Origin of the sequence: Kitasatospora sp. NPDC050463 (assembly GCF_040655255.1) — a bacterium.
Taxonomy (GTDB): domain Bacteria; phylum Actinomycetota; class Actinomycetes; order Streptomycetales; family Streptomycetaceae; genus Kitasatospora.
Genome location: NZ_JBFAJO010000035.1, coordinates 57,233 through 99,878 on the forward strand (window position 1 = coordinate 57,233; position 42,646 = coordinate 99,878).

A 42,646-nucleotide genomic window follows, 5' to 3' on the forward strand; every position below is an offset into this window, starting at 1 on the left:
GCCCGACGGCGCGGAACTTCCACTCCTGGTTGCGGCGGTAGATCTCGCCGAAGACGAAGGCGCTCTCCGAGTCCGCGTCCGTGATGGCGAAGCCGAGCAGCTGCTCCCCGGTGCTGTCGGCGAGTTCGAGGCGGAGGCCGTCCAGGCGGCCGAACGCGGCCCGCTGGTGCCGGCTGGCCGCGATGACCAGGCGTTCGACGTCGGCGGGCACGGCGGTCAGGTCGAGTTGGATCCGGTCCTCGGTACCGGCCTCGGTCGGGGTCTGGCCGAGCAGCTGGACGCTGCCGTCGGTGGCCGCCGGGTTGTTGTAGAAGAAGAAGTCGGCGTTGCTCCGCACCTTGCCGTCCCCGGTCAAGAGCAGCACGGACACATCGGCGTCCCCGTCGCCGCCCGGGCTGCTCCAGCCCAGGCTCACGATGACGGAGTCGGCGCTGTCGCTCAGCGCCGCCAGGCCGACGTTGGCGCCCTTGACCATTTCCTGCACGAATGTCCCCCGGAGGGCCAGGGCCGCCCCGCCGGAGCAGCCGTCGACTGTGGCCGGCCACCGACCGGTGCCCGGGGCGGCCAGCAGGGAGCCTAGCCTCTTTGACGGGCGCTCCGGCCTGGCTTTCCGCAGATTGTGTGCATGCAACCGGAACGTGATCTTCAGGCGCTGGCGGAGGCGTCGGCGGGGCGCCGGGGCACCCGAACGGGGCAGCAGGTTTCGCGGCGGGGGCGGTGGTTGCGAAGCATGGGGACGTAGGGGCCGTCGGCCGCTGGACACCGATCAGAAGAGGGAACCCCGGTGCGTGAACTCCATAGCTTCCCGAACCGTCCTGCCGAGGGTGCGCGCCGGAGGTGGGCGGGGCCCCGTGCCGTGGCGTTGGTGGCCGCGCTGACCGGGGCCGCCGTACTCGCCGCGTGCAGCAGTTCGTCGACCAATCCGTCGGTCACCTCCTCGGGGGCGTCGACGCTCAGCACGGCGCCCAACCCGTCCTCGTTCTCGGGGGAGCCGCCGTCCGGGCTGGCCTCGCCGGCGGAGTCGGCGCTGGCCTCGGTGTCGGCGGCGGCCGAGTCCGCCTCGGCCGCGGCCGCCTCGTTCGCGGCGTCCGTCTCGGCGCAGAGCGAGAAGCTGAGGACGAACGCGCAGGCCGCGCTGGGCAACGTGGAGAACGGGGGCAACGCGCTGGGCGACGTCACCGTGACCGGGGTGGCGCGGGCACAGACCGGGGGGCTGCACGCCGTCGTGGTCACCATCACCAACAGCGGGCTGGACACCGCCTCGTACGCGGTCCAGGTCGACTTCACCGACACCAGTGGGAAGGCCGTGGACAGCGCGGTCGTCGGCGCCGAACACCTCGCGCCGGGGGCGAAGGCCTCGCCGGTCGCGTTCAGCCGCCGGCCGGCGGACGAGACACTGCTGCCGGTCGTGGTCAGGGCCCTGCGGTACTGAGCCCGGCCCGGTGGTGTGGCGGGCGCGGTGCGGGCCCCTTGCCGAGTGGGCTACTCGTCGGTAATTCTTGCTGACGTCGCGTCCAACCGAGGAGCCGCATGCCCGCCGACGTCACCTTCGCGCTGCCCGCCCCGCACGGATCCGGGGAGGTGACCGTGCGCCACCAGCGGCTCGGGTCCGGCAGCCCGCTCCTGCTGCTGCACGGAGTGGGCCACCACTGGCAGGCCTGGGAGCCGGTGCTGCCCGCACTGGCCGAGCGGCACGAGGTGATCGCCGTCGACCTGCCGGGGTTCGGCGCGTCGCCCGCCCTGCCGTCGGGCGTGCCGTACGGGCTGGAGGCGGTGGTCCCGGTGCTCGGGGCGCTCTGCGCGGAGCTCGGCGTCGAGCGGCCGCACGTCGCGGGGAACTCGCTCGGCGGGCTGCTGGCCCTCGGCCTCGGCCGGGCCGGGCTGGCCCGCTCGGTGACGGCACTGGCCCCGGCCGGGTTCTGGACGGAGGCCGAGCGCCGTTACGCCTATGCGGTGCTGGGCGGGATGCGGCTCGGCGCGCGGCTGCTGCCGCCGGCCGCCGTCGGGCGGATCGCCCGCTGCACGGCCGGCCGCGCGCTGCTGGTCAGCACCATCTACGCCCGCCCGGGCCGGCGGGAGCCCGCCGCCGCGGTCGCCGAGACCCGGGCGCTGCGCGAGGCGACCGGGTTCGGCCCCACCCTCGCGGCCGGCCGCGGGCTGCGCTTCGCGGGCGACGTCGGCGCCCTGCCGGTCACCGTCGCCTGGGGCAGCCGTGACCGTATCCTGCTGCGCCGTCAGGGAGTTCGCGCGCTGCGTGAACTCCCGGCGGCCCGGCTGATCCGGCTGCCGGGCTGCGGGCACGTGCCGATGAACGACGATCCGGAGCTGGTGGCCCGGGTGATCCTGGACAACTGCGCCCGGGCGCACGAAGGGACGGCCGCGCCGGAGCGGTTCAGCCCGTCAGTGTGATCCGGATGCCGACCGTGCCGCGCTCGCCGCGCCGCAGTCGGCTGCCGAGCAGGGTGACCACGCCCAGCAGGCCGTACTTCTGCCGCAGCAGCGTCCGGTAGGCGGCGGTCCGCCCGGGGTCGAGGATCTCGGCGGTGGCCGGGTACTGCTTGCCGGTCGGTCGGCCCTTGACGTCGCAGGGTCCGACCAGGACGTCGGCGCGGTTGCGGATCCGCTTGACCTTCCAGGAGTCGGTGACGGTCCAGACGCCCAGCGCGTCGCCGTCGCGGACCACCCAGACCGGGGTCGGCACGGCGGTGCCGTCCTTCCGGTAGGTGGTGAGCAGGAGGTAGCTCCCGGTGGAGAGGCGGACCAGGCGTTCGAGCCGGTCCTGCGGGGCGGGGTCGGGGGTGGCGGCGTCCATGGCCGCATTCTAGGGCGCGCCGTCGTCGTCGCCGCCCGCCTAGCAGCGCCGACCTGCGGCCGTCGCACTGCCGCCTGACGGACCGCCGCCTGACGGACCCGCCGTCCGTCGGGCCGCGGGCCGCCGCCCGGTGGCGCGCTCGGGGGCCGGGGCGGGAGCCGGGGCCGGGGCGGGAGGCGAAGGCCACGTCGTGCTAGCGCGTGCGCAGACGTCGGCGCGCCGACACCACGGTCGCCCGGACGGTCCGGGCCGCGCGCCTGCGCCGGCGACCGCCCAGCGCCGTCGAACCGCCCAGCGCGGTGGCACCCGGCCGGGTGAAGGCGAGCGGCGCGGGGACGGCCTCGACGGCCGCCGGACGCTGCCGCAGGTGCAGCCGCCTGGCCCGGGCCCGACCCGTGGCCCAGAGCGCCAGCGTCCCGCAGAGTGCCAGGGCCGTCCACCCGGCCGGGCCCAGCGCGTGATCGGCCTGCCGGATCGCATGCGGCACCACGCCCGTAACCCCGGCTCCCGCCCCGGCCTCGGCGGAGGCCGAAGCGGCCGGCTCCTCCACGAGGTGGCCGACCGGCTCCACCTTGCCCGCCGCGGCGAAGCCCCAGTCGAGCAGGCTCGCCGCCTCGTCGTACACCTTGCTCTGCGACTCCGGGTGCATCACCGTCACCAGCAGCGTGCGGCCGCCGCGTTCGGCCGCCCCGGTGAAGGTCGCCCCGGCGCCGGTGGTGTAGCCGTTCTTCACACCGATCAGGCCCGGGTACGTGCCGAGCAGCCGGTCGGTGTTGGCGATGTCGAAGGTGGTGCGCTGCCCGGTCGTCTTGTCCACCCCGCCCGGGAAGCGCGCGGTACGGGTGGAGCAGTACGCCCGGAAGTCCTTGTTGCGCAGCCCGGCCCGGGCGAACAGCGTCAGGTCGTACGCCGAGGAGACCTGCCCCTCCTGGTCGTAGCCCTCGGGGGAGACCACGTGGGTGTCCCGGGCCTGCAGGGCCAGCGCGCGGTCCTGCATCTGGGCCACGGTCTGCGCGAGCCCGCCGTTCATGTGGGCCAGGACGTGCACCGCATCGTTGCCGGAGCTGAGGAAGACGCCCCGCCAGAGGTCCTCCACCCGGTACGGGAGGTTCTCCTTGATGCCGACCAGGCTGCTGCCCACGCCCAGGTCGGCCAGCTCCACCGGGGCGACCTTGTGCTCCCGGGAGCGGTCCAGCTTGGGCAGCACGGTGTCCGCGAACAGCATCTTCAACGTGCTCGCGGGCGGCAGCGGCACGTGCGCGTTCTGCGCGGCCAGGACGTCGCCGGTGGTCGCGTCGGCGACCAGCCAGGACCGCCCGGTGAGTGCGGCCGGCAGGGCGGGCGCCCCGGCCAGCGGCGCCACCTGGACGGCGGGCCGGCCCAGCCGCTCCCCGCCGACCACGGAGGCCGCGTCCTGCGCGACGGCCGCGGCCGTCGCCGCGGCGAGTACCAGTGCGGCGACGGCACCGGCCGCGGCCGCTCCTCTGACGTGGTGTGACCTCTGCTGCACACCGCGAACGTACCTGCGCCGTGGCCGGCGCGCCGGGTGCGCTGCTCCGTCCGGGCCCCGCCCCGACCGCCGGCCACCTCCGGGGCGTGCGCCTCCTCGGTTTCGTGCGTCACCTCGGCCCGGACGGTCACGAGACCGCCGGGTCCATGGTGATGATCGTGGCCGGTGCGGCCCTGGTGAGGGGCACCGGTGGACCGCCCGCCTACGCTGATGCGGTGACCGGGCGTACCCGCTCGGACCGACCGTCACCCGGGCAGCGGGACACCTGTGCCCGCCGGCCGGGCGCGCCGACGGCAGGCCCGGGTAGGGCGACGGCGGGCCCTACGACCGCCCCGGTCGGGCGACCGCCGTCTCGACGCCGTCCAGCAGGACGGCGAGGCCGGTGCGGAAGGCCTCCCGGGTGCGGTCCTCCAGGTAGCCGGCGCCGTCACCGGGCGCGGGGGCGGCGGCGCCGCTCTCCAGGGCGGTGAGCAGTGGAAAGCGCTCCGCGAAGTCGGGTGCGAGTTCGGCGAGTTGGGCGGAGCGGGCATACCACCACTCATCGTCGGCGATGCCGGTGTCCGCCGCCGCGACGTGGGCCTCGGCGGCCGTCCGGGCCATCCCGCGGACCAGCTGCCAGAGGGCGGCGACCACCCCGCGCAGCAGCGGCGGCTCCAGGCCGGCGCCGTCCAGGACCCGCAGCACCGTCTCCATCGCGCCCAGCTCGGCCGGGCCCATGACCGGCCGGGCCTGGGAGATCTGCAGCACCCACGGGTGGCGCAGGTAGCAGGTGAAGGCCTCCTCGGCCCAGGCCGTGGTGGCGGCCCGCCAGCCGTCGGCGCGGTCGTGGTCGGTGGGCAGCTCGGCGAGCACCCGGTCGTGCATCAGGTCGAGCAGCTCGGCCTTGCCCGGCACGTACGTGTACAGGGCCATGGCGGTGCGGCCCAGCCGTTCGCCGACCGCGCGCATCGACAGCGCGGCCAGCCCCTCGGCGTCGGCGACCGCGATCCCGGCGGCCACGATGGCGTCCACGCTCAGGGCGGGCTTGGGGCCGCTGCGCCCGGTGCGCGGCTCCTCCGGCCCGCGCCAGAGCAGGGGCATCGAGCGGCGGGCATCGCCCTGGCCGGCGAATACGGTCACCGGAACAACTCCTTATGCCGTAAAGTATCCCCCTGGGGGCAATTCCTTATGGCGTAAGGTTATCAGTGGAGCCGAAACCGGAGGGTCCGACGGTGGCAGTGCCCGTCACATACATCCAGGTCATCGGGGTCGAGCGGGTCACGCCGCGGACGGCTCGCGTCACGTTCGAGGCGGAGTCGCTCGACGAGGGCGTCGGCCGCACCCCCGATCAGCAGGTCAAACTCTGCTTCCCCAGGCCCGGCCAGACGGAGCCCGTCCTGCCCGGTCACAGCGACGACCCGGTGAGCTGGTACCAGGCCTACCTGGCCGTCCCGGAGGACGAGCGGCCGTGGATGCGCAGCTTCACCGTCCGCCGCAGGCGCCCCGGCAGCCGGGTGCTGGAGGTCGATTTCGTGCTGCACGGCGACCGCGGCCCGGCGAGCGCCTGGGCGGCCCGCGCCCGGCCGGGGGACCGGCTCGGCATGGTCGGCCCCTCCGAGCTCTACGCCAGGCCGGTCCCGCTCGCCGCCGTCGTCGCCGGAGCCGACTGGGTCCTGCTGGCCGGGGACGAGACGGCGCTGCCCGCGATCGCCACGCTGCTGGAGGCCCTGCCCGCCGGCACCCGGGCGGTCGCGTTCGTCGAGGTGGCCGACGCGGCGGAGCGCCAACCGCTGGCCACCCGTGCCGACCTGACCGTGCACTGGCTGCACCGCGACGGCGCCGCCCCCGGCCGGCCGCTGACCGAGGCCGTCCGCGCCGCGGACCTGCCCGCCGGTACGCCCTTCGCCTGGTTGGCCGGTGAGGCGTCGGCGGTCCGGGCGCTCCGGCGTCACCTGGTGGGGGAGCGTGGGCTGGCCAGGGCGTCGGTGGAGTTCGGTGGGTACTGGCGCCACCGGCTCACCCAGGACGACGCGCCCACGGCCGAGGACCTCGCCGACGCGCAGGAGAAGCTCGCCCAGGCGGGGTGACGGGAGCCGGGGCCGACCGGACCCGTGCCGTGCCGGAGCGGGCGGGAACCGGGTGGTTCCCGGGCCGTTCCGCTGGGCAGGGTGGACAGCGACCGGTCGGACGTCATCGGTCCGGCGACGATCCGGGAACGGCTGAGGAGCAGGGGGGCGACGTGAACAGGCAGAGCAGCGAGGCGTTCGGCGACATCAGGCACAGCGACATCGAGGTGAACGGCCTCCGGCTCCACCTGGCCGAGCAGGGGGAGGGGCCGCTGGTCCTGCTGCTGCACGGCTTCCCGGAGAGCTGGTACTCCTGGCGGCACCAGTTCGCGCCGCTGGCCGCGGCCGGCTACCGGGTGGTCGCCCCCGACCAGCGCGGCTACGCCCGCAGTGAGCAGCCGGCGGCCGTCGACGCCTACACCCTGCTCCACCTGGTCGGTGACGTCACGTCCCTGATCGGCGCGCTGGGAGGAGGGCCGGCGGTGGTGGTCGGCCACGACTGGGGCGCGCCGGTCGCCTGGTCGACCGCGGCGTTGCGACCCGACCTGGTGCGCGGCGTCGCCGGGCTGAGCGTCCCGCCGCTCCCGGTCTCCGGGTTGCCGCCGCTGGCGCGGTCCCGGGAGCGGTTCGGCGAGGGTTTCTACCAGATCTACTTCCAGCAGCCCGGGGTCGCCGACGCCGAACTCGCCCGGGACCCGCACTCCACCTTCCGTCGCATCCTGTTCAGCGGCTCCGGCGACCGTCCCGGTGCCGACCGGCCGAGTGCCTGGGTCGTCCCGCAGGGGCAGACGCTGCTGGACACCGTCCCCGACCCGGAGAAGCTGCCCGACTGGCTCACCGAGGCCGACATCGCGGCCTTCGCGGCCGACTACGCCGGGCACGGCGAGCGGGCCTTCACCGGTCCGCTCAACTGGTACCGCAACATCGACCGCAACAACGAGTTGCTCGCCGCCTTCGCCGGGCGCGGCATCGAGGTGCCCGCGCTCTACGTGGCGGGGGACCGGGACATGGTGTCGGTGCTGGTGGGTCCGGACGCGCTGCGCCAGTCGCTGGAGCACCTCACGCCGAGGCTGCACCGGCACGTCACTCTCCCCGGTGCGGGCCACTGGACGCAGCAGGAGCGGCCGGCCGAGGTCAATGCCGCACTGCTGGACTTCCTGCGCCGACTGGACGGTTGAGCCGCATCGCGAGCCTGACCACGTGTCAGATCGGTAGCAGTCGGGTGATCAGCTCGCCCAGTCGGCGGGTGTTGCGGCAGGAGTGCATCTCCACCACCTCCGCGTAGGCGGTCGCGGCCGAGTCGCCCTCGCCCCACAGCGAGGGCTGCTCCGGGTTGAGCCAGTAGACCCGCCGCGCCCGCCCCGCGATCCGGTGCAGGGCGGGCAGGTTGGGATCGCGGTGGTTGTTCCGGGCGTCGCCGAGGATCAGCACGCTGGTGCGCGGGCCGACCGCGTCCAGGTGGTGCTCGGCGAACTCGCCGAGGGCGGATCCGTAGTCGCTGTTGCCGTGGTGGCCCATCACCTTGGCCTCGGTGAGGATGCGCCGGGCCAGCGCGGCCGGATCGGCGCCGCTGCCGGCCAGGAGCTCGGTGACCTCCGCGGTGCGGTTGACGAAGGCGAACACCCGGACCTTGCTGAACTGCTCGCTCATCGCCCGGACCAGCAGCATGGTGAAGTCGGCGAAGCCGGCCACCGAGCCGGAGATGTCGCAGAGCAGCACGATCTCCGGCCGGGCGGGCCTGCGCAGCCGGTGGGCGGGGCGCAGCGGCACGCCCCCGGTGGACAGCGACCGGCGCAGGGTGCGGCGCAGGTCGATCTGCCCGCGCGCCGCGCGCCGCCGTCGGGCGGCCAGCCGGGTGGCCAGCTTCCGGGCCAACGGGTGGACGGTGCGGCGCAGTTCGGCGAGCTGGTCGCGGCCGGCTGCGAGGAAGTCGATCCGGTCGGCGCTGGGTGCGACGGCACGCTCGGCGATCCGCTCGGTGCCGCGCACCTCGGCCACCCGGCGGCGGGCCTCGGTGCCCACCATGGCGCGGAAGTCCTGGATGCGGCGGCGGATCTCGTCGGCGAGGAGGCGGTCGGAGACGTCGGACGGGGTGTCCGGGGCCGGGCCCGCGCGCAGCGCCGCCAGTACGCGGGCCAGCAGGGTCTCCGGCGCGAGGCGGCCGAGCGTCTGGTGGGCGGACCAGCCGTCCGAGCCGGGCGCCGAGCCGGCCCCGTACCGGCCGAACGCGGCCACCGCCTCGCCGGCCAGCCGGGCCTGGGCGGCCCGGTCGTCGGCGGCCAGGGCGGCGGCGAGGCGCTCGCGCAGGCCCTCGCGCAGGGGGTCGGCGAGGTCGCGGCGGGCGTTCCCGGCGGGGGGCCGGGCGTCGTCGGCCGGGTCGCCCTGCGGCGGTCCGCTCCGCGCGGCCTCCGGTGCGCCGACGCCGAGCGGGAAGTACAGGTCGAAGGTGGCGTCGTAGACGGCGCGTTGTCCCTCGGAACGGAGCAGTGCGGCGGCCAGGCCGGCCCGCAGCTGCTCCCGGTCGGTGAGGCCCAGGACGTCGAGCACGGCCGCCGCGTCGACGGTCTCGGCCGGCCCGGCCCGCAGTCCGTGGCCGCGCAGGGCCCGGACCAGCCCGGTCAACCGGGCCGCGAGGTCGGCGCGCGGGGGTGGCGTGGCGGGACCGGTGGGCGTGGCGTGCGCGGTGGGGCCGGCGTGCCCGGTGGACCCGGCGGGTGCGGGGACGCGGCGGTCCGTCATGCCGCGGTGAGCTTCCGAGTGGCCTTCAGGATGTCGTCCTGGTGCTTGAGGATCACCCCGAGGGTGTCGCGGACCACGGCCTCGTCCAGGGTGTCCGCGCCGAGCGCCAGCAGGGTGCGGGCCCAGTCGATGGTCTCGGCCACCGACGGCGCCTTGCGCAGGCCCATCGCCCGCAGCGCGCCGACCACCCGGACCAGCGACTCGGCCAGCGTGGCGTCCAGGCCGGGGACCTTGAGCCGGACGATCCGGCGCTCCAACTCGGCGTCCGGGTAGTCGAGGTGGAGGAAGAGGCAGCGCCGGCGCAGCGCCTCGGAGAGCTCGCGGGTGGCGTTGGAGGTGAGCAGGACGAAGGGCCGCCGGGTCGCGGCGATGGTGCCCAGCTCCGGCACGGTGACCTGGAAGTCGCTGAGGACCTCCAGCAGCAGCGCCTCGACCTCGACGTCGGCCTTGTCCATCTCGTCGATCAGCAGCACGGTCGGCTCGTTCCCGCGGATGGCGGTCAGCAGCGGCCGGGTGAGCAGGAACTCCTCGCCGAAGATGTCGGTGCGGGCCTGGTCCCAGCCCTCGTCCCGGCCGGCGGTGATCCGCAGCAACTGCTTGGCGTGGTTCCACTCGTAGAGCGCGCGTGCCTCGTCGATGCCCTCGTAGCACTGCAGCCGGACCAACCGGGCCCGGTTGATCTCGGCCACCGCCTTGGCGAGTTCGGTCTTGCCCACCCCGGCCGGGCCCTCGACGAGCAGCGGCTTGCCCAGCCGGTCGGCCAGGAAGACGGTGGTGGCCACCGCGGTGGACGCCAGGTAGCCGGTTTCGGCCAGTTGGGCGGCGGCGTGCGCCGCCGACTCGAAGAACCCCGTGCCGTCGCCGTCCATGCGCCCCACTCCCGTCGGTCCGTCCGTGCCGAGCAGCACCCTACCGGCCGGTCACTTGGCTGTCCCGGCCTGCGGAGAGTGCCGTGAGGGCCGTCCGGGGCGGCCGGGCGGCACGTTCGGCGTCAAGGATGCGTCAAAGGAGGTTTGAACGGCGCCTTCCACGTTCCGTGGACGCTCCGTCACCGATTCACGGGTCGGAATCCAGCCAGCCGGTAGGTATTCAGACGAACTGAAGTAATAGATCAGATTCCGCTTAATTCGAACTAAGATCCTCGCGGTGCCATGACAACTGTTGTGACACGAAAGGGCCTTGACGGCCCGGGGGGAACTGAGGGGATATGACCTACACGACATCAGGGGCGGGGGCCTCGCGGCGCAGGCGGTTGCGTGCCAGGGTTTCGGCACTCACCGCGCTGGCGCTGGCGGCCACCATGGCCGGCACGACGATCGCCCAGGCGCTGCCGGCCGAGGTCGGTCCGGCGCCACTGTCCGCCGACGCGAGGGGCCGGGTCGTCGAGGCCTGGGAGCTCGGCGGCACGGCGACCAAGGACGCGGCCGAGAAGGCCATGCTCGGTTCCGACGCCGACATCACCGACTTCCTGGCCAGGACGCTGGACCGCGCCTCGGCCGAGGACGAGCGCTTCACCATCCTGAAGATGCTCAGTTCGACCGGCCAGGGCGTGCGTGACGCCGCCTCCAAGGCGCTGAGCGGCACCGACGCGGACGTGCACGCGTTCATGCTCTCCGGCTGGCAGAACCCGATGAACGACGACCGCCGGGTGGCGGTCCTGGGCATCATCAACAACGGCGACGCCGGTGTCCGGGCGGCCGGGACCAAGGCGCTCAACGACGGCACCGCCAAGGCGCTCGACGACTTCCTGACCACCGGTCGGGCGCGGGCCCAGGCCGAGGACGACCGCGTCGCCGTCCTCACCATGCTCGGCCAGAACCCCGGCCCGGAGTTCGTCAAGCAGGCCAACCGCGCGCTCAGCGGGACGCCCGACGACCTCAGCGCCTTCCTGGAGACCGGCCAGTACCTGGCCCGCACCCGGGACCAGGAGACGCTGTCGATCGCGCAGCTCGCCCAGGCCGCCACCGAGGCGGGCAAGCGGGCCAAGGTCGAGACGGAGGCGGCCAAGGAGGCCGGCGCCCGCGCGGAGAAGGCCGCCGCCGAGGCCAAGAAGGCCGCCGAGACCGCCGCCGCCGAGGCCGCCGCGGCCAAGGACGACGTCGAGAAGGCGGGCGCCGCGGCCAACCGCGCCGCCCAGGCCGCCGAGGGCGCGGCCGCCGCCGCGCGCACCGCGATCGACGCCTCGAACACGGCGGTGTCCGCCGCCCGTACGGCTGCCAACGCCGCCCGCTCGGCGGCCTCGGCCGCCGCCGCGGCCGGCCAGGCCGCCGCCCGCGCCTACAACGCCGCGGCCTCCGCCGCCGGCAACGCGGCCGAGGCCGGCGCCGCCCGTGCGGCCGCCCAGTCGGCGCGTGACGCCGCCCGCGGCGCCCGTGACGCGGCCTCCGCCGCCGCGTCCGCCGCCGATGCCAGTGCCCAGGCGGGCCGGTCCGGTTCGGCCGCCGCCCGCGCGGCCCGTGACGCCGCGTCCGCCGCCGAGGCCAGCGCCCAGGCCAGCGGTTCGGCCGGCCAGGCCGGTACCCAGGCGGCCCGGGCCCGGGCCGCCGCGGACGCCGCCCGCAGCGCGGCCAACTCGGCCACCGCTGCCGCCGGCCGGGCCGAGAGCCTGGCCGCCTCGGCGGCCGCGGCCGCCAACGAGGCGAACGTGCGGGCCAACAGCGCCGCCGACCACGCCGAGAAGGCCGCGAAGGCGGCCGAGGACGCGGCCAACGCCGCAGGCCAGGCCCAGGACTGGGCCAACCTGGCGACCGCCCACGCGAACGCCGCGATCGAGGCGGCCAAGACCGCCAGCGACGCGGTCACGCAGGCCCAGAACATCGAGAAGCTGGCCCGCGAGGCCGAGGCGGCGAAGCTGGAGGCCGACAAGCAGCTGGGCATCGAGGAGGCCACCGCCCTCACCAAGGTGGACCAGGCCGACCAGGCCCGGGCCGCCAAGGCGCAGACCGAGGCGGGCACGCAGGACGCCGAGACCAGGGACCTGGTCCACAAGGCCGCCACGGTGACGGACGTCGCGGCTGCGGCCGGCTTCGGCCGCAGGGCGGCGGTCAACCTGCTGAAGGCCTCCGGCTCCTGGACCCGGGACGCCGCGCAGGCCGCGCTGTCGGGCACCGACCAGGCCGTGGTGGCCTGGGCGAAGTCCGACTACCCGCGCAGTCTGCGGCTGGACGACCGTGACAAGATCGTCTATGTCGCCTCGATCGCCGACTCCAAGGTCTCCGCCGCCGCGCAGAAGACCCTGGAGAGCACCGATCCGACGGCGGTGGAGAAGTTCCTCACCGGCGGCGCGCTGGACGTGCAGGCCGAGGACTTCCGGGTCCAGATCCTCACCCTGATGAACGCGGGCGGCACCGCCGTCAAGCGCGAGGGCACGGCCGCATTGAACGACGGCAGTGTGAAGGCCCTGGCGGGCTTCCTCACCGAGCGCTACGAGAAGGCCGTCGCCGAGGACGACCGGGTGGCCGTCCTGACGGCGGTCAACAACGGTGGCCCGAACGTGAAGGCCGCCGGTACGGTCGCGCTGGCCGGTCCGGCCTGGATGCAGCACGACTTCGTGACGACCGTCCAGTACAAGGCGGCCCAGCTGGACCAGGACACCGACACCCACGTGTCCTCCGTCCTGACCATGATCGCCAACGCGGCGAAGGAGGCGGCCACCGCGAACCAGAACGCCCAGCTGGCGTTCGAGGTCGCGGCCAACGCCCGCAACGCCGCGCAGGAGGCGCGGGAGTGGGCGGACAAGGCCAGCGCCTCGGCCCAGCAGGCCAACGGGTACGCCGCCGACGCCCGGGCCAAGGCCGACGCGGCCGACGCCTCGGCGGCCGCCGCCGCGCAGTCCGCGCTGACGGCGAAGAACGCCGCGGCGACCGCCCAGACGGCCAACCGCGAGGCCAACTACTCGGCCAACCAGGCGAGCGCGTCCGCGAAGCAGGCCCTCGGTTCGGCGGCGAGCGCGCAGTCCTCGGCCGCCCAGGCGGCCGCGAGCGCGAGCGCGGCGGGCAAGGACGCGGCCGCCGCCTCCCAGGCGGCCAGCGAGGCGCACTCCATCGCCGCCCAGAAGCGGGAGCAGGAGCAGGCCGCCGCGGCTGCCGCTGCCGCCGCCCGGGCGAAGGCGAACGAGACCAACCACGTGAACCCGGCCAACACCACGGCCAACGACGCGGTGCCCAACCCGGCGACCCCGGCCGCGAACGGCGCGCCGGGTACCGACCCCAAGCAGGGCGCGCACGACTTCGCCCTGCTGATGGGGCACGTGAGCACCGTGACCGGCTTCCTCGCGGTCGGGTTCTCGCTCTTCCCGCCCACCGCACCGCTCGGGGCGTTCTTCGGTGGGGTCTCCCTGGCGACCGGTGTGATCAGTGCGGCCGTCTACGGCTGGGCCGACAACTGGAGCGGTCAGAACTTCAAGAACGCCTGCGCGGGTGTCGCGCTCTCGGTCATCGGCGCGGGCGCCGGCAAGGCGATCAAGGAGCTCGACAAGGTCGGCGCCGTGGCCGAGACCGGAGTGAAGGCGGCGCGGTCCGTCGCGTCGAAGGCGGCCGAGGCGGGGCACAACATCGTCTCGCCGATCGTCGGTCTCTTCACCTGGTGATCTGATCCGGCGCGCGGCACGGGCCGCGGGCCGGAGTGTCCGTGAATTCGAGCGAGGACTGTGGGGCCCGGGTCCGCCCGGGCCCCCCGGTCCGGGCAGGGGAATGGGCATGCAGCAACCTTTCGGGCTCGGCGCGGTGGCATGGTGGCTGGTCGCGGTGCTGGTGACGGTGACGTTCCTGGTGCTGCTGGTGCCGTGGATGCCCACCCGGTCGCTGAAGATCCAGGCGTCCGTGACGCCGTTCGCCATGGCGCTCTTCGGTGGGCTGGCGTATCTGGCGAAGCACTACTCGCCCGAGGCCGTACTGGCGATGTACTCGCTCACGGTCCTGGTGTTCCCGGTCGGCATGATGGGACACCGGAAGGAGACGGCGCGGCGGTTGCTGGACCGGGAGCAGAACGGCGCGACGGCGGAGAACGAGCCGCCGCGCGCGATGACCGTCCAGATGTGCGTCGCCGCGACGCTGCTCGGGGGCCTGGCGGTGTGGATCACCCTGTAGTCCGCCCCGGACGGTGCCGTTCGGACCGGCCGACCCGTTCTGCCGATTTCACATGTCGCATACGAACCATGAATGCGCTGTGACGGTGGCCGGGAAATTGATCTTCCGAAGATCCGTCCGCTCGTGATAGCAATGGTGCCGGTCGGAGTGCGCGGGGGTTGAAAGCATCGCCCGATCTGGGTTTCATGCGCACGCCGTGCCCGCATTTCACAGCGAATTGCAGTAATTGACAGCACATTGGGGGCAAGAACCATGAGTTCCATCACCAGGTTGTTCACCGTCGGCGCGGTTGCGGGCGCGGTCGCGCTGTCCGGCGTCGTGGTCGCCAACGCCGCCACGACCGCTCCGGCCGGTTCCGCCGTCACGGCCGTCACGGCCGCCGACGACACCCCGCCGCCGCCGGCCGTCGAGGACTACGCCTACCCGGGCGCCGACCAGATCTTCAAGGACCGCGGCATCAAGCTCACCCGCGGCGACGGCCACATCGTCCTGGTGGCCTGCGGCACCCCCGGTCTGATGGAGGTGAACGCCCGCGGCATGCAGGACATCGACAAGGTCGGCGGCGGCCGCTTCTGCTTCAAGACCACCGGCACCACCGGCTACCTCAGCCTCGAACTGCCCTCGGTCTACGGCGTCAGCACCAACGACTACGCGGCCCGTCTGACCATGGCGGCCGGCACCGACAGCAAGGTCTACGACCTGCCGAAGAACGCCTGGACCGGCGTCGGCGAGATCGGCGATCCGCAGCACCGTCCGTTCACCCTGCTGGAGATGACCACCACCAAGTGACGGCCCCGCCGCCACCCACAGCTCTGCTGACAGGGAGACACATCGTGCTTCGCACACGTCCGCGCGCCGCGTGGCTGACCGGCCTGCTGGCCTCCGCGGCGGTCGTCGGCGGCCTGCTGACCGGAGGAACGGCCAGCGCCGTCGTCGGCGACACCGTGCCGAACGGCACCTACGCCTTCGCCACCAAGCTCGACATCGGGGAGGGCAGGCGCGCCTGTACCGGTACCCTGGTGGATCCGTACTGGGTGCTCACCGCGAGCAGCTGTTTCGCCGACGACCCGGCCCAGCCGCTGGCCCTGGCGGCCGGCGCGCCGAAGCTGAAGACCGTCGCCACGGTCGGGCGCACCGACCTGACCGGCACGGCCGGCCACGTCACCGAGGTCACCCAGCTGGTGCCCAGGGCCGACCGCGACCTGGTGCTGGCCCGGCTGGCCAAGCCCGCCCAGGGCATCCCGACCGTCGGGCTCGGCGGAGCTCCGGTGGTCGGTGAGACCCTGACCGCCGCCGGCTACGGCCGGACCAAGGACGAGTGGGCGCCGGTCGCCCTGCACAGTGCCTCGTTCACCGTGCAGTCCGCGACCGCCACCACCGTCGCGCTGGCCGGCGCGACGGCCGGCAAGGACGCGATCTGCAAGGGTGACGCCGGCGGCCCGGCGCTGCGTCAGGCGGGCGGGTCGGTCGAGCTGGCCGCCGTCCACAGCACCTCCTGGCAGGGCGGCTGCTTCGGCAGCACCGAGACCCGCACCGGCGCCGTGGAGACCCGCGTCGACGACCTGGCCGGCTGGCTGCTGGACACCCGGCTGCACACCGCCTCGGTGAAGAACACCTTCAGCGGACTCTGCGCCTTCGTGTCGTGGCGGACCCCGGAGTGGGGCGCGCCGGTCACCCAGATCGAGTGCGACCGCCAGTACGTCGACCAGGTCTGGGACTTCCAGCAGGTCGCGGGTGGCGGCTACCAGATCCGCAACGTCAACTCCGGCAAGTGCATGCTGGCCTCCTGGCGGACCCCGGAGAACGGCAGCCCGGTCGTCCAGGCCGACTGCGACCCGCAGTACATCGACCAGGTGTGGAAGCTGGAGAAGGTCGCCGCGGGCTACCAGATCCGCAACACCTTCAGCAACCGCTGCCTGGTCGCCTGGTCGGGGGACACCTCCCCGGGCTCCAAGCTGACCCAGTTCGACTGCGTCCCGGAGTACGCGGACCAGGTCTGGGCGCTCTGACGGCACCGGCGTGCCGGTGAACCGGGGGCGTCGAGCGCTCGGGCCGGCCGGTGGCCCGGAGGCGTGACCGTCCGAGGGCGTGACGGTCCGAGGGCATGACGGTCAGACATGGTGGAGCGGCGGGTGGCAACCTCGGTTGCCGCCCGCCGCTCCTTCTGGTGTCCGCCTACTGCCCTGCGGTGGGAGTCAGTTGACGTAGACGTGCGGGCTGCCGGCGACGGAGCTGTCGACCACCGGCCCGTAGGTGGCGGTGAAGTAGCCCGTGGCGAAGCAGGTGCTCGGGCCGGAGACCTTGGCGAACGCCTGGGCGGCGAAGCCGATGGTCTGGCCGGTGTTGTCGGTGGTTCCGGCGATGCTGCCGGGAGCGCGGTACACGCAGGTGGTGGTGCCGAGGATGGTGTTCAGCACCACCGTGGTCTGCAGCGGGCCGGCCGCCGTCGGGCTGAGTGTCACGGGGTTCCCCGCCGCGTCGCTGACCGCGTTGGTGTACGGCAGGTTGTTCACCGTGATGCTCTTCACGCCGGTGACGCCGATGACGTTCGCGGTGCACGAGCCGAAGGTCTGGCTGTCGAGGCTCTCGGTGGCCACACCCGGGGCCGCCGGGTTGCTGGTCACGGTGGCGGAGAAGGCGGAGACGGCGCACTTGATGCCACTCGTCCCGGTGGCACTGGAGTAGAAGGTGGCGTAGCTGCCCGAGGCCAGGTTGGCGGTCAGGACGTCGCCGACCGCGACGGCGGGGCCGCCGACGGAGGTGTGGGTCAGCACGGTGGAACCGGCGGCCTGGGCCGGGGTGGTGGCGGCGGTGGCCAGGGCGACGGCGGCCAGGGCCGCGGCGCCGAGGGTGCGGCGGATGCGCATGAGGGTGCCTCTCTCCGTACGGAGTCGGGTGGGGGAGCCCGCGTGATCGCGCGGAGGTACGCGCGGCGGGAGGCGCCGCGGTTGCACGCGGCGGGTGGTGCGGGTGGGTGGTGCGCGGTGGGGTGCTGAGGGGGTGGGGACACGCGTCCGGTGTCGTCGGCGGGCCCGGCGCCACGGGCCGCCCGTACGGCGAGAAGGTGCGGGGACGTGCGGGACGTGCGGACATGCAGGATGTGCGGGGCGTGCGGAGGTGCAGGACGTGCGGGCAGTGCGGTGAGGTGCGGTGGGGATGCACGTCGACGGCTGCCACCGCCGGGCATGCGTTCGCCATACTGAACAGTCGGAACGCGTGGAGGTTTCCGGCGGCTCAGCGCCGTCCGATTGGAAACCTGCGAGTGTTGTAAACCAGCCCTTGCGTCAATGTCAAGACAGAGCACAGGAGTTGGCGATGGACCTGGATGCCGTCCACGGTGCCGAGGCACTGCTGCTGCCCGGGGCGCGACCCGGCCGTGACCCGGCGAGATCGATCAAGCGCGGCCCGAGCCGGCTGCCACCCGGCGTGGTCGCCGCCACCCAGCGGGAACGCCTGCTCGACGGGCTGGTCCACACGGTGGCGGAGCACGGCTACCAGCGCGCCACGGTGAGCGACATCTGCCGTGCGGCCGGGGTGACCAGGCCGGTTTTCTACGAGCTGTTCAGCGGCAAGGAGGACGCTTTCCTGGCCACCCACCGGCACGGCACCGGGGTGGTGATCCGGCGGATGGCGGCCGCCTTCGCGGCGGCGCCGGACTGGTACGGCGGCATCCACGACGCCCTGCGCGCGATGCTCGACCTGCTGGCCCGCGTCCCGGCCTTCGCCACCATGGCGGTGATCGAGATCGAGTCGGTCGGACCGGCCGGCCGCCACGAGCGCGAGCAACTCCTCACCCGGTTCCGGGCGTTCTTCGCCGAGGTGCCCCAACTTCCCTGTGGGGTAGAGGTGGAGCCACTGGTGGACGCTGTGGTCGGCGGCGTGTACAGCACCCTGTACCGCTGCGTCGATGCCGGTCGGACCAGCGAACTCCCGGACCAGCTGCCGATGTTGAGTCTCTTCTGCCTGGCACCCTTCCTCGGCCCGGAGGAGGCCGCCCGACGGCTGGCACCGGTGGCGGCGCTCGGGCCGGGCCCGGTGCGGGCGCCCGCGGTCACCGCCGATGATCCTTCGTGCACCCGTATTGACCCGCCGTCTACTCAGCAGTAGCTTCCCAGTAATCCACCTGCGGTCCGACCGGCCCGCCCCGCTGCCGGGGGGCGGCCACCCGGCCGGGCCGCAGGACGCTGTCCGCGCCAGGGCAACGTGCCAGTGCCTGCACATCCCACCACCCGAGGGAGCACACATGGCCACGTCCGAGGACGCCGCCCCCACGCCCGAAAGCACCGGCTCACCCGTCGAATCGAGAGGGCGGATCCGTCTGCGGCGCACCGCCCTGATGGCCGTACCGGCCGTCGCCGTCGGCGCCGTCCTGATGACCCTCACCGCACAGGGCGTCCTCGCCGCCCAGTTCGCCATCTCCGGCATGCCGTTCACCGTCACCGCCGACAGCCTGGAGGGCGTCGGCTTCGAGCAGTTCGGCAGTCTGGACCACATGATCGAAGGCAGTCCGAACGAAGGGGACACCGGCGGTCAGGTCCTGGTCATCGTCTCGGCGATCAAGCAGGCGGAGCTCACCAAGCTCTGCCAGAGCGTCGACCTCGGCGGCGTCAATCTGCTGATCAAGGCCGGCGATGACGGCACACCCGTCACCGCCACCGACCTCACCACCGACTCGGACCTGGTCTCCGGCGACGCGTCGTTCAAGAACATCGAGATCGGCGGGGACGCCAGCACCTACACCAAGGCGGGCGTCCAGGGCCTGCCCGGCGTGTTCGGGCAGCAGGCCGACACCGTCACCATTCGCAATCTGCGGCAGCACAACTATGCCACCACCGCTGCGGCGTTCAAGCTGCCGCACCTGCGGCTGAGCTTCAGCTCGGAGGGCTGCTGACGGTGGCCGATCCCGTACCCGGCGGCGCCGGCCCGGCCGAGGCGGGCGGCGGCGCCCTCGGCCCCCCGGCGGCCGACCGCGTCGTCACCGCAGAGTCCGCCACGGGCGGCCGTCCCGGTGAAGCCGCTACCGCTACCGACACGGATACCGACACCGCCATCGACACCGTCACCGCTACCGATGCTCCCGCCGGCCCGGCGAGCGCGACGGCCGCCGATCCGGGCGGTCCCGCCGGTGCGGTGCACGGTGGCGGAGGCTGGCGGGGGTGGCGGGGCCGGCGGCCGTTCTGGGGCGGCTTGCTGGTACTGCTGGGCGGCGCCGAGATCCTCTTCACCCTGAAGGCGCCGCTGCCGGTCATCCTGCACATCGGCATGCAGGGGCTGGCCGGCTACCTGGTACCGGCCGTGATGGTGATCTGCGGCGTGCTGATCCTGTTCAACCCGGCCCAGCGGCTGTTCTACTCGGTGCTCGGGGTGCTCACGTCGCTGGCCAGCTGGCTCACCTCCAACCTCGGGGGTTTCCTGATCGGCATGATGCTCGGAGTGGTGGGCGCCTGCCTGACCTTCGGATGGCTGCCGGACCAGCCCCCGCGCCGGCGCCGGTGGCGTCGCGCGGCCCGCGGCAAGGCGGTCGGCGGCAAGGCCGCCGGCCCGGCCGGAGCCTGAGCCCCGCCGGAGCCTGAGCCCCGCCGGAGCCTGAGCCCCGCCGAAGCCTGAGCGAGCCCGGTCGGGCCGGGTACCCGCCCGACCGGGCGACGGGCCGGCCGTGGTGCGGCCCTGCCTGCGGTGAAGGGAGAGCACCGCAGGCGGGGAGCCGCCGCCGAGCGCGGCTCCGGACCGGGCCGGCCCGGGGCCCGCTCAGATCGTCGAGGCGTCGATCACGAAGCGGTACCGCACGTCGCTCGCCAGCACCCGCGCGTACGCCTCGTTGATCTGGTCGGCGCGGATCAGCTCGATCTCGGCGGTGACCTGGTGCTCGGCGCAGAAGTCCAGCATCTCCTGGGTCTCCGGAAGCCCGCCGATCATCGAGCCGGACAACGACTTGCGGCCGGTCAGCAGCGCGAGCGCGAGGACCTCGACCGGCTTCTCCGGTGCGCCGACCTGGACCAGCGTGCCCCCGGTCCTCAGCAGGCCGAGGTAGGCGCTCAGGTCGAGGTCGGCGGAGACGGTGTTGACGATCAGGTCGAAGGTGCCGGCCAGTTCGGTGAAGACGGCCGGGTCGGAGGTGGCCCGGTAGTCGTCCGCGCCGAGCCGCAGGCCGTCCTCGCGCTTGCGCAGCGACTGACTGAGCACGGTGACCTCGGCGCCCTTGGCGTGCGCGATCTTGACACCCAGGTGGCCGAGCCCGCCGAGGCCGACGATCGCGACCTTCTTGCCCGGGCCCGCGCCCCAGTGGCTGAGCGGCGAGTAGACCGTGATGCCGGCGCAGAGCAGCGGTGCGGCGGCGTCCAGCGGCAGGGAGTCCGGGATGCGCAGGGCGTACCCCTCGTCGACCACCAGCTGCGAGGAGTAGCCGCCGTAGGTGGGCTCGCCGTCGCGGCCGACGCCGTTGTAGGTGAACACGGCGCCCCCGGTACCGGTGCAGAACTGCTGCAGCCCGGCCCGACAGTTGTCGCACTCCCGGCAGGAGTCGACGAAGCAGCCGACCCCGACCCGGTCGCCGACCGACCAGCGGGTCACGCCCGGGCCGACCTCGGCGACCACGCCGGCGATCTCGTGGCCCGGGACCATCGGGAAGATGCCGTCGCCCCAGTCCTCGCAGACCTGGTGGATGTCCGAGTGGCAGATGCCCGCGAAGCGGACGTCGATCAGGATGTCGTGCTCGCCCAGCGCCCGGCGCGGGACGGTGGTCTTCTCCAGCGGGGCCTTCGGGGCGGGGGCCGCGTACGCGGCGACGGTCCGCGGTGCCGTGGTGGTGGTGCCCGTGCCTTCCGCGCCGGTGGCGCCCGTGGCGGTGCTCGTGGTGCTCATGGCGCCCGTGCTGGTGCTCGTCGTGCTGCTGGTGCTGGTGGTGCCCGCCGTGTTCGTTCCGGCGTACGTCGTGTTCGTCATGTGCTCCAGCCTGCGGCGACGCGGCCCGGGCAACCAGATCAGAGATCGTCGTACGCACGCCCAACGTACGACTGGCAGACTCACCCTCATACTCGGGGACATGGACCAGCGCACCGAACTCAGCGAATTCCTCCGGTCGCGGCGTGCCCGGCTGCGGCCCGCGGACGTCGGCCTGCCGGACCACGGGACCCGCCGACGCGTGCCCGGGCTGCGCCGGGAGGAGCTGGCACTGCTGGCGGGCGTGAGCACGGCCTACTACGTCCGGCTCGAACAGGGCCACGGCGAGAGCGTCTCCGCCGCCGTCCTGGACTCAATCGCCCGCGTCCTGCGGCTCACCCCGGCCGAGCGCGAGCACCTCCAGCGGATCACCAAGCCCGCCCGCCGCCGGACCGGGCGCGCCGCGGCCGCCCGGCCGCAGCTGGTCCGCCCCGCGCTGCAGCAGCTGCTCGACGTGATGGAGGGCGTCCCGGCCTACCTGCTCGGGCGGCGGCTGGACATCGTCGGCTGGAACCGGCTCGGCGACGCGCTGCTCGGGGACGTCTCCGCGATGGCACCCGAGCACCGCAACATGGCCTGGAGCGTCTTCCTCGACCCGGTCGCGCGCCTGCTGTACGACGACTGGGAGGGCAAGGCCGCCGACGTGGTCGGCATGCTGCGGCTGGACGCCGGGCGGGACCCCGACGACCCCCGGCTGGCCTCGCTGATCGGCGAACTCTCCCTCAAGAGCGCCGACTTCCGACGCCTCTGGGCCGCGCACGACATCCGCGACAAGGGCCACGGGACGAAGGAGCTGCACCACCCGGTGGTCGGCCGGCTGACCCTGCGGTACGAGACGCTGCGCCCGGCCGGCGACCCCGACCTGGTGCTGGTCACCTACCACGCCGAGCCCGGGACCCCCTCGGCCGAGTCGCTGCGACTGCTGGCGAGTTGGGCCGCGCCCGGCCCCGCCGGCGCCGCGGACCGGGCCGGGGGAGCGGCGACGGGCGTCGCGCCGGACGCGGGGGCGGCGGGCCGGGAGTCCTGACCGCGGACGCCGGAGGAGGCCGATCGACCGGGCCCGCCGGGACGATCGGCCCTTCCGCGGCGTCCACCCCGACCCGCCGCCGGGGCAGGTCCGAGCGCCCGGCCGCTCAGCGGAAGCAGTACGAGTCCGAGGAGGCGTCGCCGCCCGCCAGGTGCGTCTGGTGCACCCGCAGACCGCCGAACTCCGCACCGTGGGGGTAGAAGTGCGGGTCGACGGTGAGCCCGCCGGCCTCGGTGTCGGCGTCCAGCTTGATGATCCAGGGCTCGATGCCCTCCGGGTAGAACTGGTCGTCCCAGGCGCCGTACAGCGAGTTGGTGAGGTAGAGCCGTCGCCCGTCCCGGCTGATCTCGACCATCTGCGGCGCGCCGCTCAGCGGGCGGTCGGGCTCGGCCGGGTGCGGCGTCCTCGCGGCCACCCCGCCCAGTCGCACCGAGCCCGTCGGCCGGGGGTGGAACGGGTCCGACACGTCGAACTGGAACAACTCGCCGGTGCCCCAGGCGGAGACGTACAGCCAGCGGTCGTCCACCGACAGGTTGATGTCCGTCACCAGCGGCGGCACCGCGCCGAAGGGCTGCAGCGCCGGCGGCAGGTCCTCGGGCTTCGCCGGTTCGGCCGGTATCTCGATCACCTTGCGCGCGGTGAAGGCCGCCCCTTCGCGGTACCAGAGCCAGACCGAGGAGGAGAGGTCCTCGACGTCGGCCACCACGCCGACGAAGCCCCACTCCGCCTGGGGATCGTGCGCCGGCCGTAGCTCCAGCACCATCTGGTACCGGTCGCCGAGGTCGAGCCGCTGCAGGTGCCGCCCCGAGTCCAGCTCCCAGAAGTGCAGCGCGTGCCCGTACTTGCGGCCCATCAGCAGCTCCGGCACCACGCCGTCCTCGACCATCCACGGCGTGCCCCACTCGCTGGTGACACCCACGTTGGTCCCCAGGTGCCACCAGACGTCGTAGGCGAAGTGCTGCGGTCCGCGCTCCGTCTCCCAGGCCCGCAGGACGTCGAAGGTGGTGTGGTCGAGCAGGGCGACCCCGCCGGGCCCGTCCGCGCCGTCCCCGCTGCCGAGGCAGGACAGGAAGACGCCGTCCGGCCCGCAGTGCACGGTGTGCGGGCGCGAGTACCCCGCCCCGGCCGCCAGCTCCTCGGCCTGGACGGTCTTCACCAGTCGCGGGCGCACCGGGTCCGGCCGGGTGTCCATCACGTGCAGCCGGGACGAGCGCAGTCCGGGCAGCAGCAGGTAGCGCCGCTCGGGGTTCTCGTGGCAGGCGTGCGCGAGCGCGCTGGAGCAGGCGTTCCAGCCGAAGTGGTGCAGTTCGTCGCCGAGCCCCGGCAGTTCGGCGAAGTTCAGTACCCGGCCGTAGCTCGGCGAGGCCGGATCGGTGTCGACGGTGATCAGCGCGTCCGGCCGCCGCGCCGACCGGTCGAACCCGGCGACGTAGGCCAGCTTCTCCGGCGGCGCCGTGATCGCCTCCGCGGGTGTGCGGTAGAGGGAGGGATCACTGTGCCCGACCTGCGGATCATCTCCGTGCGGCATGCTTGCTCCTCAACTCGCCTCAGTAGCAAGGTAAGTGACAGTGGTTCGGGTAGCGTTCCACAGAACCGCGGGCGCACAGCAGGCGCACGGGGAGCGGAGCGGACCGCCCCGCCCGCCGCCGGGAGCGGCCGCGGCCGCCCACGGGCGTGCCTCGCCGCCGAGCGAGGTCCGCCGCGCACGGCGGAGCTACCGGCCGGTATCGTCGGTGCTCCGGATCGGCGGTCCCTGCCACCACGGCAGGCGGAGCAGAGAATGGGTACGGCGGACATGGAGTTCCGAGAAGACATCCTGGGTGCCCCCTACGAGGCGGTCGAGCTGCCGCTCGCCCCCGACGAGGAGGGCGCCGTCGGCGCCACCCTGGTGCGCCGGCTCGTCCCGGGCAGCGAACGCGCCGTCCTCTACGTCCACGGGTACGTGGACTACTTCTTCCAGACCCACCTCGCCGACCACTTCGTCGAGCGCGGCTTCTCCTTCTACGCCCTCGACCTGCGCAAGTACGGCCGCTCGCTGCGCCCGCACCAGTCGCCGAACTTCGTCCGCGACCTCGCCGCCTACGACGAGGAGCTGGACGCCGCGGTGCGGATCATCCGGGAGACCGACGGGCACCGGGAGCTGCTGGTCAACGGTCACTCCACCGGCGGCCTGATCACCGCACTCTGGGCCGGGCGCCGGGCGGGGCGGGGCCTGGTCGACGGGCTCTTCCTCAACAGCCCGTTCCTCTCGATGCCCGCCGCCCCGGCCGTCCGTACCCTCGGCGGACCCGCCGTGGAGGCGCTCGGCCGATTCGCCGCCACCCGCAAGCTGCCGTCCACGCTCAACCCGCACTACGTGCACAGCCTGCACCGCGACCACCGCGGCGAGTGGGACTTCGACCTGGCCCTCAAGCCGGCCGAGGGCTTCCCGCTCTACGCCGGCTGGCTGGCCGCCATCCACCGGGGCCAGCGCCGGGTCCGGCGCGGACTCGGCATCGACGTCCCCGTGCTGCTGATGGCCTCCACCGCCTCGATCGCCACCACCACCTGGCAGGCCAAGCTGCACCACGCCGACGCCGTGCTGCGCGCCGACGACATCGCCGCCGAGGGTCCGAAGCTGGGCCGGCACGTCACGATCGTCCGGATCGAGGGCGGGATGCACGACCTCGTCCTCTCCGGCGAGGCCGCCCGCGCCGAGCTCTTCGCCGAGCTCGACCGCTGGCTCGGCGCCTACCTGCCGAAGTCCTCGTGACCCCGCCGGACCCGCACGACGGGGAGCCGCTCCCGGTCGGGCGCCGGACCGACCTCGGGTGGGCCAAGCTCATGCCCGACCTCGACCACGACGGCGGCTGGCTGCTCACCCTCGACGACACCCCGCAGTCCTACGTCGACCTGGGCGACCCGACCCACCTGGAGTTCGAGTACACCCGGCGGATCGGCCACCTCGTCGACGCCCTCGCGCCCGCCGGGCAGCCGCTCGACGCGCTGCACCTCGGCGGCGGCGCCCTCACCCTGCCCCGCTACCTCGCCGCCACCCGCCCCGGCTCGCGCCAGCGGGTCGTCGAGGTCGACGGCCCGCTGCTGGCGCTGGTCGAGGAGCACCTGCCGTGGCGGGGCCCGGGGGCGGACATCACGACGACGGTCGGTGACGCGCGGGCCGGACTGGCGGCCGTCCCGGCCGGCTCGCTGGACCTCGTCGTCGCCGACGTCTTCCACGGCTCGCGCACCCCGGCGCACCTCACCTCGGTGGAGTTCCTGCGGCTGGCGGCCACCGCGCTGCGCCCGGGCGGGTGCTACGCCGCCAACCTCGCGGACGGTCCGCCGCTCGCCTTCGCCCGCGCCCAGGCGGCGACGGTGCGCGCGGTCTTCCCGGAGGTCTGCCTGATCGCCGAGGCCCCGGTGCTGCGCGGCCGCCGCTACGGCAACATCCTGCTGGTCGGCTCCGCGGGGCCGCTCCCGGTGGGCGACCTCTCGCGGCGCCTCGCCGCGGACATCTTCCCCGCCCGGCTCACCGAGGGCGCCGACCTGGCCGCGTTCACCGGCCGGACCGCGCCGGTCACGGACGCCGGGGCGACGGACTCCCCGCCGCCTCCCGACGGCGCGTTCAGCGTCGGCTGAGCGGGCCGACGGCGCGGGCCGGTGCCAGACTGTCCGGAGGGCCTCCGCCGGTCCCGCTCGGCGACCTCACCCCTCCCGGTGCCGCCGCCCCGCCCTACCGCCGCCCAGCCGTACCGCCGCCCAGCCGTACCGCCGTTCCCGTTGATCCCGACGTTCCCGAGGAGACCCAGGTGACCGCTGACGCACCGTCGGCACCGTTGCCGGCCCAGCTCGGCGCCGTGCCCGAGACCGCGCTCTGGACGCTCTACCAGCGTGCGGTCGAGGCCCGCCGGCCGGACGGGGTGCTGCGCGATCCCAAGGCCGTCGAGCTGGTCGACCGGATCGACTACCCCTTCGCCGAGCGGTTCGGGACCAGTGGTACCCAGGCCCAGCTGCAGGCGCTGCGGGTGGCCTGCTTCGACCGGGAGGTGGCGGACTTCCTCACCCGGGAGCCGCGCGGCACCGTGGTCTGCCTGGGGGAGGGGCTGGAGACGCAGTACTGGCGGGTCGACAACGGCCGGGCCCGGTGGCTCACCGTGGACCTGCCCGAGTCGGTGGCGCTGCGCGAGCGGCTGCTGCCGCCCGGCCCGCGCCAGCGCTACCTGGCCGCCGACGCCACCGCACTCGGCTGGGCCGACGAGGTGGACCGTGACCACGGCGTCCTGCTCACTGCACAAGGCCTGCTCATGTACCTTCCACCGATGCGGGTACGGGCCCTGATCGCGGGCTGCGCCGAGCGGTTCCCGGGCGGCTCGCTCGTCCTGGACGCGGTGCCGCGCTGGTTCAGCCGGCTCACCCTGAGCGGCCGGGTGCGTGCGCACGAGTACGAGGCGCCCCCGATGCCGTGGGCGATGGACGCGGACGAGCGGGCCAAGCTCCGCACCGCGAGTCCGGGGGTGGCCTCGGTGCGCGACGTCCGGCCGACCGGTGGGCGGGGGCCGGTCGGCGCCCTGCTGCCGCTCGCGCTGACCGTTCCGCCACTGGCCACCCGCCGCCCGTCGGTCACCGTCCTGGACTTCGCCGAGCGGTCCGAGCCGGCGTAGCGCAGTCGTACCCGCCGGGGCGGGTACCGGGCGTCTCCGGTTCCGCCGTCCGTGGCCACGACACTCCGCCGCTCCCGGGCCGGGCGCCGCGCCGCCGCTAGGCTGACGCCGTGCTTCGCCCCGATGAGCGCGCCGAAGGCGCCGGACCGTTCACGACCCGGCTCACCTGGCGGTTGGCCGAGGGCGGCTCGGCCGTCTGGGAGTCGCGCCTGGCCCGCAAGCGCGGGGCGCTCAGGGTACGCGCCGAGGGAGGGGCCGAGGCCCCGCCGCGCAGTGCGGACGAGGCGGCCCTGCGCCGTCTGCGCGCGCTCAACACCCTCGCCGCCGTCGCCTTCACCATCGGCGGTGCCCTGTTCGCGCTGGGCGCCGCCGTCGCCCAGGCCGGATCGGTCTCCGTGACCGGGATCGCCTCGATCTACTTCGCGGGTGGGCTGTTCTTCAACACCGGCGGCTACGCCTCGCTGCTTCAGGCGATCAACGCCCCGCGCCGTTCCGGCGCGTCGGACTCGCTGGTGACGCGCGGCTGGCGGTGGTGGAGTTACGAGCCCGGGCGGATCGACTGGCTGAGCACCTTCGTCCTGTTCCTCGGGACGCTCGTGTTCGGCGTCAACCTGTTGGACTCCTTCCTCCAGGGGCTCTCGGTCCAGCAGGAGAACCGGCTGATCTGGGCCCCCGACCTCGTGGGGTGTGTGCTGTTCCTGATCTCGGGGCACCTCGCGCTGGTCGAGGTCTGCCACGGCCGGCCGTGCCGGCGCTCGCGCAGCCTCGGCTGGTGGATCGTCGCGGTCAACCAGTTCGGGTCGGTGCTCTTCCTGGTGTCGGCGCTGGCCGCCTTCACCCGCCCGGAGACCGGCAGCCCGGTCAACGTCGACATCGCCAACTGGGGGACCCTCATCGGTGCGGCGTGCTTCTCCGTCGGTGGCGTCCTGCAGTTCTTCGAACGTCCCTAGGCCGCACCGGACCCGGACGGCTCCCGCCCGCCGCCGCTCCCGGTGGAGTCGCCCGGGCCGGAACCACGGCGGCGCGCCGTACGTCGTAGTCGGGGGTGATCGGCCGGGGGGACAGGCCGCCCGGCACGTTAGGCTGCCCTTTCGGGGAGCGGCCTGGTGCCGCCATCGATCGACGCCGAGACCACCGGACCGGGCACCGCCCGTCCGCGACCGGTCTCGTTCTGCCACGGAGGTACGGCCTTGCACATCGACGCCTGGATCGAGAGCGTCCCACCGGGTGCGGTGTACGCCCTGGTCGCCCTGATCATCGGGCTGGAGTCCCTGGGCATCCCGCTGCCCGGCGAGATCGCGCTGGTGTCGGCGGCGCTGCTGTCCGCCCGTGGCGTGGTCAGCCCGGTCTGGGTGGCAGTCTGCGCGATCCTCGGCGCGATCATCGGCGACTCGATCGGCTACTCGATCGGGCGCAAGGGCGGCAAGCCACTCTTCGAGAAGCTCGGGCGCAGGTTCCCCAGGCACTTCGGGCCGGACCACCTGGCCAGTGCCGAGCGCTCGTTCCAGAAGTGGGGCATGTGGGCGGTCTTCTTCGGCCGCTTCATCGCGCTGCTGCGGATCTTCGCCGGTCCGCTGGCGGGCGCACTGAAGATGCCGTACTGGAAGTTCCTGATCGCCAACGTGCTCGGCGGCGTGGTCTGGGCCGGCGGCACCACCCTGCTGGTGTACCAGGTCGGCAAGGTGGCCGAGCAGTGGCTGTCGCGCTTCTCCTGGGTGGGTCTGCTGGTGGCCGCGGCCGGCGGCGCCTTCTCGGCCTGGCTGATGAAGCGCCGGGCCAGCAAGGCCGCCAAGGCCCGCGAGGCCGAGGACGCGGCGTCGGCCGCCACCGAACCCGCGGTGGGCGCCCCCGTAGTGGACTGAACCTCCACCGGAGCGTTCCCGCAGAGCTGTCATCCCGCCGGGGTAGCATCGGGCTACCCCGGCGGTGGCATGTAAAGCAGCAGGTGGAGGGCGTTGTGGCACAGCAGACGTGGGACGCGGTGGATGCCTACTTCTCCGAGCGTCTGGTCGGGCACGACCCGGTGCTGGAGGCCGCGGCGGCCGCCGCCGATGCGGCGGGGCTGCCACCCATCGCGGTCGCGCCCAACCAGGGCAAGCTGCTGCACCTGCTGGCCCTCACGCAGGGCGCGCGGCGCATCCTGGAGGTCGGCACGCTCGGCGGCTACAGCGCGATCTGGCTGGCCCGGGCGCTGCCCGCCGACGGCACCCTGATCACCCTGGAGCTCGACCCGGCGCACGCCGCGGTCGCCCGCGCGAACCTCGCCCGGGCCGGTCTGGAGAAGGTCGCGGAGGTCCGGCTCGGCCGCGCCGCCGACTCGCTGGCCGCGCTGGTGGCCGACGGCGCCGAGCCGTTCGACCTGGTCTTCATCGACGCGGACAAGCCGAGCAACCCCGAGTACTTCGCCCGGGCGCTGGAGCTCACCGCACCGGGCTCGCTGATCGTGGTCGACAACGTGGTGCGCGGCGGCGCCGTCGCCGATCCGGACAGCACCGACCCGGCGGTCGTCGCCACCCGCCGGCTGCACGACCTGATCGCCGCCGAGCCCCGGGTGTCCGCGACCTCCGTACAGACGGTCGGCAGCAAGGGCTACGACGGGTTCACCCTGGCCCGCGTACAGCACTGAGCGGTGTAGAGCAGCACTGCCCTGCACCGCGCGTCGGTGCCGGGCAGCCACGAGCAAGGAAGAAGAGAGAGCATGCGGATCGGACTGCTGGGCACCGGCCCCTGGGCGGAGCGGGTGCACGCGCCCGTACTGGCGGAGCACCCCGACTTCGAGTTCGCGGGTGTCTGGGGCCGCCGGCCCGAGGTGGCCGCCGCACTCGGCGAGGCGCACGGTGTGCCCGGCTACCAGGACCTCGACCGGCTGCTCGCCGAGGTGGACGCCGTGTCCATCGCGCTGCCGCCGACGGTCCAGGCGGACCTCGCGGTGCGCGCCGCCGAGGCCGGCTGCCACCTGCTGCTGGACAAGCCGGTCGCACTGACCGTCCCCGACGCCCGGCGCGTCGTCCACGCCACGCAGGCCCACGGCGTCGCCTCGGTGGTCTTCTTCACCGTCCGCTTCGGCGGCGACCAGCTGCCCTGGATCGAGAAGCAAGCCGCCACCGGCGGCTGGTTCACCGGCCGCTCCGACTGGCTCGGTTCCGTCTTCGCCGCCGACAGCACCAGCCCGTACGCGGCCTCGCCCTGGCGGCAGGAGAAGGGCGCGCTCTGGGACGTCGGCCCGCACGCGCTCTCGGTGCTGCTCCCGGTGCTGGGCGACGCCGTCCAGGTGACCGCGGTGGCGGGCCCACGGGACACCGTCCACCTCGTCCTGCGGCATGCCGGCGGCGCGTCCAGCACCCTCGCGCTCAGCCTGACCACGCCGCTCGCCGGCGGTGGCACGGGCATGGAGCTGCGCGGCGAGTCCGGTGTCGTCCACCTCCCCGAGCGCGGCGAGGGCCCGCTCGCCGCGCTCCACCGCGCCCTGGACGCCCTGCGCGACTCGGCGCGCACCGGCGAGCCCCACCCCTGCGGCGCGGCGTTCGGCCTGCGCGTGGTGGAGATCCTGGCCGCCGCCGAGCGCTCCCTGGCCGAAGGCGGCCCGGTCGAGCTCTGAGCCCGCGCGCTGTTGCCGTGAGACGGCCCCACCGGCCCTACCCCGCCGTCTCCGGTCGGCGGTCGGCCGGGCGGGCCGGGGGGATGGGCGGGGCGTGGAAGTCGCGCGGGCCGGTCCACAGGGCGGGGACGGCGTCGCTGCGGCGGGCCAGTTCGTAGGCCAGGGCCTCGTAGTTGACGCGCCAGCCGTGGAAGTGGGGCCAGGCGTCGGCGGCGGCGCGTTCGCGGGGGAAGCCGGCGGCGGTGATCATCGCGACCGCCGCGTCGAACTCCGTGTAGCTGAGGCGGATCGGGTTCTTCGGGTCCGGGTCGGAGTCGAACTCGACGCGCAGCGAGCGGGCGACGTCGCGCAGGGCGGTGAAGCCGGCGCGCAGGACGAGGCGGGCCTCGGGCGGGGCCGAGCGCGGGTTGATCGCCAGGTGGATGGCGGCGGCGTCCATGACGGCGATCAGGCCCACCACCCAGCTGCGGTTCGGCTGCGGGGAGCGGAAGGAGAGCAGCACGGGGTAGTTGGAGTGGCTCTCACCGATGTCGGCGGCGAGCCGTTCCCAGTCGCGGTAGAGCTGGGGGAGCGCGGTCTCGGTGTCCACCAGGGACTGCCGGGCCAGCAGCTCCGGGCCCCAGGCGGGTTCGCCGGCCCGGGACTGGAGGAGCGTCACCTCCACCTCGCGCCGGTTGTAGGCGCTGTACAGGGTGGGCAGGTAGGCGATCTGCAGGGCGATCACCAGCGGGCCGCTGGCGGCGGCCATGAAGTCGATCACCGACAGGTGGAGCCGGTCCCCGCTGGCGAAGCCGAGGGTGAACAGGCTGGAGCCGGCCTCCCGGAACGAGACCGCCCAGTTCAGCTGTGAGGTGCCGTGCAGGAGCAGGGTGTACGCGAGCAGCATGCTGCCGAGCCACACCCCGAGCATGCCGACCAGGATCAGCGGCGCCAGCCAGGTCTGCGCCCGGTCCTGCGCACGGTAGGTGTCGAACGGGGCGGCCGACCACCGCAGCAGCGTCCGCAGGACCCGCCAGAGCCGGTGGACCAGCGACGAGTACAGTCCGCGCGGGACGACCAGCGTGCGCAGGACGCTGGCGACGGTCAGGAGCAGCAGCAGTACGCCGGCCAGGGTGTGGATCAACCTCATGGCGACATTGTGGCGGTACGGCGGCATTGACAGCGCACAGTCCCCGGCTGAATGCTAAGCAAGCGCTTAGTCAGGATCGCCGACCAGGAGAGTGAGCCCATGCCCGACACCCCCGCCGACCCACCCGGCCTGGACCTCGACCGGCTCCGCGCACACCTGGACCGCGAGCTGCCCGGTGCCGTCCGGGGCGCGCTGCGGGCCGAGCTGATCGAGGGCGGCCGCTCCAACCTCACCTATGTACTGACCGACGGCACCTCCCGCTGGGTGCTGCGCCGCCCGCCGCTCGGGCACGTCCTGGCCACCGCCCACGACATGGGCCGCGAGCACCGGGTGATGACCGCCCTGCGGGGCACCGGCGTGCCCGTCCCCGCGACCCTGCTGCTCGACGCCGGTACGGACGTGCTCGGCGCGCCGTGGTACCTGATGGAGTACGTCCCCGGCACCGCGCACCGCGACGCCGGCCCCCTCGCCGCCCTCGGCGAGCACCGCGTCCACGCGCTCGGCGGCCAACTGGTCGACACCCTCGCCGCCCTGCACCGGATCGACCCGGCCGCCGTCGGCCTCGCCGACTTCGGCCGCCCGGAGGGCTACCTGGAACGCCAGCTGCGGCGCTGGTCCACCCAGCTCGCCGCCTCCCGCAGCCGCGACCTGCCCGGCGTCGACCGGCTGCACGGGCTGCTCGCCGCGCGGCTGCCCGTCTCCCCGGCGCCCGCGCTCGTCCACGGCGACTACCGGCTGGACAACGTGCTCGTCGACGAGCACGACGCCATCACCGCCGTCCTCGACTGGGAGATGTCCACCCTCGGCGACCCGCTCACCGACGTCGGCCTGCTGGTGATGTACACCGAACTCGCCGGTGTCGGCGGCGGGATCATCCCCTCCGCGGCCACCGCCCCCGGCTTCCCCGCCGCCGGCGAGCTCGTCGCCCGGTACGCCGAACTCACCGGGCGCGAGGCCGCCGACCTCGACTGGTACGTGGCCTTCGCCTCGTTCAAGCTCGCCGTCGTCGCCGAGGGCATCCACTTCCGCTTCCGGCAGGGCCGCACTCTCGGCGCCGGCTTCGAGCGGGCCGGCGAGATCGCACCCGTGCTCGCCGAACACGGCCTCACCACCCTCAAGGACCACTGATGGACTTCGCCTACGACGCCCGGACCGAAGAACTGCGCCAGCGGCTGCTGGCCTTCATGGACGAGCACGTCCACCCGGCCGAGCCCGTCCTGGACGCCCAGCTGGCCGACCCCGACCGGGTCGCCTGGAGCGTCCCGCCGATCGTCGCCGAGCTCCAGGCCGAGGCCCGCAAGCAGGGCCTGTGGAACCTCTTCCTGCCGGCCCGGCAGAGCCTGCCGGGGGAGGGCGGCGCCGGCCTGACCAACCTGCAGTACGCGCCGCTCGCCGAGATCACCGGGCGCAGCCCCCAGCTCGCGCCGCCCGCCCTCAACTGCGCCGCCCCGGACACCGGCAACATGGAGCTGCTCGCCCAGTTCGGCTCCGCCGAGCAGCGCGAGCAGTGGCTGGGGCCCCTGCTGAACGGCGAGATCCGCTCCGCCTTCGCGATGACCGAGCCCGACGTCGCCTCCTCGGACGCCACCAACATCGCCACCCGGATCGAGCGTGACGGCGACGAGTACGTCGTCACCGGCCGCAAGTGGTACATCACCGGTGCGATGAACCCGCAGTGCCGGATCTTCATCGTGATGGGCAAGACCGACCCCGACGCCGAACCGCACCGCCGGCAGAGCATGATCCTCGTCCCGCGCGACACCCCCGGGGTCACCGTCCGGCGGGGCATGAAGGTCTTCGGCTACGACGACGCCGACCACGGCGGCCACGCCGAGGTCCACTTCGACGGCGTCCGCGTCCCGGCCGGCCACCTGATCGGCACCGAGGGCTCCGGTTTCGCCATCGCCCAGGCCCGCCTCGGGCCCGGCCGGATCCACCACTGCATGCGGGCCATCGGCATCGCCGAGCGTGCCGTCGAGCTGATGTGCCGCCGGACCCTGGACCGGGTGGCCTTCGGGCGCCCGCTCGCCGAGCAGGGCGTGGTGCAGGACTGGATCGCCGAATCCCGGGTCAGGATCGAGCAGTTGAGGCTGCTGGTACTCAAGACCGCCTGGCTGATGGACACCGTCGGCAATCGCGGCGCGCACACCGAGATCCAGGCCATCAAGATCGCCACCCCGCGCACCGTCGAATGGATCCTCGACAAGGCCGTCCAGGCCCACGGCGCGGCCGGCGTCAGCCAGGACACCCCGCTCGCCCAGCTCTGGGCCGGCAACCGCACGCTGCGCCTGGCCGACGGACCGGACGAGGTGCACAAGCGCTCGTTGGCCCGGAACGAGCTCAGGCGCCACCGGTCGGGTGATCGCTAGCCACCCTCCCCGGCGTGTCATACCGCAGTAGTACGACCGCAGTTGGCACCGCGGTATGACGTTCGTGCACCGCCCCGGCCCGTACGGTCACGGTACGGGCCGGCCGGTGGACGGCGGCGTCGACGGTGAGGAGCTGGGGGAGTCATGCGCAAGCGGGGACACGGGCAGGGCGTGCGGACGGGGATCGCCGCACTGCTGGCGGCCACGGCGGTGCTCGGTACGGCGGTCGCGCCGGCCGCGGCGGTGGCGGCCCCGGCCGTGGCGGAGCGCCGGGCGCAGGCCTGGCTGCCGCAGCCCACCGGGCCCTACCCTGTCGGCACCACCTCGCTGCACCTCGTCCACACCGGGCGGCAGGACCCGTGGCGGCCCGGCCGGGCCCGCGAGCTGATGATCAGCCTCTGGTACCCGACCGCCCGGCCCGCGGTCGGCGACGAGCGGGCCCGCTACATGGAGCCCGCCGCCGCCGAGCACTTCGGCAGCGCGGACGGCGCCGGGGTCTTCAACTACCGCACGCTGAGCGACCGGACGGACTGGTCGGCGGTCCGCACCCACGCCCGTCAGGACGCACCCGCCCTGCCGGGCGGCCGCCCGCGCCCGGTGGTGCTCTACTCGGCCGGGCTCGGCGACCCCCGCGCCTGGGGCACCGGCCTGGTCGAGGACCTCGCCTCGCGCGGCTACGTGGTGGTCACCGTCGACCACACCTACGACGCGTCCGAGGTGGCCTTCCCGGACGGCAGCCTGGCCACCTCCGTCTTCCCGGCCATGCTCGGCACGCCCGACCTGGACATCGGCGCGCTGCTGCGCAAGGCCATGCGGACCCGGGTCGACGACACCCGCTTCGTCCTGGACGAACTCGGCGCGCTGCGCACCGACGGGCGGCTCCCGGCCGGCCTCGGGAGCTCGCTGGACCTGACCCGGATCGGCATGGCCGGTCACTCGGCGGGGGGCTTCACCGCCGTCCAGACCATGCACGACGACCCGCGCATCACCGCCGGCGTCAACCTGGACGGCCAGCTGCACTTCCCCGGGCCCACCGGCGAGGGCGTCTTCCTCGGCAGCGTCGCCGAGGACGGCCTGGACCGCCCGTTCCTGCTGATGGGCACCGACAGCGCGGACTCCGGCGATTACCACCAGCAGCCCGGCTGGGACGCCCTGTGGCGGCACAGCCGGGGCTGGCACGCCGATGTCACGCTGGCCGGCTCCCGGCACGGCTCGTACACCGACGCGCAGTCGCTGCTGCCGCAGCTCGCCCGGCAGGGCGCGGTGGCGGGCGATGTGCTGCGGGCGGACGTCGGCGACGTCCGGCCGGAGCGGGCCGTGCTCGCCACCCGGGCGTACGTCGCCTCGTTCTTCGACCGGTGGCTGCGCGGGCACGACGACCACCTGCTGGACGGGCCGTCGCCGCGCTTCCCGGAGATGGGCTTCGCCCGCTGACGGCCCGCTGACGGCCCGCTGACGGCCCGCGTCGGTGGTCCTCGCGGTGGGGCGGGCGCGGCGGGGAGGGCGCGGTGGGGAGGGTGCGGGCAAGGATGGCCGGCTGGTGTGCCGATATCAGCGCGGGGGGAAACGGGGCACCACACGAAGACGTCGGAGCGGCGAGATTCGGACAGATGAAGGCCGAAATTAGATTCTGGCTTTGAAATGAAGGTTGGAATCAAATGTTCCGGTCGAATCCATGGCAGTATGTGCGGTGTGAAGCGTGAAATGTCACATGGCTTCACTCATCCACACCTACGAACGGGAAGCATCCGATGAATCGGCTCCTCGCCATTGTGGCCGGCAGCACCCTCCTGACCGTCGCCGGCGTCGCCCAGGCCTCCGCCCAGACCACCGACGAGGCCGCGTCCGCCGCTGTCACGAGGACCTGCGCCAGCAGCTACCGTGGCGTCGTGGTGAACGAACTCTGCGCCGTCGTCTACGGCGACCAGGTCACGTTCACCGGAACGGCCACCCCGACCAGCTTCACGTGGACGCCGCGGGCGGTCTCCTTCCGGTTCACCGCCTCGGTGGTCGGCGGCCCCGGCCTCGGCGCCGAGAACCCGACCACCGTCGTCCAGCGCTACGCGACCGAGGTGGGCAGGATCTCCGGTGTCGCCCCCTGCGGTTCCACCGTCGAGGCCACGATCGAGGCCGCCGAGTGGGGCTGGCCGCCGTCGACCGCCACCCTCTCCGTGCCGGTGACCTGCTGATCCGTCCGGCGGGGAACGGCCTGCCCGCTCGGGCACGGCTCGTCCGCCCGGCCCCGACCCGGCCTCCGGCCGTGCACACCGTGCGCGGCCGGAGGCCGGGCGTCGTTCCGGCGGCGGCGAGCGAGGCGGGCCACCGGCTCGGGCGCGGAGGCGGGAGGCCGTCCCGCCGGTCCGTCGAGGCCGAGGGTCCGGTCCGTCGAGGCGGAGGGTCAGGCCGAGCCGGGACGGCTCAACCTGGCCAGCCGCACCAGGGCGAGCGGGTGGTGGGCGGCCTTGCGGGGGGAGGGAGAGATCCTCACCGTGGCACGGGCCTGCTCCGGGTCGCCCGACAACGCGGTGGGCGGGTTCAGCGAGTGGTGACGTGCACTCATGTCGTCGGAGCCTTCCTGGTCGGGGGGCGCGGCGGCCTTCCCGCCGGCAACTCCAGCGAACCGGCTCGGACCGGCCGGATCAATGCGGGGGACTACCTATCGACGTGCGCGAATGCTGGGTGAACCGCCCGCGAACGGGACGAGCCGGGGCCGCGGGGCGGCCCGCGCGCAGGCCCGCCGACGCGGTCGGCCGCCGCCCTTCCCGCCGTCGCCCGCGCCGCCCTTCCCGCCGTCCGCCGCTGTCGCGCGCCGTCGGCCGGACGGCCGCGGGTCAGACCGGGGTCCCGTCCGCCGCGCCGTTCCCGGCCTCCGCCTTGGCGAGCGCCCGCGCCGTCTCGGCACGGCTCGTACCCAGCTTGTGGAGCACGTTCGCCACGTGGTGCTCGACGGTCCGGGGGGAGAGGAACAGGGCCTGCGCGATGTCCTGGTTGCCGGCGCCCTGCGCGAGGAGTTCGGCGACCTGCCGCTCGCGCGGTGACAGGCGCTTGCCGTAGCCGCGGCGCCCGGGCGAGCCGGTGTTGCCGAGGTCCAGGTCGCGGCGGAGCTTCTGGCAGCGGGCGATGTCGGAGGTCGCCGCCACGGCGAGGTAGACCTGCTCCGCGGCGGCGATCCGCTCGGTGGCCCGGGCGCGGTCGTGCGGGGCGAGCGCGGCGGCGATCCGCTCGTCGGCGCGTGCCGCCTCGTACGGCCGGCCGATGTCGTGCCACTGGTCCCGGGCCCGGGTGAACGCCTGACCGGCGCCGGGCTCCCCGGCGGCGGTCAGCAGCAGGCCCCGGGCGAGGTCGAGGGCCGCCGACACGGCGGGCGCGTCCCGGCCGGTGAGGGCGACCGCGGCCTCCTCGGTGACGGCGCCCGCCAGGGCGTGGCCGCCGGTGGCGAGGAGCGCCTCGACGGCGACCGGCAGCAGTTCGGCGGTACGGGCCCAGGCGTCGGCCTGGCGCGCGGTGGTGAGGGCGGGGCCGACCGTGGCGGCGGCCGCGACGGCGTCGCCCTCCAGCAGTTGCAGACCCGCGAGCCCGGCCGCCGCGCGCAGGGCGGCGGTGACCTGGGACTCCCGCTGGCCGTACCGGCCGGCGATCTCGAACTCCTCCCGGGCCAGGGCCAGTCGGCCGCGGGCCGCGGCCAGGCGGCCGAACAGGAGGGAGCGTTCGGCCCCGGCCATCGCCAGGTCGTCGAACTCCGCGCCCAGGGTGTCGAAGCGCTGCTCCAGCCCCTGCCAGCGGCCGGCCAGCAGGTCCAGCCGGATCAGCGCGAGGCGGCTGTAGCACTCCAGGTACGGGATGGCCGCCTGCCGGGCCAGCCGCCGGCTCTCCGCCAGCAGGTGGGAGGCCCGACGGTCGTAGCCGAGCTCGATGGCGATCTCACCCGTGTTGTACAGCGCGCGGGTGGTCTGCCGCATGACCTCGGGGCGTTCGGAGGACCGGGGCAGTTCGTCCAGCCGGTCCCACACCGCCGGGTCGCCGTCCCGGGCGAGGAAGGTGAGGGAGGTGGCCCGTACCGCCGCGGCCACGTCCTCGTCCGGATTGGTCGCCAGCAGGCTGTCCGCCCGCGACAGCCAGGCCGCCGCGTGCCGGCCGGCGCCGTCGCGTTCGTCCATGGCGATCGCCACCATGGCCCGGGCCGCCCGGGCGGGGCGCTCCTCCAACTCGTCCAGGGCTTCGCGGATCCGGTCGAACCCGGCCCGGTTGCCGCTGTGGACGGCGGTGAGGAAACCCAGCGCGAGGCGGATCTCGCCGCGGTCGGCGACCGGCAGCCGGGGGTCGGCGATCATGCCGCTCAGGACCTGGATGCTGGCCGCCGGATCGACGTCGTCGGCCGCGATCCGGGCCAGGGCCAGTGCGGCCCGGCCGCGCCGCTGCGCGTCGAGGCCCGGTTCGTCGAGGAGGCCCCGCAGCATCGTCCGTGCGCTGCCCGGGTCGCCGAGGGCCACGGCCTGGTCGGCGGCGGCCTGGGCGAGGTCCTGCCAGGCCCGGCGATCGCCCATGGCCAGCGTGTGGTGGGCGATCTGGACCAGCGGCCGGGGGACGCGGGTGTCCAGGTCCTCGACCGCCCTGCGGTGCAGGATCCGGCGCCGCGGACCGGGAACGCGCTGATAGGCCACCTGCTGGGCCAGCACGTGGCGGAAGGCGTAGCGGTCGGGGGCGCTCTCGTGGAGGACGGCCGCACGCAGGGCCTCCGTCAGCCCGTTCGCGCCGGCGGTGGCGTCCAGCCCGGCGACGGCGGTCAGCAGGTCCTCGTCCGCGGGGACGGCGAGGACGGCGGCGGCCGCGACGACGGCGTCGCCGTCGGCGCTGAGGCGGGCGAGCCGTTCGGTGACGGCGTCCCGCAGCCCCTGCGGCACCTCGCGCCGGGCCAGTGCGGCGGCCAGGTCGGCACTCTGGTCGGCGCTCGGGCCGGTACCGCTCGGACGGCTACCGGTCCGGGCCCCGGCCCGGGGCCGTTCGGCGATGGCGAGCAGATCCTCCTCGGCGGTCAGGGGCAGCCCCTGGCTGCGGTCGAAGAGCACCCGGGCGAGGTCGGACGTCGCGCGCGGGCCGAGCGCGGCACGGGCCAGCTCGTGGACGTCCGGCTCGGTCAGCGGGCCCAGCCGGATCAGCGCGCCGGCCACGCCGGTCGGGCGCCGGTAGGCCGCGCCGAACGCCGGGGCGTCGGGCGGCATGTCCTCGGCGCGGTAGGTGACCGCCAGGGCGAGCCGCGGCGGCATGTCGCGGGCCAGCTGGAGCAGCAGGTCGCGCGTCGCGTCGTCGGCCCAGTGCAGGTCCTCGATCACCAGGATCGCGTCGCCGAGTGCCCCGAGCAGCGCGCGCAGGCCCTGGACCAGCAGATGGCGCCGGGAGAGCAGGCCCTCGCCACCGGACGGCGCGGGGGGCAGGGACGGTGCGAGATCGGGCAGCACCCAGCGGAGCGCCCCGGTGCTGGGCGGGAGGTTCTCGGGCGGGGGCAGCCGGTCGGCGGCGTCCCGCAGCGCGTCGAGCACCGGGCCGAACGGCAGGGGTTCGCGCAGCGGGTGGCAGAGGCCGCTGAGGACGGCCCCCTCCGGCCCGGCCTGGGCCGCGACGGCCTCGGCCACCAGGCGTGACTTGCCGATGCCGGCCTCGCCCTCGACGACCAGCACGGCCGGCGGGTGGGACAGCGCGTCGCGTGCCCGCGCGAGTTCCTGGTCGCGGCCCACGAGCGCGAATCCGGCGCCGTGGGCGGTCGGCGGCTGAGGCCGGCTCATCGCCGCGCCGCCTGGGGACGGTCGTGGCGGACGGCGTATCCGGTCTGGGCGGGCATGTCCCTATGATGCCTCTGCCCCGAGCGGGCGGGCCCGGCGCGATGGTCAGCGGCCTCCGAGGCGCCCGCCCACCGCCGGCGCACGGCTCCGGCCCGGCCAGGACCAAACCGGGCAGGACCTAACCGGGCAGGCCGGCCGGGACGCCGTCGAGGAACCTGTCCCCGGGCCGCACGATGCGGCCCGGGGTCTCGACGACCTCGCAGCCTGCCCGCGCCAGCCGGGCGACCGTCGCCGCGGCGGCGCGGTCGTCGAGCGAGAACACGAACGGTCCGGGAACCAGGACGAGGTCCGTCCACCCGTGCTCGGCCGCCGTCAGCAGGTTCTTCAGGGCGGGCAGCGGGCCCCTGGCGGACCGGCCGTGGTCGGCGTAGACGTCCGGCAGGGGCAGTCCCAGCCGGACGGCCAGCATCTCCATGGCGGAGCGCACGTACTCCGCCTCGCGCGCGTCGTACGGGTGGCACCGCAGGTACATCGCGGGTCGTCGCACCGATCTCACCGGCGTGTGGGCGTCGTCCATGCCGTTCACCTGGCCTTGCTCGTCGTGAAGCCTTGTGCGGGGAGCAGTCGCGGAGCTCGGCGTGACGGGACGGTCGCACCGGGCGCGATGCCCGTCGGCGCCCCGGTGGCCGCTGCGGCTCCTGTGGTGCTCCGGGCCGATGGTCAAGCGGACCTCGGCAACGGTGCGGGGAACAATGCGGGGGACTACCCATCTCTCGCTCCGCGCCGGTTCGGGCGGCCCGCCGGAGCACGGCCTCGTCCGCCGCGTGGCGCCGGCGTCCGGCCCGTCCGCCCGCCCCCCGTCCGCCCGAAGGAGCACCACCCGTCCCCCCGGACGCCCCAAGGACCGGGCCTCGGGACGAGGGCGCCCCCCGGTGAGCGGCGGCCCGTAGCCGCTTGTTGTACCCGGATCGCCGGGGTAGGTGGCGCGACGGCCAGGCAGGCCTCTATTCCTGGTGTGCGGTGCCCCGTCGTGCAGTGTGCCGTTCGTAGAAGACGTTGTGCTCCAGGGGACGCCGGCCAGGATGGCGCCGTTCCTCCGCCGGGTAGCCGACGGACACGAGCAGTGCGATGACCAGGTCGTCCCGGTCCTCGATCCCGATCACCTTCTTCACCTTGTCCTCGTCCCAGCCGTTCATCGGCGACGTTGCCAGGCCCATCTCGGTCGCGGCGAGCATGACGAACGAGGCCGCGATCATCGCGTCCTTGACCGCGTACTCGCGGAGCAGGCCTCGCTTGTCGAGGTCTTCCTGGAACGCCGTCGATGCCGCGGAGAACATGGCGATGAAGTCGTCGTTCCATGCTCCGTCGCGCCGGGCCCGGTCGTAGACATCGCTGTGGTCGTCACGCCAGGACTGCGGCTCCGCGACGAAGACCAGCACGACGGGGGCTTCCTGCGGCTGCGGCTGTCCGCCGGTGGCCCAGGCGAGTCCTGCACGCCCCTCGTCACCGGCCACGACGACGATCGACCGGTCCTGGAGGTTCCAACTGGTAGGCGCTTCGACGGCGAGCTCAAGCAGCGAGGACAGGTCAGCCTCGGGAATCGGATCGGGCCGGTAGTGGCGCACGGTGCGGCGGGTACGGATCGCGTCCGCGACGGAGAGTGTCTGGTTCTTCATGACACTCACTATCGGAGAGTCTCTCCCCAGTAGAAAGAGGGCACCTTTTTGTGCGTTACTCTCCACTCATGAAGACCGTGGTGGACTCCTCCGGACTGCCGGCCGACGCCTACTCCGCGAAGTGCCCGACGCGCCAGGTCCTCGACCACATCGCCGGCAAGTGGACGATCCTGGTCGTAGACGCCCTCCTCGAAGGCACGATGCGCTACACCGAGTTGAGCCGACGCATCGAGGGCATCTCACAGAAGATGCTCACCCAGACTCTGCGCAGCCTCGAAGCCGACGGCTTCCTCACCCGCACGGTGTACCCGACCATCCCGCCCCAGGTCGAGTACGACCTGACCGGGCTCGGCCAGAGCCTTGCCGGGCCCATCACCGCGCTCCGGCAATGGACGGAAGCCCACATCAACGAGATCGAACGGGCCCGGGCCCGCGTCACCGCCGAAACCTCAGTCCGCTGATCTGCTGATCCGAACGCGGGAGGCAGTCCCCTCGTGGCGAATCGTCACGTCGGCGACTCCCCGCCCCGAAACAGGACTTGATCGTCTAGCGGATCTCGGAGTCCGGGTTGGCGGCGTCCCAGCCCCGCCGGGAGTCCAGGATCGCGTCGTGGTGGTCGTAGGACCAGTCCGCCATCGCCCGGATCAGATGGGTCAGGCTGTGGCCGATCGCGGTCAGCTCGTAGTCCACCTGCGGCGGGACGGTCGGGTGGACGGTCCGCGACACCAGGCCGTCGCGCTCCAGCCGGCGCACGGTGAGCGTCAGCATCCGTTGCGAGATGCCCGGCACGGCGCGCTGGAGTTCGCGGAACCGCCGGACGCCCTGGGCGAGTTCGACCACCACCAGGACCGACCACTTGTCACCGAGCCGGTCCAGCAGTCCGCGGATCCCGCAGTCCACGCCGTCCTCGCACCAGACCACCGGCCGGGGGGTGGTTACCGCGGTGTGCCCCACTGACATCGAAGTGCCTCCTTACGCCGAGCGCCCAGGGTACCGAGGATGGTCACCGGGCAGCGCGGAGAGCCGCGGGCCCGGAATCGACCTTGGAGGTAGTGGTGCTTCTCGTCACCGGTGTCAACGGCGGACTCGGCTCCCTGGTGCTGGAGCGGCTGGCCGCCCTGCCCGGTGGGCTCGACGGGGTGCTGATCGGCAGCCGCACCCCGGAGCGGGCCCCGGCGCTCGGCGCCCCCGTCCGGACGGTGGACTTCGACCGGCCGCAGACGCTGGCGGACGCCTTCGCCGGGGTGCGGACGCTGCTGCTGATCTCGGCCGGCTACGGCGAGGACGACGTGGTGATC

The 42,646-nt window shown here is 74.1% G+C and carries 39 protein-coding genes and 1 pseudogene (1 of these 40 only partly in view); 25 read left to right on the forward strand and 15 right to left on the reverse strand.

Features of this window, described 5'->3' with window-relative positions; translation table 11 throughout:
- On the reverse strand, positions 1–475 hold the start of the coding sequence (locus AB0J08_RS22420) for a TerD family protein (RefSeq protein ID WP_360637036.1). The gene continues 1,550 nt to the left of window position 1, outside the view; the window shows 475 of its 2,025 coding nt (coding positions 1–475); the start codon lies at positions 473–475; its stop codon lies beyond the left edge, outside the window.
- Between the two features lie 390 nt (positions 476–865).
- Between AB0J08_RS22420 and AB0J08_RS22425 the strand changes: the two genes are divergently transcribed.
- Complete coding sequence (locus AB0J08_RS22425) at positions 866–1,432, forward strand: hypothetical protein (RefSeq protein WP_360636922.1); 567 nt, start codon at positions 866–868, stop codon at positions 1,430–1,432.
- A 98-nt stretch (positions 1,433–1,530) separates the two neighbouring features.
- Entirely contained in the window at positions 1,531–2,409 is an 879-nt protein-coding gene (locus AB0J08_RS22430) for an alpha/beta fold hydrolase (RefSeq protein WP_360636925.1), read from the forward strand.
- Here the strand turns inward: AB0J08_RS22430 and AB0J08_RS22435 are convergent.
- From AB0J08_RS22435 to AB0J08_RS22445, 3 genes are all read right to left on the reverse strand, one after another.
- The gene (locus AB0J08_RS22435) at positions 2,393–2,812 is read right to left on the reverse strand and encodes a PPOX class F420-dependent oxidoreductase (RefSeq protein ID WP_360636928.1); all 420 of its coding nucleotides are present in this window, start codon (positions 2,810–2,812) and stop codon (positions 2,393–2,395) included. The two genes, AB0J08_RS22430 and AB0J08_RS22435, sit on opposite strands and share 17 nt — an antisense overlap.
- A 193-nt stretch (positions 2,813–3,005) precedes the next feature.
- The gene (locus AB0J08_RS22440) at positions 3,006–4,265 is read right to left on the reverse strand and encodes a D-alanyl-D-alanine carboxypeptidase (protein ID WP_360637039.1); all 1,260 of its coding nucleotides are present in this window, start codon (positions 4,263–4,265) and stop codon (positions 3,006–3,008) included.
- Positions 4,266–4,643: 378 nt separating this feature from the next.
- Positions 4,644–5,441, reverse strand: coding sequence for a TetR/AcrR family transcriptional regulator C-terminal domain-containing protein (locus AB0J08_RS22445; RefSeq protein ID WP_360636931.1), 798 nt, complete (start codon positions 5,439–5,441; stop codon positions 4,644–4,646).
- A 92-nt stretch (positions 5,442–5,533) separates the two neighbouring features.
- Between AB0J08_RS22445 and AB0J08_RS22450 the strand changes: the two genes are divergently transcribed.
- Positions 5,534–6,388, forward strand: coding sequence for a siderophore-interacting protein (locus tag AB0J08_RS22450; RefSeq protein WP_360636934.1), 855 nt, complete (start codon positions 5,534–5,536; stop codon positions 6,386–6,388).
- Positions 6,389–6,540: 152 nt separating this feature from the next.
- Positions 6,541–7,545: an alpha/beta hydrolase gene (locus tag AB0J08_RS22455; RefSeq protein ID WP_360636937.1), complete on the forward strand. Its 1,005-nt coding sequence runs from the start codon at positions 6,541–6,543 to the stop codon at positions 7,543–7,545.
- A gap of 25 nt (positions 7,546–7,570) precedes the next feature.
- Here AB0J08_RS22455 and AB0J08_RS22460 read toward each other — a convergent pair whose 3' ends face one another.
- Both AB0J08_RS22460 and AB0J08_RS22465 read right to left on the reverse strand, forming a co-directional pair.
- Complete coding sequence (locus tag AB0J08_RS22460; RefSeq protein WP_360636940.1) at positions 7,571–9,106, reverse strand: VWA domain-containing protein; 1,536 nt, start codon at positions 9,104–9,106, stop codon at positions 7,571–7,573.
- Positions 9,103–9,975: a MoxR family ATPase gene (locus AB0J08_RS22465; RefSeq protein ID WP_360636943.1), complete on the reverse strand. Its 873-nt coding sequence runs from the start codon at positions 9,973–9,975 to the stop codon at positions 9,103–9,105. The genes AB0J08_RS22460 and AB0J08_RS22465 overlap by 4 nt, the downstream gene beginning before the upstream one ends.
- Before the next feature lie 338 nt (positions 9,976–10,313).
- On the opposite strand from AB0J08_RS22465, the gene AB0J08_RS22470 reads away from it, so the two are divergent.
- The 4 genes from AB0J08_RS22470 to AB0J08_RS22485 all read left to right on the forward strand — a co-directional run bounded on the left by AB0J08_RS22470 (position 10,314) and on the right by AB0J08_RS22485 (position 16,202).
- Entirely contained in the window at positions 10,314–13,694 is a 3,381-nt protein-coding gene (locus AB0J08_RS22470; RefSeq protein ID WP_360636946.1) for an ALF repeat-containing protein, read from the forward strand.
- Between the two features lie 109 nt (positions 13,695–13,803).
- Positions 13,804–14,193 (forward strand): hypothetical protein, encoded by a 390-nt coding sequence (locus tag AB0J08_RS22475; RefSeq protein WP_360636949.1) that lies wholly within the window; start codon positions 13,804–13,806, stop codon positions 14,191–14,193.
- A 252-nt stretch (positions 14,194–14,445) separates the two neighbouring features.
- Positions 14,446–14,982, forward strand: a complete 537-nt coding sequence (locus AB0J08_RS22480; RefSeq protein WP_360636952.1) for a hypothetical protein — start codon at positions 14,446–14,448, stop codon at positions 14,980–14,982.
- A gap of 44 nt (positions 14,983–15,026) precedes the next feature.
- Positions 15,027–16,202: an RICIN domain-containing protein gene (locus AB0J08_RS22485; RefSeq protein ID WP_360636955.1), complete on the forward strand. Its 1,176-nt coding sequence runs from the start codon at positions 15,027–15,029 to the stop codon at positions 16,200–16,202.
- Between the two features lie 186 nt (positions 16,203–16,388).
- Here the strand turns inward: AB0J08_RS22485 and AB0J08_RS22490 are convergent, their stop codons facing one another.
- The gene (locus AB0J08_RS22490; RefSeq protein ID WP_360636958.1) at positions 16,389–17,060 is read right to left on the reverse strand and encodes a Tat pathway signal sequence domain protein; all 672 of its coding nucleotides are present in this window, start codon (positions 17,058–17,060) and stop codon (positions 16,389–16,391) included.
- Positions 17,061–17,508: 448 nt separating this feature from the next.
- Here AB0J08_RS22490 and AB0J08_RS22495 point away from each other — a divergent pair, with 448 nt between their 5' ends.
- From AB0J08_RS22495 to AB0J08_RS22505, 3 genes are all read left to right on the forward strand, one after another.
- Complete coding sequence (locus AB0J08_RS22495; RefSeq protein WP_360636961.1) at positions 17,509–18,300, forward strand: TetR/AcrR family transcriptional regulator; 792 nt, start codon at positions 17,509–17,511, stop codon at positions 18,298–18,300.
- Between the two features lie 136 nt (positions 18,301–18,436).
- Positions 18,437–19,084: a DUF6230 family protein gene (locus AB0J08_RS22500; RefSeq protein ID WP_360636964.1), complete on the forward strand. Its 648-nt coding sequence runs from the start codon at positions 18,437–18,439 to the stop codon at positions 19,082–19,084.
- Positions 19,085–19,323: 239 nt separating this feature from the next.
- Positions 19,324–19,749 carry a DUF6114 domain-containing protein gene (locus AB0J08_RS22505; protein WP_360637042.1) on the forward strand — a complete coding sequence of 142 codons (426 nt, stop codon included), beginning with the start codon at positions 19,324–19,326 and terminating at the stop codon, positions 19,747–19,749.
- 192 nt (positions 19,750–19,941) lie between these two features.
- On the opposite strand, the gene AB0J08_RS22510 is transcribed toward AB0J08_RS22505, so the two are convergent.
- Positions 19,942–21,135: an NAD(P)-dependent alcohol dehydrogenase gene (locus tag AB0J08_RS22510; RefSeq protein WP_360636967.1), complete on the reverse strand. Its 1,194-nt coding sequence runs from the start codon at positions 21,133–21,135 to the stop codon at positions 19,942–19,944.
- A 100-nt stretch (positions 21,136–21,235) separates the two neighbouring features.
- On the opposite strand from AB0J08_RS22510, the gene AB0J08_RS22515 reads away from it, so the two are divergent.
- Entirely contained in the window at positions 21,236–22,159 is a 924-nt protein-coding gene (locus AB0J08_RS22515; RefSeq protein ID WP_360636970.1) for a helix-turn-helix transcriptional regulator, read from the forward strand.
- Between the two features lie 106 nt (positions 22,160–22,265).
- Here AB0J08_RS22515 and AB0J08_RS22520 read toward each other — a convergent pair whose 3' ends face one another.
- Positions 22,266–23,687 carry a selenium-binding protein SBP56-related protein gene (locus AB0J08_RS22520; protein ID WP_360636973.1) on the reverse strand — a complete coding sequence of 474 codons (1,422 nt, stop codon included), beginning with the start codon at positions 23,685–23,687 and terminating at the stop codon, positions 22,266–22,268.
- A gap of 267 nt (positions 23,688–23,954) precedes the next feature.
- Between AB0J08_RS22520 and AB0J08_RS22525 the strand changes: the two genes are divergently transcribed.
- The 7 genes from AB0J08_RS22525 to AB0J08_RS22555 all read left to right on the forward strand — a co-directional run bounded on the left by AB0J08_RS22525 (position 23,955) and on the right by AB0J08_RS22555 (position 30,397).
- On the forward strand, positions 23,955–24,911 hold the full coding sequence (locus AB0J08_RS22525) for an alpha/beta hydrolase (protein WP_360636976.1): 957 nt from the start codon (positions 23,955–23,957) through the stop codon (positions 24,909–24,911).
- A gap of 71 nt (positions 24,912–24,982) precedes the next feature.
- Entirely contained in the window at positions 24,983–25,777 is a 795-nt protein-coding gene (locus tag AB0J08_RS22530; protein ID WP_360637045.1) for a fused MFS/spermidine synthase, read from the forward strand.
- Between the two features lie 170 nt (positions 25,778–25,947).
- Positions 25,948–26,799, forward strand: coding sequence for a class I SAM-dependent methyltransferase (locus AB0J08_RS22535; RefSeq protein ID WP_360636979.1), 852 nt, complete (start codon positions 25,948–25,950; stop codon positions 26,797–26,799).
- A 110-nt stretch (positions 26,800–26,909) separates the two neighbouring features.
- Positions 26,910–27,749 carry a hypothetical protein gene (locus tag AB0J08_RS22540; protein ID WP_360636982.1) on the forward strand — a complete coding sequence of 280 codons (840 nt, stop codon included), beginning with the start codon at positions 26,910–26,912 and terminating at the stop codon, positions 27,747–27,749.
- A gap of 240 nt (positions 27,750–27,989) precedes the next feature.
- A complete protein-coding gene (locus AB0J08_RS22545; protein WP_360637048.1) occupies positions 27,990–28,661 on the forward strand; it encodes a DedA family protein in 672 nt (223 codons plus the stop codon).
- Between the two features lie 95 nt (positions 28,662–28,756).
- On the forward strand, positions 28,757–29,425 hold the full coding sequence (locus AB0J08_RS22550; RefSeq protein WP_360636985.1) for an O-methyltransferase: 669 nt from the start codon (positions 28,757–28,759) through the stop codon (positions 29,423–29,425).
- A gap of 72 nt (positions 29,426–29,497) precedes the next feature.
- A complete protein-coding gene (locus tag AB0J08_RS22555) occupies positions 29,498–30,397 on the forward strand; it encodes a Gfo/Idh/MocA family oxidoreductase (protein WP_360636988.1) in 900 nt (299 codons plus the stop codon).
- Positions 30,398–30,434: 37 nt separating this feature from the next.
- Here the strand turns inward: AB0J08_RS22555 and AB0J08_RS22560 are convergent, their stop codons facing one another.
- Positions 30,435–31,526: a hypothetical protein gene (locus AB0J08_RS22560; RefSeq protein WP_360636991.1), complete on the reverse strand. Its 1,092-nt coding sequence runs from the start codon at positions 31,524–31,526 to the stop codon at positions 30,435–30,437.
- A 99-nt stretch (positions 31,527–31,625) separates the two neighbouring features.
- Here AB0J08_RS22560 and AB0J08_RS22565 point away from each other — a divergent pair, with 99 nt between their 5' ends.
- The 4 genes from AB0J08_RS22565 to AB0J08_RS22580 all read left to right on the forward strand — a co-directional run bounded on the left by AB0J08_RS22565 (position 31,626) and on the right by AB0J08_RS22580 (position 36,084).
- Positions 31,626–32,654, forward strand: coding sequence for a phosphotransferase family protein (locus AB0J08_RS22565; RefSeq protein ID WP_360636994.1), 1,029 nt, complete (start codon positions 31,626–31,628; stop codon positions 32,652–32,654).
- Positions 32,654–33,895 carry an acyl-CoA dehydrogenase family protein gene (locus AB0J08_RS22570; protein WP_360636997.1) on the forward strand — a complete coding sequence of 414 codons (1,242 nt, stop codon included), beginning with the start codon at positions 32,654–32,656 and terminating at the stop codon, positions 33,893–33,895. Before AB0J08_RS22565 ends, AB0J08_RS22570 begins: the two co-directional genes overlap by 1 nt.
- 144 nt (positions 33,896–34,039) lie before the next feature.
- On the forward strand, positions 34,040–35,329 hold the full coding sequence (locus AB0J08_RS22575) for an esterase (RefSeq protein ID WP_360637000.1): 1,290 nt from the start codon (positions 34,040–34,042) through the stop codon (positions 35,327–35,329).
- Between the two features lie 317 nt (positions 35,330–35,646).
- Positions 35,647–36,084: a hypothetical protein gene (locus AB0J08_RS22580; protein WP_360637003.1), complete on the forward strand. Its 438-nt coding sequence runs from the start codon at positions 35,647–35,649 to the stop codon at positions 36,082–36,084.
- Positions 36,085–36,293: 209 nt separating this feature from the next.
- Here the strand turns inward: AB0J08_RS22580 and AB0J08_RS22585 are convergent, their stop codons facing one another.
- From AB0J08_RS22585 to AB0J08_RS22600, 4 genes are all read right to left on the reverse strand, one after another.
- Entirely contained in the window at positions 36,294–36,455 is a 162-nt protein-coding gene (locus AB0J08_RS22585; protein WP_360637006.1) for a hypothetical protein, read from the reverse strand.
- A gap of 271 nt (positions 36,456–36,726) precedes the next feature.
- A complete protein-coding gene (locus AB0J08_RS22590) occupies positions 36,727–39,675 on the reverse strand; it encodes an AAA family ATPase (RefSeq protein ID WP_360637009.1) in 2,949 nt (982 codons plus the stop codon).
- Positions 39,676–39,850: 175 nt separating this feature from the next.
- On the reverse strand, positions 39,851–40,249 hold the full coding sequence (locus tag AB0J08_RS22595; protein ID WP_360637012.1) for a hypothetical protein: 399 nt from the start codon (positions 40,247–40,249) through the stop codon (positions 39,851–39,853).
- 427 nt (positions 40,250–40,676) lie between these two features.
- A complete protein-coding gene (locus tag AB0J08_RS22600) occupies positions 40,677–41,348 on the reverse strand; it encodes a nitroreductase family protein (protein ID WP_360637014.1) in 672 nt (223 codons plus the stop codon).
- Positions 41,349–41,416: 68 nt separating this feature from the next.
- Here AB0J08_RS22600 and AB0J08_RS22605 point away from each other — a divergent pair, with 68 nt between their 5' ends.
- Positions 41,417–41,809, forward strand: a complete 393-nt coding sequence (locus AB0J08_RS22605; protein ID WP_360637017.1) for a helix-turn-helix domain-containing protein — start codon at positions 41,417–41,419, stop codon at positions 41,807–41,809.
- Between the two features lie 85 nt (positions 41,810–41,894).
- Here the strand turns inward: AB0J08_RS22605 and AB0J08_RS22610 are convergent, their stop codons facing one another.
- Positions 41,895–42,308, reverse strand: coding sequence for a helix-turn-helix domain-containing protein (locus AB0J08_RS22610; RefSeq protein WP_360637020.1), 414 nt, complete (start codon positions 42,306–42,308; stop codon positions 41,895–41,897).
- A gap of 92 nt (positions 42,309–42,400) precedes the next feature.
- On the opposite strand from AB0J08_RS22610, the pseudogene AB0J08_RS22615 reads away from it, so the two are divergent.
- Positions 42,401–42,646, forward strand: a pseudogene (locus AB0J08_RS22615) (NmrA family transcriptional regulator); the annotation flags it as partial.

What these genes read in the sequence shown, in the direction of transcription:
- AB0J08_RS22590 (WP_360637009.1), bottom strand. Translation starts at nt 39,675, where the DNA reads ATGAGCCGGCCTCAGCCGCCGACCGCCCACGGCGCCGGATTCGCGCTC.
- AB0J08_RS22515 (WP_360636970.1), top strand. Translation starts at nt 21,236, where the DNA reads ATGGACCAGCGCACCGAACTCAGCGAATTCCTCCGGTCGCGGCGTGCC.
- AB0J08_RS22510 (WP_360636967.1), bottom strand. Translation starts at nt 21,135, where the DNA reads ATGACGAACACGACGTACGCCGGAACGAACACGGCGGGCACCACCAGC.
- AB0J08_RS22460 (WP_360636940.1), bottom strand. Translation starts at nt 9,106, where the DNA reads ATGACGGACCGCCGCGTCCCCGCACCCGCCGGGTCCACCGGGCACGCC.
- AB0J08_RS22570 (WP_360636997.1), top strand. Translation starts at nt 32,654, where the DNA reads ATGGACTTCGCCTACGACGCCCGGACCGAAGAACTGCGCCAGCGGCTG.
- AB0J08_RS22520 (WP_360636973.1), bottom strand. Translation starts at nt 23,687, where the DNA reads ATGCCGCACGGAGATGATCCGCAGGTCGGGCACAGTGATCCCTCCCTC.
- AB0J08_RS22470 (WP_360636946.1), top strand. Translation starts at nt 10,314, where the DNA reads ATGACCTACACGACATCAGGGGCGGGGGCCTCGCGGCGCAGGCGGTTG.
- AB0J08_RS22480 (WP_360636952.1), top strand. Translation starts at nt 14,446, where the DNA reads ATGAGTTCCATCACCAGGTTGTTCACCGTCGGCGCGGTTGCGGGCGCG.
- AB0J08_RS22555 (WP_360636988.1), top strand. Translation starts at nt 29,498, where the DNA reads ATGCGGATCGGACTGCTGGGCACCGGCCCCTGGGCGGAGCGGGTGCAC.
- AB0J08_RS22565 (WP_360636994.1), top strand. Translation starts at nt 31,626, where the DNA reads ATGCCCGACACCCCCGCCGACCCACCCGGCCTGGACCTCGACCGGCTC.
- AB0J08_RS22580 (WP_360637003.1), top strand. Translation starts at nt 35,647, where the DNA reads ATGAATCGGCTCCTCGCCATTGTGGCCGGCAGCACCCTCCTGACCGTC.
- AB0J08_RS22605 (WP_360637017.1), top strand. Translation starts at nt 41,417, where the DNA reads ATGAAGACCGTGGTGGACTCCTCCGGACTGCCGGCCGACGCCTACTCC.
- AB0J08_RS22525 (WP_360636976.1), top strand. Translation starts at nt 23,955, where the DNA reads ATGGAGTTCCGAGAAGACATCCTGGGTGCCCCCTACGAGGCGGTCGAG.
- AB0J08_RS22475 (WP_360636949.1), top strand. Translation starts at nt 13,804, where the DNA reads ATGCAGCAACCTTTCGGGCTCGGCGCGGTGGCATGGTGGCTGGTCGCG.
- AB0J08_RS22585 (WP_360637006.1), bottom strand. Translation starts at nt 36,455, where the DNA reads ATGAGTGCACGTCACCACTCGCTGAACCCGCCCACCGCGTTGTCGGGC.
- AB0J08_RS22575 (WP_360637000.1), top strand. Translation starts at nt 34,040, where the DNA reads ATGCGCAAGCGGGGACACGGGCAGGGCGTGCGGACGGGGATCGCCGCA.
- AB0J08_RS22560 (WP_360636991.1), bottom strand. Translation starts at nt 31,526, where the DNA reads ATGAGGTTGATCCACACCCTGGCCGGCGTACTGCTGCTGCTCCTGACC.
- AB0J08_RS22600 (WP_360637014.1), bottom strand. Translation starts at nt 41,348, where the DNA reads ATGAAGAACCAGACACTCTCCGTCGCGGACGCGATCCGTACCCGCCGC.
- AB0J08_RS22500 (WP_360636964.1), top strand. Translation starts at nt 18,437, where the DNA reads ATGGCCACGTCCGAGGACGCCGCCCCCACGCCCGAAAGCACCGGCTCA.
- AB0J08_RS22595 (WP_360637012.1), bottom strand. Translation starts at nt 40,249, where the DNA reads ATGGACGACGCCCACACGCCGGTGAGATCGGTGCGACGACCCGCGATG.
- AB0J08_RS22435 (WP_360636928.1), bottom strand. Translation starts at nt 2,812, where the DNA reads ATGGACGCCGCCACCCCCGACCCCGCCCCGCAGGACCGGCTCGAACGC.
- AB0J08_RS22465 (WP_360636943.1), bottom strand. Translation starts at nt 9,975, where the DNA reads ATGGACGGCGACGGCACGGGGTTCTTCGAGTCGGCGGCGCACGCCGCC.
- AB0J08_RS22490 (WP_360636958.1), bottom strand. Translation starts at nt 17,060, where the DNA reads ATGCGCATCCGCCGCACCCTCGGCGCCGCGGCCCTGGCCGCCGTCGCC.
- AB0J08_RS22610 (WP_360637020.1), bottom strand. Translation starts at nt 42,308, where the DNA reads ATGTCAGTGGGGCACACCGCGGTAACCACCCCCCGGCCGGTGGTCTGG.
- AB0J08_RS22430 (WP_360636925.1), top strand. Translation starts at nt 1,531, where the DNA reads ATGCCCGCCGACGTCACCTTCGCGCTGCCCGCCCCGCACGGATCCGGG.
- AB0J08_RS22495 (WP_360636961.1), top strand. Translation starts at nt 17,509, where the DNA reads ATGGACCTGGATGCCGTCCACGGTGCCGAGGCACTGCTGCTGCCCGGG.
- AB0J08_RS22530 (WP_360637045.1), top strand. Translation starts at nt 24,983, where the DNA reads ATGCCCGACCTCGACCACGACGGCGGCTGGCTGCTCACCCTCGACGAC.